This is a genomic window from Sphingobacterium sp. HSC-15S19, from assembly GCF_050433745.1.
Taxonomy (GTDB): Bacteria; Bacteroidota; Bacteroidia; order Sphingobacteriales; family Sphingobacteriaceae; genus Sphingobacterium; species Sphingobacterium siyangense.
Genome location: NZ_JBNPWQ010000039.1, coordinates 1 through 50,920, shown reverse-complemented (window position 1 = coordinate 50,920; position 50,920 = coordinate 1). Strand labels below are relative to the sequence as shown.

General features: G+C 38.7%; 41 protein-coding genes, 4 tRNA genes and 1 pseudogene. 28 read left to right on the top strand and 18 right to left on the bottom strand.

What is annotated here, in order from left to right; translation table 11 throughout:
* Positions 1 to 644: 644 nt before the first annotated feature.
* The 7 genes from ccoN to L1283_RS24020 all read left to right on the top strand — a co-directional run bounded on the left by ccoN (position 645) and on the right by L1283_RS24020 (position 10,812).
* The gene (gene ccoN, locus L1283_RS24050; protein ID WP_429626508.1) at positions 645 to 2,783 is read left to right on the top strand and encodes a cytochrome-c oxidase, cbb3-type subunit I; all 2,139 of its coding nucleotides are present in this window, start codon (positions 645 to 647) and stop codon (positions 2,781 to 2,783) included.
* A gap of 205 nt (positions 2,784 to 2,988) precedes the next feature.
* Positions 2,989 to 3,903, top strand: coding sequence for a cbb3-type cytochrome c oxidase N-terminal domain-containing protein (locus L1283_RS24045; protein ID WP_112374199.1), 915 nt, complete (start codon positions 2,989 to 2,991; stop codon positions 3,901 to 3,903).
* Positions 3,904 to 3,918: 15 nt separating this feature from the next.
* Positions 3,919 to 5,307: a cytochrome c oxidase accessory protein CcoG gene (gene ccoG, locus L1283_RS24040; RefSeq protein ID WP_286851454.1), complete on the top strand. Its 1,389-nt coding sequence runs from the start codon at positions 3,919 to 3,921 to the stop codon at positions 5,305 to 5,307.
* 11 nt (positions 5,308 to 5,318) lie between these two features.
* The gene (locus L1283_RS24035) at positions 5,319 to 5,741 is read left to right on the top strand and encodes a FixH family protein (protein ID WP_286851452.1); all 423 of its coding nucleotides are present in this window, start codon (positions 5,319 to 5,321) and stop codon (positions 5,739 to 5,741) included.
* A 9-nt stretch (positions 5,742 to 5,750) separates the two neighbouring features.
* Positions 5,751 to 6,440: a sulfite exporter TauE/SafE family protein gene (locus L1283_RS24030; RefSeq protein WP_286851450.1), complete on the top strand. Its 690-nt coding sequence runs from the start codon at positions 5,751 to 5,753 to the stop codon at positions 6,438 to 6,440.
* Between the two features lie 57 nt (positions 6,441 to 6,497).
* Positions 6,498 to 7,961: a cardiolipin synthase gene (cls, locus tag L1283_RS24025; protein ID WP_286851449.1), complete on the top strand. Its 1,464-nt coding sequence runs from the start codon at positions 6,498 to 6,500 to the stop codon at positions 7,959 to 7,961.
* Between the two features lie 127 nt (positions 7,962 to 8,088).
* A complete protein-coding gene (locus tag L1283_RS24020; RefSeq protein ID WP_286851448.1) occupies positions 8,089 to 10,812 on the top strand; it encodes a carboxypeptidase regulatory-like domain-containing protein in 2,724 nt (907 codons plus the stop codon).
* Positions 10,813 to 11,064: 252 nt separating this feature from the next.
* Here the strand turns inward: L1283_RS24020 and L1283_RS24015 are convergent, their stop codons facing one another.
* Entirely contained in the window at positions 11,065 to 11,646 is a 582-nt protein-coding gene (locus L1283_RS24015; RefSeq protein WP_046671893.1) for a thymidine kinase, read from the bottom strand.
* A gap of 232 nt (positions 11,647 to 11,878) precedes the next feature.
* On the opposite strand from L1283_RS24015, the gene L1283_RS24010 reads away from it, so the two are divergent.
* Positions 11,879 to 12,946 carry a hypothetical protein gene (locus L1283_RS24010; RefSeq protein ID WP_312352669.1) on the top strand — a complete coding sequence of 356 codons (1,068 nt, stop codon included), beginning with the start codon at positions 11,879 to 11,881 and terminating at the stop codon, positions 12,944 to 12,946.
* A gap of 68 nt (positions 12,947 to 13,014) precedes the next feature.
* Here L1283_RS24010 and L1283_RS24005 read toward each other — a convergent pair whose 3' ends face one another.
* The gene (locus tag L1283_RS24005) at positions 13,015 to 13,641 is read right to left on the bottom strand and encodes a hypothetical protein (RefSeq protein ID WP_075991736.1); all 627 of its coding nucleotides are present in this window, start codon (positions 13,639 to 13,641) and stop codon (positions 13,015 to 13,017) included.
* 184 nt (positions 13,642 to 13,825) lie between these two features.
* On the opposite strand from L1283_RS24005, the gene L1283_RS24000 reads away from it, so the two are divergent.
* Together L1283_RS24000 and L1283_RS23995 are read left to right on the top strand one after the other, a co-directional pair.
* The gene (locus L1283_RS24000) at positions 13,826 to 14,140 is read left to right on the top strand and encodes a YbaB/EbfC family nucleoid-associated protein (protein ID WP_075991737.1); all 315 of its coding nucleotides are present in this window, start codon (positions 13,826 to 13,828) and stop codon (positions 14,138 to 14,140) included.
* Positions 14,141 to 14,150: 10 nt separating this feature from the next.
* The gene (locus L1283_RS23995; protein WP_429626506.1) at positions 14,151 to 14,834 is read left to right on the top strand and encodes a metal-dependent hydrolase; all 684 of its coding nucleotides are present in this window, start codon (positions 14,151 to 14,153) and stop codon (positions 14,832 to 14,834) included.
* A gap of 80 nt (positions 14,835 to 14,914) precedes the next feature.
* On the opposite strand, the gene L1283_RS23990 is transcribed toward L1283_RS23995, so the two are convergent.
* From L1283_RS23990 to L1283_RS23980, 3 genes are all read right to left on the bottom strand, one after another.
* Positions 14,915 to 15,733 (bottom strand): UDP-2,3-diacylglucosamine diphosphatase, encoded by an 819-nt coding sequence (locus L1283_RS23990; RefSeq protein WP_248933298.1) that lies wholly within the window; start codon positions 15,731 to 15,733, stop codon positions 14,915 to 14,917.
* 424 nt (positions 15,734 to 16,157) lie between these two features.
* Positions 16,158 to 17,021 (bottom strand): N-acetylglucosamine kinase, encoded by an 864-nt coding sequence (locus tag L1283_RS23985; protein ID WP_046671899.1) that lies wholly within the window; start codon positions 17,019 to 17,021, stop codon positions 16,158 to 16,160.
* A gap of 241 nt (positions 17,022 to 17,262) precedes the next feature.
* Positions 17,263 to 18,990 (bottom strand): MFS transporter, encoded by a 1,728-nt coding sequence (locus L1283_RS23980; RefSeq protein ID WP_429626505.1) that lies wholly within the window; start codon positions 18,988 to 18,990, stop codon positions 17,263 to 17,265.
* A gap of 302 nt (positions 18,991 to 19,292) precedes the next feature.
* Here L1283_RS23980 and rho point away from each other — a divergent pair, with 302 nt between their 5' ends.
* On the top strand, positions 19,293 to 20,792 hold the full coding sequence (rho, locus tag L1283_RS23975) for a transcription termination factor Rho (RefSeq protein ID WP_429626503.1): 1,500 nt from the start codon (positions 19,293 to 19,295) through the stop codon (positions 20,790 to 20,792).
* Positions 20,793 to 20,866: 74 nt separating this feature from the next.
* Entirely contained in the window at positions 20,867 to 21,553 is a 687-nt protein-coding gene (gene pssA / locus L1283_RS23970) for a CDP-diacylglycerol--serine O-phosphatidyltransferase (protein WP_341832672.1), read from the top strand.
* Here pssA and L1283_RS23965 read toward each other — a convergent pair.
* Positions 21,550 to 21,894: an Hpt domain-containing protein gene (locus L1283_RS23965; protein WP_341832671.1), complete on the bottom strand. Its 345-nt coding sequence runs from the start codon at positions 21,892 to 21,894 to the stop codon at positions 21,550 to 21,552. The genes pssA and L1283_RS23965 overlap by 4 nt on opposite strands.
* Entirely contained in the window at positions 21,875 to 22,378 is a 504-nt protein-coding gene (folK, locus tag L1283_RS23960; protein WP_429626501.1) for a 2-amino-4-hydroxy-6-hydroxymethyldihydropteridine diphosphokinase, read from the bottom strand. Before folK ends, L1283_RS23965 begins: the two co-directional genes overlap by 20 nt.
* Before the next feature lie 239 nt (positions 22,379 to 22,617).
* On the opposite strand from folK, the gene sppA reads away from it, so the two are divergent.
* The 3 genes from sppA to L1283_RS23945 all read left to right on the top strand — a co-directional run bounded on the left by sppA (position 22,618) and on the right by L1283_RS23945 (position 26,825).
* A complete protein-coding gene (gene sppA / locus L1283_RS23955; RefSeq protein ID WP_070570450.1) occupies positions 22,618 to 24,384 on the top strand; it encodes a signal peptide peptidase SppA in 1,767 nt (588 codons plus the stop codon).
* A 216-nt stretch (positions 24,385 to 24,600) separates the two neighbouring features.
* Positions 24,601 to 25,791, top strand: a complete 1,191-nt coding sequence (locus L1283_RS23950; protein ID WP_070570453.1) for a phosphoglycerate kinase — start codon at positions 24,601 to 24,603, stop codon at positions 25,789 to 25,791.
* Between the two features lie 164 nt (positions 25,792 to 25,955).
* A complete protein-coding gene (locus L1283_RS23945) occupies positions 25,956 to 26,825 on the top strand; it encodes an endonuclease/exonuclease/phosphatase family protein (protein WP_286771222.1) in 870 nt (289 codons plus the stop codon).
* 11 nt (positions 26,826 to 26,836) lie between these two features.
* Here L1283_RS23945 and L1283_RS23940 read toward each other — a convergent pair whose 3' ends face one another.
* A complete protein-coding gene (locus tag L1283_RS23940; protein ID WP_429626499.1) occupies positions 26,837 to 29,524 on the bottom strand; it encodes a hypothetical protein in 2,688 nt (895 codons plus the stop codon).
* Positions 29,525 to 30,330: 806 nt separating this feature from the next.
* On the opposite strand from L1283_RS23940, the gene mgtE reads away from it, so the two are divergent.
* From mgtE to L1283_RS23915, 5 genes are all read left to right on the top strand, one after another.
* On the top strand, positions 30,331 to 31,707 hold the full coding sequence (gene mgtE, locus L1283_RS23935) for a magnesium transporter (RefSeq protein ID WP_075991745.1): 1,377 nt from the start codon (positions 30,331 to 30,333) through the stop codon (positions 31,705 to 31,707).
* 246 nt (positions 31,708 to 31,953) lie between these two features.
* A tRNA-Asn gene (locus tag L1283_RS23930) sits at positions 31,954 to 32,027 on the top strand.
* A 50-nt stretch (positions 32,028 to 32,077) separates the two neighbouring features.
* Positions 32,078 to 32,151 (top strand) — tRNA-Asn (locus tag L1283_RS23925).
* 88 nt (positions 32,152 to 32,239) lie between these two features.
* Positions 32,240 to 32,313, top strand: a tRNA-Asn gene (locus L1283_RS23920).
* Between the two features lie 57 nt (positions 32,314 to 32,370).
* Entirely contained in the window at positions 32,371 to 33,285 is a 915-nt protein-coding gene (locus L1283_RS23915; protein WP_286850783.1) for a PfkB family carbohydrate kinase, read from the top strand.
* Here L1283_RS23915 and L1283_RS23910 read toward each other — a convergent pair whose 3' ends face one another.
* From L1283_RS23910 to murB, 3 genes are all read right to left on the bottom strand, one after another.
* Positions 33,286 to 33,531 carry a cytochrome b5 domain-containing protein gene (locus L1283_RS23910; protein ID WP_341832665.1) on the bottom strand — a complete coding sequence of 82 codons (246 nt, stop codon included), beginning with the start codon at positions 33,529 to 33,531 and terminating at the stop codon, positions 33,286 to 33,288.
* A gap of 31 nt (positions 33,532 to 33,562) precedes the next feature.
* On the bottom strand, positions 33,563 to 34,072 hold the full coding sequence (locus L1283_RS23905; protein ID WP_070570464.1) for an RNA polymerase sigma factor: 510 nt from the start codon (positions 34,070 to 34,072) through the stop codon (positions 33,563 to 33,565).
* 262 nt (positions 34,073 to 34,334) lie between these two features.
* Positions 34,335 to 35,351: a UDP-N-acetylmuramate dehydrogenase gene (murB, locus tag L1283_RS23900; protein WP_429626498.1), complete on the bottom strand. Its 1,017-nt coding sequence runs from the start codon at positions 35,349 to 35,351 to the stop codon at positions 34,335 to 34,337.
* A 104-nt stretch (positions 35,352 to 35,455) separates the two neighbouring features.
* On the opposite strand from murB, the gene L1283_RS23895 reads away from it, so the two are divergent.
* Entirely contained in the window at positions 35,456 to 36,073 is a 618-nt protein-coding gene (locus L1283_RS23895; RefSeq protein ID WP_112374184.1) for a TetR/AcrR family transcriptional regulator, read from the top strand.
* Here the strand turns inward: L1283_RS23895 and L1283_RS23890 are convergent.
* Both L1283_RS23890 and L1283_RS23885 read right to left on the bottom strand, forming a co-directional pair.
* Entirely contained in the window at positions 36,066 to 37,046 is a 981-nt protein-coding gene (locus tag L1283_RS23890) for a YpdA family putative bacillithiol disulfide reductase (RefSeq protein ID WP_429626497.1), read from the bottom strand. The genes L1283_RS23895 and L1283_RS23890 overlap by 8 nt on opposite strands.
* Positions 37,047 to 37,077: 31 nt before the next feature.
* On the bottom strand, positions 37,078 to 39,447 hold the full coding sequence (locus L1283_RS23885; RefSeq protein ID WP_429626496.1) for an FUSC family membrane protein: 2,370 nt from the start codon (positions 39,445 to 39,447) through the stop codon (positions 37,078 to 37,080).
* Positions 39,448 to 39,655: 208 nt separating this feature from the next.
* Here L1283_RS23885 and L1283_RS23880 point away from each other — a divergent pair, with 208 nt between their 5' ends.
* From L1283_RS23880 to L1283_RS23865, 4 genes are all read left to right on the top strand, one after another.
* Positions 39,656 to 42,232: a phosphoenolpyruvate carboxylase gene (locus L1283_RS23880; protein ID WP_115047821.1), complete on the top strand. Its 2,577-nt coding sequence runs from the start codon at positions 39,656 to 39,658 to the stop codon at positions 42,230 to 42,232.
* Between the two features lie 75 nt (positions 42,233 to 42,307).
* Entirely contained in the window at positions 42,308 to 42,850 is a 543-nt protein-coding gene (locus L1283_RS23875; protein WP_429626495.1) for a hypothetical protein, read from the top strand.
* 366 nt (positions 42,851 to 43,216) lie between these two features.
* A complete protein-coding gene (locus L1283_RS23870) occupies positions 43,217 to 44,095 on the top strand; it encodes an exopolyphosphatase (protein WP_429626494.1) in 879 nt (292 codons plus the stop codon).
* A 74-nt stretch (positions 44,096 to 44,169) separates the two neighbouring features.
* Positions 44,170 to 44,253: transfer RNA gene (locus L1283_RS23865), tRNA-Leu, on the top strand.
* Between the two features lie 733 nt (positions 44,254 to 44,986).
* Here the strand turns inward: L1283_RS23865 and L1283_RS23860 are convergent.
* A pseudogene (locus L1283_RS23860) lies at positions 44,987 to 45,769 on the bottom strand (recombinase family protein); the annotation flags it as partial.
* Between the two features lie 101 nt (positions 45,770 to 45,870).
* On the opposite strand from L1283_RS23860, the gene L1283_RS23855 reads away from it, so the two are divergent.
* Together L1283_RS23855 and L1283_RS23850 are read left to right on the top strand one after the other, a co-directional pair.
* Positions 45,871 to 47,613 carry a hypothetical protein gene (locus L1283_RS23855; RefSeq protein ID WP_157698404.1) on the top strand — a complete coding sequence of 581 codons (1,743 nt, stop codon included), beginning with the start codon at positions 45,871 to 45,873 and terminating at the stop codon, positions 47,611 to 47,613.
* A 395-nt stretch (positions 47,614 to 48,008) separates the two neighbouring features.
* On the top strand, positions 48,009 to 48,269 hold the full coding sequence (locus tag L1283_RS23850; RefSeq protein WP_088160767.1) for a hypothetical protein: 261 nt from the start codon (positions 48,009 to 48,011) through the stop codon (positions 48,267 to 48,269).
* Positions 48,270 to 48,451: 182 nt separating this feature from the next.
* Here L1283_RS23850 and L1283_RS23845 read toward each other — a convergent pair whose 3' ends face one another.
* On the bottom strand, positions 48,452 to 48,877 hold the full coding sequence (locus L1283_RS23845; RefSeq protein WP_088160768.1) for a hypothetical protein: 426 nt from the start codon (positions 48,875 to 48,877) through the stop codon (positions 48,452 to 48,454).
* Positions 48,878 to 48,963: 86 nt separating this feature from the next.
* Here L1283_RS23845 and L1283_RS23840 point away from each other — a divergent pair, with 86 nt between their 5' ends.
* The gene (locus tag L1283_RS23840; RefSeq protein WP_286768334.1) at positions 48,964 to 49,194 is read left to right on the top strand and encodes a hypothetical protein; all 231 of its coding nucleotides are present in this window, start codon (positions 48,964 to 48,966) and stop codon (positions 49,192 to 49,194) included.
* Between the two features lie 73 nt (positions 49,195 to 49,267).
* Here the strand turns inward: L1283_RS23840 and L1283_RS23835 are convergent, their stop codons facing one another.
* The 3 genes from L1283_RS23835 to L1283_RS23825 all read right to left on the bottom strand — a co-directional run bounded on the left by L1283_RS23835 (position 49,268) and on the right by L1283_RS23825 (position 50,852).
* Positions 49,268 to 49,909 (bottom strand): hypothetical protein, encoded by a 642-nt coding sequence (locus L1283_RS23835; protein WP_088160769.1) that lies wholly within the window; start codon positions 49,907 to 49,909, stop codon positions 49,268 to 49,270.
* Positions 49,910 to 49,941: 32 nt separating this feature from the next.
* The gene (locus tag L1283_RS23830) at positions 49,942 to 50,463 is read right to left on the bottom strand and encodes a hypothetical protein (RefSeq protein ID WP_286850775.1); all 522 of its coding nucleotides are present in this window, start codon (positions 50,461 to 50,463) and stop codon (positions 49,942 to 49,944) included.
* Positions 50,464 to 50,540: 77 nt separating this feature from the next.
* Positions 50,541 to 50,852: a hypothetical protein gene (locus L1283_RS23825; protein WP_429626493.1), complete on the bottom strand. Its 312-nt coding sequence runs from the start codon at positions 50,850 to 50,852 to the stop codon at positions 50,541 to 50,543.
* Positions 50,853 to 50,920 lie beyond the last annotated feature (68 nt).

Genomic DNA, 50,920 nt, shown 5'->3' with positions numbered 1-50,920 from the left:
GCCGATGGTATTGCCGTAACAGGTGGGAGAGTAGGTCGGTGCCTTTTTTTACACGGAAGCCCTTGCTGGAAACAGTCAAGGGCTTCTTTCGTTTAGATACTCCCCGTACTACCCGCTACTTCCCCGTACAATGCTATTACCTATCTTCCATACTTCCCCGACCGGAGCCGCCCCGCAGCCTTTATTGTGTCTGCTCAAGCTCATGCCATCACTGCTCCTTTTCGAAAAGGCTTTGGCTCACTGGCTACAGTTGGATAGTACAATACATTGAAAGATTAAGGTTTGCGACTTTGATAAGATTAGATACGCTATAGATGCAATTCGCTTCATGCGGATAGTCCTCGATGTTTTCGGAATAAATTTGTGAATATAGCATTGATTTCAATCCATATTGTTATTAAAATAACGCACTGTACGGTAGGAAATTTGATTATGGTCACTTTTGATGTCAGATATACTGGTGAAAAGTACCTTTCAGAATCTCAATTTTCGCTAAGTCATTTAGATCCAGTAGCCGAAATTAGTAACTAAGCCTTGTAATACTGTAATACAAAAGTGACGTACATCACTTTTTTACGCATTACCCATCATTAGATTGTCATAAATTGCTGCTTACTTTTGAACCAGAATCAACAATTTAAGTAATGCAGTTAGAGCAATTTAATTACGACAACAAGATTGTCAGGAATTTCGGAATCGCTACCATTATTTGGGGAATAGTTGGTATGACCATAGGATTGCTTGTGGCGACGCAGCTTGTTTGGCCCCAAATGAACTTCGGATTGCAATTTACTACATTTGGCCGTGTACGTCCTGTACATACCAATGCGGTGATTTTTGCGTTCGTAGGTAATGGTATTTTTATGGGAGTTTACTACTCCTTACAGCGGGTGCTTAAAGCAAGAATGTTTAGTGATGCTTTGAGCAAGCTCCATTTTTGGGGTTGGCAATTAATTATTGTTGCCTCGGCTATTACTCTACCACTCGGTCTTACTTCAAGCCATGAGTATGCCGAAATGGAATGGCCTATTGATATCGCAATTACCTTCATTTGGGTGGTATTTGGAATCAATATGTTCGGTACTATTATCAAACGACGCGAACGTCATATGTATGTCGCAGTTTGGTTCTATATTGCCACATTTGTTACAGTAGCCGTATTGCATATTGTTAACTCCATCCAATTGCCTGTAGCTGGCTGGAAAAGCTATTATGTGTACAAGGGCGTGCAGGATGCACTGGTACAATGGTGGTATGGTCACAATGCAGTTGCTTTTTTCTTGACAACCCCTTATTTGGGAATGATGTATTATTTCCTTCCTAAGATGGCCAACCGTCCTGTTTACTCTTACAAGTTAAGTATTCTTCACTTTTGGTCTTTAATCTTTATTTATATCTGGGCAGGTCCTCACCATTTGCTCTATACGGCGCTACCGGGTTGGGTACAGTCTTTAGGGGTTGTATTCTCCATCATGTTGATTGCTCCAAGCTGGGGCGGTATGATCAATGGTTTGTTGACCTTACGTGGTGCTTGGGATAAGGTACGGACAGAGCCTATGTTAAAATTCATGGTCGTGGCCCTTACTTGTTATGGTATGGCGACTTTCGAAGGCCCTATGCTATCCTTGAAACAGGTGAATGCGATTGCTCACTTTACCGACTGGATCGTAGCGCACGTACACGTAGGTGCTTTGGGATGGAATGGGTTTATGACATTTGGTATTCTGTACTGGTTGATACCACGTATATATAAGACAGAATTATATTCTAAAAAATTGGCATCAACACACTTTTGGATAGGTACCTTGGGTATTTTGTTCTATGCGATCCCGATGTATTGGGCAGCCGTAGTACAAGGCTTGATGTGGAAAGAATTTACACCAGAAGGGGTCTTGAAATATCCAAACTTCCTGGCGACAACGTTAGAAATTTTGCCGATGCACATGATGCGCGCAATAGGTGGTGCACTTTATCTGTCGGGGGTCTTCCTAATGACCTTTAACTTGATCAAAACCATGAAACAAGGGAAGCTCTTGGCCAATGAGCCAGCAGAAGCTCCTGCATTATTGCCGGTTCAAGTAAATGAACAGTCTCAACACCGTCGTCTTGAACGTAAGCCAATTTTATTTATGGTACTGGCTCTTATCGCCATCCTCATCGGGGGTATGGTGGAGATGGTGCCGACTTTTACAATTTCTAAAAATGTTCCAACAATTGCGAGTGTAAAACCTTATACAGCATTGGAACTGCAGGGAAGGGATCTCTACGTGAGAGAAGGTTGTGTAAACTGTCACACGCAAACTATTCGTCCATTTAGATCCGAAACCGCCCGTTATGGGGAGTATAGCAAGGCGGGTGAGTTTGTTTACGATACACCGTTTTTATGGGGTTCGAAACGGACAGGACCTGATCTGCATCGCATCGGTGGAAAATATCCTAATAAATGGCACTTTGATCACCTGTTGGATCCAACGATTACCTCGCCTGGAAGTATCATGCCAACATATCCTTGGTTGATCGATCAGAAGCTGGATAATGCTATTCTGCAAGATAAAATGAAGGCGTTACGGAAATTGGGAATCCCTTATACCGATGCGGAAATTGAACATGCTGAACAGGATCTCACCAAACAGGCACAAAAAATTGCTGATGATCTAAAACAAAATCAAGTGAATGTGTTAGCTGACCGTGAGATTGTAGCTGTAATTGCATACTTACAGCGATTAGGAACAGATATAAAAGCAGCTCCAAAAGTAGCTGATAATGTTAACGCAAATCAATAAAGCTATGTTTAAGCAAATAACAAATCTAAACGGCAGTGAGCTTTATCTAATTGCATCACTTTGGATCTTCTTGGTGTTCTTCATTTCAGTAGCAATAATGTTGTTTCGAATGAAAAAAGACTATGTTACTTATATGAAGGAATTGCCTTTGGAAGAAGATGAAACAGAAAAGGAACTGAATCATTCACCTGAAAGTCTATAATATATGAGTTTATTATTGGATACTGCACCAGCTACCGCAGAAGTTGTTCAATCTACGATAGGATTCGGTACAGATAATTTATACACAGATATCTTAATTGTTGTATTGATCGTTGTGATGCTGGCTCTTCTCGCTTCGGCATTGATGGTCAATCGCGCGATGAAATCCATCATTAAGATTACCATGCCTGAATTGGCCCAGGAGGAAAAGCTCAAAAAGGTGGCGAATAAGGGCTGGATGAAAAGGTCGTGGAACAAGATCATGGGGATCAGACCGATTTCAGAAGAAAAGGATATTGTCATAGACCATGAGTATGATGGTATCCGCGAATTGGACAATCCGATTCCGATCTGGTTCAATTTCCTTTTTTATGGAACGATTTTTTTCGGCCTTGTTTACTTATTTGTTTATCAGGTGTCGGGTATCGGAATGAACCAGGACCAGGAATATGAACATGAGATGGTCATTGCCGAGAAAGAGCGTCAGGCTTATCTTACTGCTTCTGCGAGTAATGTAGACGAAAGTAGCGTGGAGTTTCAGCCGGAAATGGCAGCTGATGGAAAAGCGATCTTTGCAGCAAACTGTGTCGCTTGTCACGGAGGTAGTGGTGAGGGAGGTATCGGACCCAACTTGACCGATAAGTTTTGGCTACATGGTGGTGAGATTAAAGACATCTTCAAAACCATTAAGTATGGTGTTCCTGATAAAGGAATGGTGCCATGGGAACAAACGTTAAGTCCCGCTCAAATCGCACAGGTTGCCAGTTATATTGTCACCTTAAGGGATACAAACCCTGCTAACCCTAAAGCTCCGCAAGGTGATGAGGTATCCTATGGCGGTGGTCAGGCGGCAAACGGAGAGAAAGCAGCGGATGATGCCAAAACAGGTCCAGCTGAAGCAGATAAAAAAGCAGAGTAGTAAATTGAAATAGCAATGAGTACAGCAGTCGTGAATAATGCCAATAACGGTGAATCTAAGTCAAAAAAAAGACAATGGATTTATGCCAAAAAACCGCAGGGAGAGCTTTACAAAAAAAGACAGTGGGTTGGGTATTCACTACTGCTGTTCTTGTTTATCGTTCCTTTTATCAAAATAAATGGTGAACCGTTTCTCATGTTCAACATTATTGAGCGAAAGTTTTCCATCTTAGGAAATCTTTTCTATCCACAAGATCTCTACATATTCGTATTCGGTATGTTAATCGTGATGGTATGTGTGGTTTTGTTTACTGTTGTCTTTGGACGGGTATGGTGTGGATGGACTTGCCCCCAAACCATTTTTTTGGAATTAATATTTAGACGAATTGAATATTGGATCGAAGGTGATTGGCAGCAACAAAAGAAATTGGATGCGGGACCAAATACGGATCAAAAACAATTTAAAAAATTCTTGAAACATGGTATATTTTTAATCATATCATTTTTCATTTCAAATATCTTTTTGTCTTATATCATCGGTGTTGATGCGCTGATGAAGATTATCACTGATCCATTGGACCAACATATCGGTGGACTGATATCAATAATCATATTTACATTGGTTTTCTATGGCGTGTTTGCTTACGTCAGGGAGATTGTCTGTATTGCAATTTGCCCTTACGGCAGATTGCAGGGTGTACTCCTGGATGACCAAAGTATCACTGTCGCCTATGATCATAGACGCGGGGAGCCAAGAGGAAAACAGCAAAAGGATGCAGTGACGACGCAAGGGGATTGTGTGGACTGCAAGCTCTGTGTACATGTATGCCCCACAGGAATTGATATTCGAAATGGCCTTCAATTGGAATGTGTGAGCTGTACGGCCTGTATAGATGCCTGTGATGCTGTGATGGACAAAATCGGAAAGCCGAAAAAGTTAATTGGTTTTTATCCAATGGGTGAGATTGAAGGAACACTGAAGAAAAAAAGCAATACGAGAGCAATAGCTTATTCGGTCGTGCTGGTTGCTTTAATGTCGGTTTTTGGTTTTCTGTTGTTCAATCGTTCTCAGGTGGACGGTAGACTGCTCCGCGCAAAGGGAAGTACCTACCAGCTTCGTGATGATAAGACAATAAGCAACCTGTATTCTTTGGAATTGATTAATAAGTCTGGTAAAGAAATGCCTTTTAAATTGGTCTGTGATGACCCCCGCTTAAAGATTCAACTGGTCAATCCTATTCAAAAATTGAGTAAAGATGGGCATGCGACACTGAGCTTTTTTCTAATTATCGCAAATAAGGATGTTGAGACCTATAAAAGTAATGTAAAATTAGCTATCTATTCGGGCGATAAGAAAGTGGAAAGTTTAAAAACTACTTTTATAGCGCCTCCGGGTATGAATTAAAATGAAAAACAATGAATTGGGGTACAAAAATTTTTTTAACCTTGGCGGTATTTATGTTGTGTATAGTCGGAGCAGGAATATATATGGTGAGTCACGATTCGGATAGTCTGGAAGAAGACGATTATTACGAGCAGGGACTGAATTATGATCAAGCTTACGATAAAAAGCAGAATGTATTGATGATGAAGGAATCACCGACAATTGAAATCAGGCAAGATACCTTGTATATTCATTTTGTCTCCAAAGATAATAAGGGAAAATTGCTGTTTCGAAAACCTTCGGATAATCGATTGGATAAAGAATTGCCCTTTCAGACAACCAGTAATTTATATACACTGCCCATTTCCACGTTCGATAAAGGCATGTGGAATTTATATATCGACTGGAAGAGTGTAGGTAAGGATTTTTTGTTTGAAGAGCATATTTTATTTTAGTTTACGGAAATGAGTTATACCTACTTTGCATTTTTCATGGGATTGTTTGGAAGCATACACTGTGCGGTCATGTGTGGTCCATTAATTTTCGCCATTGAAGGAAGGCAAGGCTTTGGTTGGAACGTTTTCTTAAATAAAATACTGTATCAATCCGGTAGGGTACTGACTTATGGTTGTTTGGGACTTTTACTGGGTACGATCGGAACATTTGCGCAGATCCAGGGCTGGCAGCGTAGTCTAAGCTGGGCTACAGGTGTCATCCTGATTGGAATTGCTTTATTTCAGCTTATTGGTAAACATAATCGAAAAATTGCCAGCTGGCAGACGAAGGCTGTTCAGCCAATCGTACGGTTATTGTCGAAATGGCTCTATAAACCGGGCGGTAGCTTTGTTGCCGGTGTACTGAATGGATTGTTGCCCTGTGGTATGGTCTACATGGCGCTTATGTCGTCCATAAATGCGGATAGCCCACAGCAGAGTTTCTTTTTTATGTTGTTTTTTGGCTTAGGTACTATCCCGCTCTTGTTTGTGTTTTCTTTTTTGGGAAATTTCTCCCGATCTTTCAAAATTGGATTTTCGAAATGGATTCCTTTTCTCTATTTCTTATTGGGGATATGGTTTATACTCCGGGGTGCCAATTTAGATATTCCCTATTTAAGTCCGTTCATTCATGTAGATGGTGCAATAAACTGTGTTTAACGACAAACAATATGTCGATGCTAAGTATTATATTTGGTAAAACCCTTAGCACACAATATGGAGGTACTTCATCATATTTTACAGATTGCATTAACCTATTATTGGATTCCCTTACTCATCCTTTATATTGGTGTAATCGGGACGATTTTGATCGAAAACCGTAATCCTTCTAAGACCATCGCCTGGATTATGGTCATTGTTTTCTTACCTGTCGTCGGTTTGCTCAGTTATTATTTCTTTGGTCAGAAGTTTAAGAAGGTCAAAAGGATGAAGCGTGTGTATCGCGAGCAGTCCAAAAAGCTACTGGATGCCTGGCGTAAGGAATCCGAAATTATGGAGGAACATATCTATACGTTAAATGAGCGGATCGGTAGTTTGGCTATGGTATACCGCTACCTTAAAAATCAGAAGATCTCTACTTTTTCCCTCAACAACGATGTCACCCTGTTTATCAATGGGGAAGAAAAGTTTCCAGTACTTATAGATCGCCTTAAAGCTGCGCAGCATTCCATTCACATGGAATATTATATCTGGGAAATGGATGATGTAGGGCAGGAAATCTTACATATTCTAGAAGAAAAAGCAAAGGCTGGCGTGACTGTTCGCCTGATATTGGATAGTTTTGGTGCTCCGGATGTGATTAAATATTTACGGCGGCATAAACCCGATTTTGTGTTTCAAGCTTTCCTTCCGGTGACCTTTAGTTCCTTGGCGAATAGCAACTACCGAAATCACCGCAAGATAGCGGTGATCGATGGGAAAATAGGTTTTGTCGGCGGAATCAATATTTCAGATCGATATATCAATAACGGAAAAAATGAGATTTACTGGCGGGATACGGCGATGATGGTTGTCGGCGCAGCAGTAAATACCTTGCAAATCCAGTTTTGGAACAGCTGGAACCAGACAGATGCAGAACCGTTTGAATTGGGCCGCGGTTATTTAAACCGATTTCCACTTACCGATGAAGATGAGAGTGGAGTAGGATTTACAGCCAGTGATCCTGGATCGCCAGCACCTTTCAATATGGAAGCAATTATTGCCGGTATCAACGAAGCAAAAGAATATGTACAGTTGTGTACACCTTATTTTATTCCCAGCGATCAATTGACGACTGCTTTAATGCTCGCGGTATCTTCCGGTGTCCGTGTGGACTTGATGTTGCCGGCCCAGTCTGATTCGTTTTTTGTACAGCATGCCTCCTTCTCATTTATAAAACCACTACTGGAAAGAGGAGTTAATGTATACCTCTATACAAAGGGATTTCTGCATGCCAAAACCATCTGCATTGATGGGAAGCTGGCCTATATCGGTACGACAAACTTGGATATCAGAAGTTTTTACATCAACTTTGAAATCTCGGGAATTGTATCGGATAAAGCGCTTTGCGACCGTCTTAATGCACAATTTTTGGCTGATATCGAAGTTTCAGACCTGATTACAATTCGAAAGTGGATGCAGCGAAGCCGCTGGAAAAGAGGAGTAGATTCTATCTGTAGGCTTTTGGCTCCATTGCTCTAATTACTTTTAGCGCGTCGGAAATCGTCCCATGAATAGGTATAATAAATGTTAAAAATACCCCAATGCGGTTGGTCTTTGCTCAAAATTGAATATATTTAGCTATTCATTTTTTATTCTAAGACTTTCAATGAAGCACATAAAACTATTGACTTTATCGATAGGACTGTTAGGAATAGGGACCACTTATGCCCAGACTACACCTACATTGCCTATTAATACAATCGTAGAACGAGTTCAGAAATATTTTCAGGTTTACCCAGTTGAAAAGGTACATTTACATTTCGACAAGCCTTATTATGCTGTAGGGGATACTCTCTGGTTTTCAACCTATTTATCCCGCAATTTGGCCGAATATGAGCCGAGTAAAATAGCTTACGTGGAAGTGCTGAACAGTCGCGATTCCCTGATTCAGACACTAAAAATTCCATTGGATAAAGGGGTAGGAAATGGGCAGATTGTACTTGATCCTCAATTTATGTCTCAGGACAATTATCGCTTTAGGGCCTACACAAAATGGATGGCCAACTTTGATAATGCTTACTTTTTTAACAAAGTGGTGCCAATCGGGGATGTAATCAATAAGAAATTGATTACGAACATTGAATTTCAAAATAACATTGGTGGTAATAAAACCCAAGCTGTCATACAGTTCCGCGATCGTACGGGAAAACCGATGATCAATTCAAAAATCAATTGGGAGTTTGTGTCGGGATGGGAAACCTTCGACAAGGGCAAAGCTGAGACCGATGGGCTGGGGAAAGTAACCATAAACCTGTCTGCAAAAGAAAAGGCAAATCTGGAGAAAGGACAACTGAAGATTAGCATTCAGGAAAATAAAAATGAAAAACCTTTGTCCAGTTCCTTCTTGCTCAAAAATGCCTTGTGGGATGCAGATGTGCAATTCTTTCCTGAAGGGGGTGATATTATCGCTGGATTGGCCAAAAAAGTTGCATTTAAAGCCATTGGATCCGATGGTAAGGGGCTAAAGGTAAAAGGTAGTATTTTGGATTCAAAGGGCAAGTCGGTAGCGGAGTTTGCAGACTTTGGAACTGGAATGGGCTATTTTTCTCTTCTGCCGCTCGCAGGAGATAATTATCAAGCTGTTGTGAAGTTTGAGAATGGACAGGAGCGCAAATACAAATTGCCGGCTGTTGTCAGTGACAAGGCAAATGTTGTTTTTGTAAAACAGGATGCCACGAATGCGGAGTTTGCCGTGGTAACTAGCGAGGAGAATTTTTCAAAGAACCCGGGGCAATCTTATTATGTTTTGGTTCAGTCGAATGGCCATCTCTGTTTTGGCGCACAGGTGAATTTAAAATCTTCGTCTGCATTAGTCAATATTCCGAAAGAGCGTTTGCCAAATGGTATTGTTCAGGTAACCTTATTGAGTCCGGACGGAAAACCTATCAGCGAACGCTTGGCATTTGTTCAAAGTGAAAAGCTTTTAAATATTCAAGTTACCAGCGATAAGCAAAGCTATAAGGCTAAAGACTTGGTCAATCTTAAACTTGCTGTGGACAACAATGGGCAGAAGTTCCCCGGAAGCTATTCAGTCGCTGTAATAGACGAATCCAAAGTTCCTTATAATGATCAGGCAGATCTCTCTATTGTGAGCAACTTTCTGTTGACTTCGGACCTCAAAGGAAATGTAGAAAACCCAAATTCATATTTCGATGAAAAGAATCCCAATCGGGATAAAGCGCTGGATGCACTATTAATGACACAGGGATACCGTCGATTTGACTACCCGACACTTATATCGGAGAAGTTGCCACAGATCAGTTTTCTTCCCGAGCAAGGAATTGAATTATCCGGTATACTTCGGATGAATACTGGACGCCCTTATCCAAATGGAGGGTTACTTTTATCGGTTCCTTCGCGTAATATTAAGAAAGACGTTTATACGGATCAGAATGGACGATTCACCTTTAAGGATCTTGTGTTCCCGGACTCGTCTAAAGTAACGGTTAATGCCCGCTCTAACGACAATTACCGGAGCCTGGTTATTAATATGGATCAGAGCTTTTACCCGGAGATCGATAAGAATAATGGCTATAAAAGTTATTTTGTGCCGAATATAGACCAGGCTTTTGCTCCTTATTTGGCGAATAGCCGAAAAGAGTATCGAAAATCGATCCTTCTGGATGAGGTCGAAGTGACAGGCGTAGTGAAGAAAGCAATCACCAATAAAGATTTTCCATCTATTTCGGGCTTATCCATGCCGGAACACCGTATTGAACCCGAGCGTTTGACCGGTTGTAACGTGTTGACCATGTGTCTTCAAACGGTATTAACTGGCATTACTTATGATCCGCAGACATTGAAATATTATGTTTCCCGCGATTATAATGCGGGGGGACGCACGCCTGTTCAGTTCTTTCTGAACGGTATGGCTATTGATGAGCCTGGATTGAACAGCATCAATGTCGCGGATATCGAAGGAATCGAAATCTTCTTACGTGATGAATTGGGAACAGTCTCCAGAATGTATCAAAATAATGGTGTTGTGTCCATTTATACGAAAAAAGTGGAAGCGAAGAAACCGCGAATGTCATTGAGTGAAATTGAGAGCATGTTGCCAAAATCAAATGTGATCGATATGTATCCTCTAGGTTATATTAAAGAACGCAAATTCTATATTCCAAAATACGATACGCCGGAAAGAAAGGCTGTAAACGATTTGAGAACGACCATTTACTGGAATCCGAAAGTCTCAATCACAGAGACGGGGGAAGCTGCCATTCAATTTTATAATGCCGATGGAAATGGAAATTACAAGGTCATCGTCGAGGGAATGGATCAAACAGGTAACATTGGCCGTAAGGTTATAAATTACGGTGTTCAGCCTTAAGCCTTGCCTATAGGAGTTCATGAAAAAAGAACGCTGTGCTCAGTAACCTGGGGACAGCGTTCTTTTTTAACAAAAAAACACCCCCTTGATGGGCAAGGAGGTGCTAACTAACCAATTATAAACCTAAATTATGAAAAGTATTTTGTCGCTATTAAAAGCGTTAATCTTCTTATTTATAAAGTATATTTCAAATCCTATGCCAAATAGCGTTTATGGTCCTTTTGGCAGATTTTAGTTAACTTTTTGGATCATTTACTTATTCAAGCCGAAATAACAAGGTCTACACCGTGGTTCATAAGCTTCTTTTTCACCCAAAAGCACGGTTTCCGTATCCTTGGTCAGGCGGTAGGAATAATTCGCTGGAGCGCCACATTGCATGCAAACCGCATGCACCTTCGTGACGTGTTCGGCTACTGCCATTAAATTGGGAATTGGACCAAATGGTTGCCCTTGAAAATCCATATCGAGACCGGCAACGATCACCCGGATACCACTATTTGCCAATTTGACACATACCTCTGTCAAACCGTCATCAAAAAATTGTGCTTCATCGATTCCGACAACTTGGGTCGATGAACTTAAGAGTAGGATCGCTGAAGAATGATCAACGGGTGTTGATGGGATGCTATTGCTATCGTGAGAAACGACCAACTTTTCATCATATCGCTTGTCAACCGCTGGTTTAAAGATTTCGACATTCAAACGTGCATATTGTGCTCGTTTTAGCCTGCGAATCAGTTCTTCAGTCTTGCCCGAGAACATCGATCCACAGACAATTTCAATGCTACCATATTGTGCGGGGCGCAAAGCCAAATTATGTTCGGAAAAAAGCATTTGATTAATTTAATTTTGTCGGAAGGTCCGCAAATAAGGTGATTTTTGTAAAATGACCTCCCATTATATTCTGTTTTTGACACCGCTAATATCAGAATTAAATATTAAATTTGGGTAGCAAAAATTGGGCGTAAATCCAAATATTTCTAAATCAAAGGATTGGGTTTTCCACTTTTTGATCGGTTGCAGGTATAAGTGTATAAATAATTAATTGGTGATTTCAAATAGAATTATGGGTACTAAAGAGGAAATTTTTAATACGATAGGCGATTTATTACAGGATTTAAATGGGCAGTATCTGACCTTGTCGGAACAGGGCAGCTTGTCCGAAATTAACGAATTAGTAACACTGGAAGCGAAGGCACAGGCTGTGGCTGCCTACATAACTTTACTTAAGACCAAGGCCGTTCTTCAGGGAACTCAATCACAGCATACGTTAAGTACTGCTGCCTTAGACAGTAAGAAGATTGCTTTCAACGACTATTTTACACCGCCTTCCACCCTTAGAACTTCAGCGCAGCAAGTTGTTGCTGAACCGACTGAAAGCGAGATTCAAGAAGCTCAACCAGTTGAAGATTTCAACCGTGGAAATGAAGAAGCCATTGTAGCAAATGAAGAAACCAGTGTGGGGGAAAACGAAGTCCCATTTATTTCTGAACGTGAACCTGTAAAATTGGAAGAGCCAGAAACCTCATTTGTTTCTGAAAGTGAACCGATACAATCGGGAGAGCCTAGCCCTGCAATTGCTGAACCTGTCGCGCCGCCAGTTGTTGCAACGCCACCGGTTTTTGAGGCTGCTCCAGTGGAGGAATTAGCTTATCAGGCAGAAAAGGAAGTTACAGCGCAAGTTGAAGAACCTACTGTCTTCGTTACAGAAGTCATCGAAGAACCAAAAGAAGTCGTAATTGAGCAGCCGCAAGAAGTGTTTATTCAGGAAGAAATCAATACGGTCATTGAAGAAGCTCCCGCGAGACCATTGACCTTAAATGAAATTATCTCTCAACAGAAGCAAGCTGGCGTGCAGAACCGTGTTTATCAGGTAAATCAATCTGGACATAGCGATAAACTCACAGATATTAAAGCAGGAATAAGCTTAAATGATAAGCTCTTATTTATTAAGGATTTGTTTAATGGGTATAGTTTAGCGTATAGTGAGGCTGTCGAATTATTGAATAGATTTACAAGCTATGCGGAAGCGGATGCATTTTTGCAGACAAATTATGCTATTAAAAATAAATGGGCAGATAAGCCGCATACCGTTGAAAAATTATACAATGTCCTGCGCAGAAGATATAACTAAAATTATAAAACATAAAAAACAGCTCTCGTTCTACCGGAGCTGTTTTTTTATGCCAATATTTTGGTTCTTTAGCTTAGTTGAAATTGTAGCCAATCGTTCCCTTCATGACCATAAACGAAATACTTTGGTTGAAGAATTTCGGCTAAGGATTCGAGTTCGCTCAAATAATTGTATCCGGGAATTTGTGCAAATTGTTCACTGGTCATAATAAAGACCTGATCAAGCTCGATAGCTTTGGATGAAGCGATAGCTGCCGTATTCAACAATTGTGGAATTTGGATAAATGTCTGTTCCCCATTGCCGATGACGATGATTTTATCGGCATCATGTTCTGTCGTAACTGGAATACCACCTGCAATTTTTATGGCTTCCTGCAGATAGGCGGAACGGTTTATTTCAAGGGGCTGTATTTGGTCCAGCACCAGTACTTTGGGCCTGTCAGTGGCCGAAATAAACTTAAGCTTATGGATTAGAATACTTGTTTCGTCTTCAATTTTTTCAACCAGTTCAACTGTTTTATCGATGGCATCGAGATCAGTCCCGATACGTTTGATATAGGAGATCATATCATCGATGTCGACAAGTTGAGGACGATCTGAAATCAATGTGTCGTAGGTTTCAGCTGGAATAGCTGCCGGATTTAGGTCCAACTGGTCCAAAATATGGGCGACTAGTTTTTCTTGATTGCTTTGCATGGTGCAAAAATACAAAACCTTCATGACTTCGAAGACACCAAGCGCAATGAAAGCGAACTGAAGGTTCTTTCTGGTCAATAAGACCAGTCACTTTCAGAAAAAAAGGAGGCATTGGCGAAAGTAAATTAGCAATAGTAGGTATGCGCAGATTTTTGTAAATTGGCCTGAAATAAATGATATAAATATGTTTGACAAATTATTTCAAGCCCAGCAAAAGGCGGAGGAAATCAAGAAAAGATTGGATTCAATTTCTGTGTCTGGTGAAGTGGAAGGTGGTTTAATCCGTGTGGTAGCGACAGCAAACAAAGAGATAAAAGAGGTTACCATCGATCCTGTATTTTTATCAAACGCAGATAAGGAAGAATTGGAGGAGTTGCTTGTGGTTGCTCTGAATAAGGCAATTGCTCAAGCTGAGAATATCAGCCAGGCTGAAATGCAGGCAGCAAGCAAGGATATGTTGGGTGGACTAGGAGGACTAAGCGGATTATTTAATCAATAGCGATATTATCATGAAAGCAACTTATTACGGACAATCATGTGTGGAGTTTGATTTTGACGGAACGAAGGTTCTTTTAGATCCATTTGTTACGTATAATCCACTTGCAAAAGAAATCGATGTAAATACAATTAAACCGGATTATATCTTCTTAAGTCATGGACATCAGGACCATGTGGCAGATATGGCGACGATTCAAAAAAACAGCGGTGCCACTGTTTTAGCGATTGTTGAAACGGCAGGCTGGGTGAGAAGACAGGGAGTACCTGATGATAAAGTTATCGAGTTTAACTTGGGCGGAACGGTTCAACTACCTTTTGGTTCGGTAAAGATGGTATATGCCGCACATACCAATAGTACACCTGATGGTCAATACGGTGGGTTTCCTGTAGGTTTTGTCTTTAATGTAAAAGGCAAGCGAATTTATTTTGCTGGAGATACGGCATTAACCATGGAAATGAAATTGCTGGCAGACATGAAGCTGGATTGGGCATTTTTGCCTATTGGTGGGCATTATACAATGGATGTGGATGATGCAATTAAAGCCGCTGAATTTGTGAATTGTGCTCGGGTAGTTGGTATTCATTACGATTCATTTCCGCCAATAACGATCGATAGACAACAAGCTTTGGATAAATTCCAAAATGAGGATATTTCATTGTCATTGCCGGAAATCGGTTCAACATTTGAGTTATAAACAATACAACAAAAAGCCGAGCTAGCTCGGCTTTTTGTTGTATTGTTTTCTTGATTTTATGCAGATCTGCGTTGTGTTCATTAAGATATGACAATCTTTTTAAGATCTTCCAGGCTGAAAAGAGGGATATCGATGATTTTATTCTTCAGGATTTGTTCTTTGTTTTCTTCAAAATAGAACAGCTTCCATTCCCCATTTTTATATTCTAAACTACTGAGATTTTCAATCCAGTCCCCTGAGTTCATATAGGTGCAGGTTCCTTTTCGTGTTATAACTTCTTTGATTTGAGGTTGATGGATGTGTCCACAGATAACGAAATCGTAATTTTTTTCAATCGCTAGTTCAGTAGCTGTATGTTCAAAATCCGATATATACGTGACGGCCTTTTTAACCGAGTTTTTGATCTTTTTAGAAAGAGAATATTTCTCCTTACCCATTTTATCTAGGCAGTAATTAATGATATTATTGAGCTGTATAAGTTTGTCATAGCCCCATCCACCCAGCTTGGCCAACCATTTAGAATGATGAATGGATGCGTCGAAAACGTCCCCATGAAAGATCCATACTTTTTGATTATTGAGTGAGAGAAGTAGTTTATTGCTCAGCTTGATATTACCTAATTTTAGATCGGTAAATTTGCGCAGCATTTCATCGTGGTTGCCCGTGATGTAATGCACTTCTGTGCCCGAAGAGCTCATGTCAATGATTTTTTTGATGACTTTGAGATGTTCCTGTGGGAAATAACTTTTTTTAAATTGCCAAATGTCTACGATGTCTCCATTGAGTATCAGTATTTTGGGAGATACGGACTCTAGGTAAAGTAAAAGCTCTTTAGCTCTACTACCGTAGGTACCTAGGTGTAAATCTGAGATTACAAGTATATCAAGGCTTCTTTTCATTTGCAATAAATTTGTTTATTCATCTATGTCTACAAAGATGTCTCAACCTTTGTTGATTTTGTTGTTTGCCCCGCTGTTGAGGACTATAGTTCACCTTTGACGGATTTGCCTGAAATGAATCGATCATGAGCGGTCTATTTTACCGTTTTTTGTATTATTGCATGCCACGATTTTTCATTCAATAAATCTGTTATCTTCTTTTACAAAAAAAGGATACTTTTATTTTGTACCGATGAAATTCCTGTTATTAAATCATTAAAATGTCTTGTAAAACGGTATGAATTAGTTTATTGGAAATTAATATTAGCGGGGGATTTTCATGGAGGAGAAGACCATAAAGTCAAGAGAGTGGGGGAAGAGCAACAGAAAAAGGTATCCAATTTTATTGAATACCTTTCATTATGTTAAAGATTATTTTTCTTTTTTATTTGGCAGTTGCTGCCGCTCTATCGATGTGGAATTGTACTAAATCGTCGATAGGAGAACGTAAGATCTTGCCTACTTTCATTCCATATTGCTCAGCTTTTTCAGCCAAAACATTTCTGAAATTATAACCTACCGAACCGATACAGTTGAAAGTATAGCTTTGATAATTAGGGTATTTGCTAACAAGATTTCTGAAAAATGCTTCAAAAGCTTCATCAACGATATTACGTGTATATTCGATATTTACGTTGTTGTCATAAACAAATTTGCTAAAGCTAGCACAAAAACGATTTGGCATAGGTTTGGTATAAACCGCGTCCATAATTTCGTCTTTTGTCATTTTATACGTGTTATAGAATACTTCTTTAACATCTTTAGGCATCAAATTACGAACATAGTCTGCCAATAATTTTTTACCAATATAACTACCAGAACCTTCATCACCTAAAATGTAAGCACCTGAGTCGATGTTTAATGTGATTTCTTTGCCGTCATAGAGACAAGAGTTTGTTCCTGTTCCTAAGATTGCAGCAAACCCGGCTTGAGTTCCTAATAATGCTCTTGCTGCTGCAAGAAGATCGTGTCCTACTTCAACTTCAGCTGTAGTAAATACTTGTTTTAAGGCATCAACTACAATTTGTGCTTTTTCCTTGTTATGAACACCTGCACCATAATAGTTTACTTCTGAGATTTTTTCAAAAGGTAAATCTTGCGGTAGTCCTTTTTTTAGGGAGTTTACAATGTATTCACTATCAACAAAATAAGGGTTATATCCTTCTGTGTTGAAGTAGATTTTTTTATTCGAATCGTCTAACAAACACCAGTTTGTTTTTGTTGATCCCCCGTCAGCAATGATTATCATTATTGAGTAGTTTTAATTGTGTTTATCGTTATAAAATGAGTAATCAATTCATTAATCAATTCCCCGAAAATACATTTTTTAATTTTAAATATCATAATTTATCCACGTATTTTTCAAAAAATAAATTTTTGTACTTTGGTGACTATATAAAAAAACTGGCTTAACGATATTGTTAAGCCAGTTTTTGAGCTGTGTAATAAAATTGTTTAAATAGTGTACTATTTACAATTAGTGAGGGGTATTAATGGCCCCCTTCAGCCTCTATTTCGTCAATATTGATTCCTTGTTTTGTTAATATTCCCTTAACAAATATCGCAAAGAAAACAACATAACAAAATCCGATTAACGGTAGAATATACGAGTTATGGATGCCGATAATATCCGCTAATTTTCCTTGAATCGGAGGAAGAACTCCACCACCAAGAATCATCATGACAAGAAATGCCGAACCTTGAGCGGTATATTTACCTAAACCTACAATCGATAAACTGAAAATCGAGGACCACATAATTGAACATGCAAGACCGCCTGATAAGAAAGCGTAGATTGCAATAGTACCCGATGAGAATAGGCCAATTAACATCGCTATGATTCCAAATAATCCGAAAATAATCAATGTACGAGCAGGTTTTTCTTTACTTAGATAGAATGCTACAATTTGAAGAAGAATACATACTACGTAATAATAGAGATGCGACATTTCAAATCCTGCAAGCGTATTTACTCCGATGATAATGGAGAATGCAATCAGAGGAACGATAATTAATAATCCATTTTTAGCCGATTTACTCAAGTTAAAGGCTGTAATTGCACCGGCCCAACGACCAATCATCATACTCCCCCAATACATAGATACATAAGGTGTAATTTGCGATGATTGCAAATGACCAAATTCCTTCAATGTCAATAATTCCCCGAGGTTACTACCGATAGCAACTTCGATACCGACATAGATAAATAGGGCGAGCATACCCAAAGCCAATTGTGGATATTTCATCGCACCCCAGCCTTCTGGATTTTTTTGTGCATTCTTATTGGAGAACAATAAACCGCCGATCACAACGACCAATGCTCCGGCCAACCATAGCATACGTTGCATTTCGAGTGGTTTGGCAACTTCTTTAATGTGCAATTTGAGTTGGTCAATCTGAACCTGATCTGTTAAACTTGAAACCTGCCTATGTAACTGCTCTACCTGCAAGGCTAAATCGCTCTTATAGCTTAGAAAAACCGGTGTGAACATACCAAAAAGTAGTACGGTCATAATGATCAATGTACGTAAAGCTTTATTAGCCTTTTCCATTGGTTCATCACTAATGCCGGCAGGGACTTTTTTACTGAAATTAAATAATGCTGCAGCAAGTAGGAACAATAGACCAACACCTATGTAAAGATAAACCACCTTGTTTAGAGGAAGGTTGGCGATCTCGGAGTCAGAAATAGGCTCAAAAGTTCCGAATAAGGAAAATCCGATAACAAGAGGTCCTATTGTTGTACCAAATGAGTTGATACCACCACCTAGGTTAACACGGGAAGCACCTGTTTTTGGATCGCCCAATAAAACGGCAAATGGATTTGCTGCAGTCTGTTGTAATGAAAAACCAAGGGCTACAACGAATAGTCCCAACAACATACCAACATACAAGTTTACTTCGACAGCAACAATCATGGCTGCTGCACCCAAGGCCGAGAAAAGTAAACCGTAAACGATACTCTTTTTATATCCCCATTTTCCAACCAGGTCCTTTCCTCCGATTGAACTGAAGATAAATAGTAACAATGCACCAATATAATAGGCTGTATAAAAAGCAAAGTCTATTAACTGGGATTGAAACTGGTCTAAATGAAAGTAATTTTTGCAGAACGGTATAAAAACACTGTTCCCTGCCGCAATGAACCCCCAAAAGAAAAACACAATAATCAATGTGTAGAGTGCGGGGTAATTGGTTTTAGTTTGTTGCTGTTCCATATAAGGGATCTAAAAACTTAAATTTTGAAAGGTACGAACTTATGAAAAAAAATATAAAATTCAATCTAAAAATGTTGTTAAATCGTTTTACTAGCTACAATAGTAAATATTTTTATTGAAATATTTTGAAATAACAAAATTTGTTTTTTTCTTTGTCTAGGTTCTCAATATTTAATCCACTTCGGGTTTAAAAGAAATCATTAAGTTCTTCATCACATTTAATCATGGAAACTTGTTTAAGTGTGTAATCAGAATTCAGAAAAAAGCTCAAAAAAAATCCAAAAATCATACACAACACATTAATGGATATTAACGAATTAAACGCTAAACTCGTATCGGAATTGCGCGAGATTGCTAAGTTGATCGGTATCGCAGATGCTGATAAATTGCGTAAACAAGAATTAATCGAAAGAATTAGCAATACTGGTGGGGAAGAGGAAGCAGCTCCAGCGCCAGCTGAAAAAGCAGCTAAAGTAGAGGAAGATAACCAGGAACATGCTGAACGTACACGTAAACGTGTGCGGACCGTAAAGACTGCGGAACCTGTCACGGTAAGAAAACGTGAAGTTTCTGAGCATGACGAAACCCCGGTTGCAACCGAAGACGCACCATCAGCAGATAAAGGTCCCCAACCTGAAAAAGCAACACAAACTCCTAAAGCAGAAAACACTTCTTCAAGTACAGATTTCGATAATGTGATCGTTAATGAGGGTGTATTGGAGATTATGCCTGATGGTTATGGCTTCTTACGTTCATCAGATTACAACTATTTGACTTCTCCTGATGATATTTATGTATCACAATCTCAGATCAAATTATTTGGTTTGAAAACGGGAGATACGGTACGTGGTAGTATTCGTCCTCCTAAAGAGGGTGAAAAATACTTTCCTTTGGTAAGGGTTGAAGCTATCAATGGGCAAAATCCTGCTGAGGTACGGGATCGTGTGCCATTTGATTATTTGACACCATTATTCCCTGATGAGCGTTTAAATTTGGATATGGGTGTTGGAAACTATTCGACACGTATCATGGATTTATTCACGCCAATAGGTAAAGGTCAACGTGGGTTAATCGTTGCTCAACCGAAAACGGGTAAAACAAACTTGTTGAAAGAGGTTGCAAATGCTATTGCAAAGAATCACCCAGAAGTTTATTTGATTATCTTATTAATTGATGAGCGTCCTGAGGAGGTTACTGATATGGCGAGAAGTGTGCGCGCTGAAGTTGTTTCTTCAACATTTGATGAGCCGGCTGACCGCCACGTGAAAATCGCTAATATCGTGCTTGAGAAAGCGAAACGTATGGTAGAGTGTGGACATGATGTCGTTATTTTGTTAGACTCAATCACAAGATTGGCTCGTGCATATAACACAGTTGCGCCTGCGTCTGGTAAAATTTTGTCAGGTGGTGTGGACGCTAACGCTTTACATAAGCCAAAACGTTTCTTTGGTGCTGCCCGGAATATCGAAAACGGTGGTTCATTGACAATTTTAGCAACAGCATTAACAGATACAGGTTCTAAAATGGATGAAGTTATCTTTGAAGAATTCAAAGGTACAGGTAATATGGAATTACAGTTGGATCGTAAGTTGGCGAACAAACGTATCTTCCCTGCGATCGATATCACAGCTTCCAGTACACGTCGCGATGATCTATTGACTGACAAAGAAACATTACAACGTATTTGGGTACTTCGTAATCACTTATCTGATATGAATTCTACAGAGGCCATGGAATTTTTACAAGGTCAATTGCGTGGAACTAAATCAAATGAAGAATTTTTGATCAGTATGAATGGGTAATCCCATCAAATTTTGATATTTTAGCCATCATTTTTAATCGAATGATGGCTTTTTTTATAAAATAGATCCTGTAAATGAAAAAACATATCCCAAATCTACTGACTTGCCTAAATTTATTTAGTGGCTGTATCGCTGTATTGATGGCATTGCAAGGCAATATTCAAGTGGTTACTATTTGTGTCTTTGCGTCCGGGATATTCGATTTTTTTGACGGAATGGTGGCGCGGCTTCTTCATGTTAAATCACCAATCGGAAAAGAGCTTGATTCGTTGGCCGATATGGTCAGTTTCGGTTTTTTACCCGGGACAATTATGTTTACTTTATTGACAAAGGTGTTTCCTGATGGCTCTCTGTTGCCTTATCTAGGGTTTATCATTACTGTTTTCTCGGCCTTACGTTTAGCAAAGTTCAACCTGGATGAGCGTCAAACTTCTGATTTCATTGGCTTGAATACGCCAATGAATACATTTTATGTACTTTCACTGCCTTATATTGCAGACAAGTACCCGCAATTGGTTTTAAATCCGATTGTATTAATCGTTAGTATTCTTCTAACCAGTTATCTATTGGTGAGTGAAATTAGGTTGTTTTCGATGAAATTTAGTTCGATGGACTGGAAAACGAATAAGTTTCGCTTTATATTTTTGATCTTGACGTTGATCTTGTTTGTTGTTGGTCAATTTATGGCTTTACCGATTATTTTAGTTTTATATTTCCTATTATCGGCATTGCATTTTAATAAAAAAAACGATCTGGTTTAGATCGTTTTTTCATATTGTTCCAATTCAAACAGGAGCTCTTTCATTTCGATATCTATAATATCGAAGGTGGCCTGAAGGCCCTCGAGAGATGCTTCATTTTTTGCATTGGTCTCTAATTCCTCAAATTTTTCTTTTAAGTGAAAGGCACCGATATAGTCCATTGTCGGTTTGATATGATGGGCTGTATCACCAATCTTTTGAAGATCACCTTCAGCTACCGCTTGTCGAAGCTTGTCGAGATCCACAGGTGTTTGGATAAGATACATGGATACAAATTGTTTGATTAATTCGTGGTTGTCAAACATGTTTTGGCGGATCAGTTCAATGTCGATATGGTTCATCGTCGCTAATTTTCTTTACGGGTAAGTCGTCTTTGCATTTATTCAATAAATATACGTTATTTTTTTTGTAAACGGGATGGATATAGGCTGGTGCTATTTCCACTAAAGGCTCCAGTGTAAACCTGCGATCAGCAATAAAAGGGTGTGGAATCTGCAACGATGGCAGATCGATAATTTCCTGGTTAAAGTAGAGTATATCAATATCAATGACTCTTTCACCCCATTTTTTTATACGGATACGTCCTAATTCCTGTTCGATGTGTTGTGTCAGGTTTAAGCATGCTAAGGGCTGTAACCGGGATGCCACTAAAACGACCTGATTTAAAAAGGGCGGTTGGTCTTCAACTCCCCAGGCCGCTGTTTCATAGATCGAAGAAGCTTCAATAATTGCTCCAACATGTGTTTCAAGTTGTTTTCTCGCTAGATCAAGCTGTTGAAAACGATCCCCAAGGTTAGTGCCCAATAGTATATAAATCTGATTCATGATGCTAAATTAAGATTTTGTGAAACTTAGTTGTTTGAATTTCGGCTATTTTTTGGATTTAGTGTATTAATGGTCTATGGATATGTAAATTTCTTTCAGGCTATGAGCCTTAATTTCGCGAATAAAATGTGGGGTAGATGAAATAAAAGACTGGGTGAATAAAAAATATTGCATTACCTTTAGTGAAAATAAGTCTTTTCACAGGAAGATCGATTATGGATCGGATTTAATTACAAAATATGAAATCATTTTTTAAGTACGTACTGGCAACAATTACGGGGATTGTGATCTCTTTTGTTGTGTTGTTTATTGTTTTGATGGGGATTATTGGGGCCATCATCAGCTCGGCATCCTCGGATCAGGAGATTGTTGTTAAAAGCAACTCGGTTTTATACCTATCCTTTGATTATGATATTTCAGAGAGAAGCGAAGCGAATCCTTTGGGTAGTCTCAATCTTCCAGGTTATTCCACTAAAAATATTGGTCTAGACGATATTTTGGCGAGGATCAAGTATGCGGCGACGGATGGGAATATTAAAGGGATCTATTTAGATGCTAGTCATATCGGAGTTGGCTTTGCAAGTTTAAAGGAAGTGAGAGACGAACTTTTGGCTTTTAAGAAAACCGGGAAATTTGTTGTTGCTTATAATGCGGGGTATGACCAAAAGGCCTATTATGTAGCGAGCACCGCCGATAAGGTGTACGTTAATCCGCAAGGGACGATTGATTTTAAAGGTTTGGCAAGTTCTACGATGTTCTATAAAGACCTTTTGGACAAGGTTGGGGTGGAGATGCAAATTGTGAAGGTAGGTACATTTAAAAGTGCTGTTGAGCCTTTCTTTTTAAATAAAATGAGTGATCCCAATCGCTTGCAGGTAACATCATATTTGGGAAGTATATACAGTACCTTTATTAATGAAATAGCAGCGAGCAGAAATATTGCTGCCGATTCATTACGGGCTATTGCGAATGACTATCGTGTCCGGGATGCGGACGACGCGGTAAAATATAAGCTTGCAGATGCCAAGTTGTATAAAGACGAACTTTTATCGGATTTGAGAAAACGTTTGAAAATTTCGGAAAAGGATGAGATATCGTTTGTTTCCCTGTTGGATTATAATAAAAAGTTAAAAGATGATGCGAGCGGATCTGAAGTCGCGGTTCTTTATGCTGCCGGAGAAATTGTTGATGGTGAAGGAACAGGACCAGGCCAAATCGGTGGTGATAAATTCTCCCGCGAACTACGAAAATTAAGAGAAGATGATGCTGTTAAAGCTGTTGTTTTGCGTGTGAATTCACCAGGCGGATCTGCTTTAGCGTCCGATATTATTTGGCGGGAGGTTATTTTGACCAAGAAAGTGAAGCCCGTAATTGTGTCGATGGGAGATTTAGCTGCATCAGGTGGGTATTATATCTCGGCGGCAGCAGATTCGATATTTGCTGAACCAACTACAATTACAGGATCTATTGGTGTATTTGGTGTGATTCCTAATTTCCAAAATCTGATGAACAATAAAATTGGAGTGCATTATGATGGTGTAAAGACGGGTAAGTTTGCTGATTTGATGACTTCTTTCGATCGGCCGTTGACAGCAGAAGAAAGGGATATCATCCAGCGGGAAGTGGATAAAGTATATGGTACATTTACTAAAGTTGTTGCAGACGGCCGTAAATTATCCATTGCTGATGTAGATAGTATTGGGCAGGGAAGAGTTTGGACCGGTGCGCAAGGTGTGAATAATAAATTGGTTGACCGTCTCGGAAACTTGGATGCCGCTATTCAGGCTGCCGCAAAAAAGGCCAATCTGAATAAATATAAAGTGTCCCAATATCCGGAGAAAGAAGATCCTTTTACCTCGATATTAAATAATTCAAAAGAAAAAGTCCAAGTTTGGATTGCAAAAGAGCAAATGGGCGAATATTATCGTTATTTTGATGTCGTGAGAAAAGCTACAGCACAGACGGGGGTGCAGGCGAGAATGCCTTATAGCGTTGAGATTCACTAGTAATTGATTCGTAAAGGAAGTCCAATCGTGGTATTGTTGTAGGTGATTATAATTTATAACGATGCCGGTAATTCTTACGTTGCGTGCGGAGAAGTTCGATCCAATGTACGGATTGCCATGAATAAATAATTATTTCTAATGAAAGCAAATGCTTTTTTTTATATTTAGCTGTTCGTTTGACAAAACGATCTAATCCCAAATCAATAAAGTTACAGAATGAAAACAGTAGACGATTTAAATTTTGCAGGTAAAAAAGCCTTGGTACGTGTGGATTTCAACGTGCCTTTGGATGAAAATTTCAATATTACGGATGATAATCGTATCCAGGGAGCGGCTCCAACAATAAAGAAGATCTTGAACGATGGTGGAAGCGTGATATTGATGTCCCATTTAGGAAGGCCAAAAGATGGTCCTACTGATAAGTATTCATTAAAACATATTGTTGCTCATCTTTCACAGGTTTTAGGTACTGATGTTCAGTTTGCCAATGATTGTATCGGTACAGAGGCCGTAGAAAAAGCGGCAGCTTTACAAGCTGGTCAGGTTTTATTGCTAGAAAACCTTCGCTTCTATAAAGAAGAAGAAAAAGGAGATGTTGAATTTGCTGAGAAGTTGTCAAAATTAGGTGATATCTATGTGAACGATGCTTTCGGTACAGCCCACAGAGCTCATGCTTCGACAGCAATTGTTGCGCAATTTTTTCCAGGAGCTAAGTATAGCGGTTACTTGATGGCTGCAGAAGTCGGAAATGCAGAAAAAGTATTAAACAATCCGGTTAGACCATTTACGGCTATCATGGGTGGAGCAAAAGTTTCTGATAAAATTCAGTTAATTGAGGCCTTATTGGATAAAGTTGACAACCTTTTAATTGGTGGAGGTATGGCTTATACGTTCATCAAAGCTAGAGGGGGTGAAATTGGTCAATCATTGGTTGAAATCGATAAACTTGATTTAGCGAATGAGTTGGTGAAAAAAGCGAAGGAAAAAGGTGTAAACTTGGTTATTCCTACGGATGCTCAGATTGCAGATGCATTTTCCAACGATGCCAATGTATATGATGGACCAAATGATCAAATTCCTGCAGATTTGCAAGGTCTGGATATTGGTCAGGAGTCTGCAGCAAATTTCGCAGCGATCATCAAAAATTCTAAAACAGTTCTTTGGAACGGTCCAATGGGTGTTTTTGAATTTGATACCTTTGCAAAGGGTACCAAAGCTGTAGCTGATGCTGTTGTGGAAGCAACGAAGAATGGGGCATTCTCTTTAATAGGAGGTGGTGATTCTGCTGCTGCGGTAAGTAAATTTGGTATGACTGAAGATGTAAGTTACGTCAGTACAGGTGGTGGTGCGCTTTTGGAATACATGGAAGGAAAAGTTCTTCCAGGGGTGAAGGCACTTGAAGATTAATATAAATCAAATCTTTAGAAAGGGACAACATAGGTTGTCCCTTTTTTATTAAAAAAAGATCGATGTTTTGTACGAAACTATGGATGTAATGTCAGATTAAATCAATTATCTGTTAAATGTTTGTGTAGCACTGGTGAGTTTTTATTGTATTTGCTAAATTTATCATGACATGGTTATATATGCAGATATTGATGGATGCTAATAAGAGTAAAGAAAAAGATAGTTCTGGTTTTTTTTCGGTACTGACGTATAATGTAGCGGGGTTGCCCGGGATTATTTCCTCTGCGATTACAGGAAGAAGCAGAAGTATTGCTGAAATTGGAAAGAAGATCAATCCTTTTGACATTGTTAATGTACAGGAGGATTTCAATTATAATAGAAGTCTATATTGGGGCGGTAATTCACATCCATATCGCACAAGAACCAAGGGACGTGTTCCCTTTGGTGATGGTCTCAATACCCTGTCTCATTTTCCGATGACCGATGTTGTCCGTGTGCCCTGGAAAAAACGTACAGGAGCCGATTTTCTGACACCAAAGGGCTTCACCTTAGTTCAGATAGAAATCGTTCCTGAAGTCTGGTTGGATGTTTATAATGTTCATGCAAATGCACAAAATAGCAGGAAAGCTTCAAGTGCACGCCGGGATAATCTCAATCAGCTACGTGATTATATTGGAGAGCATTCGAGTGGTAAGCCACTTATTGTAATGGGTGATTTTAATGCACATTATAGTTTTTGTGATGATAACCTGCATGATTTTATGGATTCCACAACATTGGTTGATAGCTGGGTTGAGCTCGAAAATGGAGGCTTAGTGCCTGAGGTGCGACATGAGTTTAAGCCGCCACATATGTTGTCTATCAGCAATCAGAGCGAATCTATCGATAAGATCCTCTATCGGAGCAGTAGTCACCTCAGTCTTGCTGCCCGGGATTATAAAATAGAGAATAATCTATTCACCAATGTCAAAGGATTGCCCTTATCGGATCATTATGCCTTGGCACTGAATTTTAACTGGGCGATTCATCCTTAAGCAGTTTATCCTTAATAGGTGTAGTTTAAACTGAAAGTTGGAACTACACGTTGTGTTGTCGTGTTATCATTGATATAGGTACCCTTAACGACAAATTCGAAATCTGGAAGTGGGTATCTGAAAGCATTGAAATCAAGCGACAGATAGGCTCCAAAGCTTTTTGGTGAGATCTCCCTGTGTTTGTGTATATTTTGATAATCGGCAAATATTCCTCCTTTTACACGTTTAATATAGGCTAAAGATCCTAATCCGAGGTCGGGATAAGCTATAGGGAAACGATAGTTGACCAACACCGTGTTTTTTATTTTTTCATATTTGTAGTAGCTAAATCCACTCACAAGAGGGATATCGTTGATGTATTGATAAATTCCTGATCCTGTTTGGGCGCTCAATCTAATTTGAAAACCGTTATTGCTCATAAATCCAGGTAGATAGAATACTGTTCTTGCTGATAAAATTTCACCTTTTGCATTGTTTTCAAAAGGCGTATGTCGGTAGGTGACACTAAAATTTTGTCCCCATCTTGGGTAGAGGTCCATATTGGCCATTCGAGCATTTCGATTGAGGTAAAGCTGATAGGTCAAGGGAAATGCAGTCTCATAATTAAAGTTCTTGACGTCTGTGCGGTTAAGGTCATAGCGCCGTAGATAGGCTGTCGCCAGGTTGAATCCAGTGGAGTAGACGTAGTCTCTTTTGTAAAAGGAGAGTGGGATGGAGATCTGTGAAGATATATAATGCTCGCGCCAATCGAAACGGATGCTACTGTCAGGTTTGTTAGGGATGCTTGCTGCTGCAATTTGCCCTCTGTTTTCATAGCGTAGCGAGAATTTTGGAAAGTACTTGTTGTAGGTAAGTTCTGCCGAGTATACTCCTTTTCGAATGTCGGTGTCATATTCATACCCCAGAGCAATTTGTGTGGTGTTTAAGATGTTGTTTGATAACCAGAAGACTCCGGGTTTAAAATTGTCGAAGCTTTCAAAATTGCTGCTACTTAGCGAAAGACTATGAAAATTGAACGTTCTGCCCAGTCCACGATAGGGTACAATTTGGTAGTGCTGACTAGTATCTACGGAGACTGCAGCGATATTTTTTACGCTGTCTCTGGTCAATGCGGTGGCGTAATAATGCGAAAAGTAATCCGTTTCTGGGTCGATATCAAATGCGGTATCGATGGATGTCTGGGCGATCTTGTAGCCGTTGTACTGATAGTCGTTGAAGAATAATTGCCTTGTATCGTTATCGTAAAAAGGGTTGAACGCGCCAAATTGTGCCTTTGTCAAAAGCTGTTTCTTTCCAGATAGGAGGTCGATGCTGTAAATATTATCGATACCGTTGAAGTTAGCTTTTGTGATGATTTTCATACCCGAAAGGTATTGCGGTCTTTCATATTGCTGGTTGTCCCAAGGTGTTAGGTTGGTGATTTTGTCATTTTTCAGATCGATTTCACACAGTGCGGTTCCGGATTCGGATAATCGTATTGCTATTATTTTATCGCCTTTGGGGTTGAAAGCCGGATGCTGGAGCTGTTCAGCGTTGCCTATTTTAATCCGTTTGATGACATTGTTGTTTTTAAGGCTTATAAGCGTCAGATAGCTGTCGTTGGATAAATCTACCTCAACACATGCGATGGTTTCGTCTAGTGGGCTAAAAATAGGTGAATAATATCTCGTCTGTTTGCTGAGCTGGTTAATTTTCCCTGTTTTGAGATTCATGATATTGATGACGCTGTATGTTCTCTTGTTGAAACGCGGATCTTTATGAAGCTCATCCCATACGATGTAATTGCTGTTTACGTCAAAATGTGGCGTCAACTGTATGCCGGTTTTGACGAGCCTATTTTCTGTGTTTGTTGCCGTATCGTAGGTGTAAATTGCATTGGTCTTTTGTGGATTCTGTTTAATAAAATAGATCAGACCATTCTTGTGTTTCGGCAATAAATTACTGTTGTAATAATTGTTGTTTTTTTTGTTTATTTCTGTGTACTTCTGGTATTGATAATCGCTTGTTTTTTTATTCCATATGGCATCTAAATTTGCTATTGTTTTGTTGTATAAATAGGCGCTGTTTCCACCTATTTTTTTCTTTAAAACGCGATTGATATTATAGGGGTATAGCGGTTTTTTGTTAAGCTCTGAAAAGAGGTCGGCTTCATAATTCGAGGATAATTCTGATTTTAAAGTGGAGGTCATCAGATAGCCGATTGTATAGTAACTCGGAACAATATCTTTATAGGATCCCAGTAAATATTTATTAAAACTATAGTTGTGATTCGATTGAAAGTTTGCTTTGATTGGCATTTCAAAAGCGGGTAATCTTCCTCTTCCTCCTTCCGAATATATCGTTTCAGTTAGCGTTGCATCCCCTTCGAAATACCAAGAAGGGACGGTCAGTCCATAGTAGGCTAGGGCTAATTGTTCAAAAAATGGGGCGCGTAGTTTGCCTGTCAATTTGTCAAATTGACTTACGTGCCTTGACTCATGCAGGATCAAATTGGGTAGCCAGGTCTGATTGTCTGGCTCTGCTCCGGCGGTGCTGTACAGTTCAGATTTACGTGGAGACAACTGTACAAAACCATTCGTTTGTAGATTCGTGTTATGGATAATGAATGGAATTTTCCGTGGTGTTATTTTGTAATTTCTAGAAGTTGTACGCAGCGATCGGTTAACCTGGTCAGCTAGGGTAGGGGCCTTGCTCTTCATTTCTTCGGGGAAAATAAGTTGAAAATTCTTCGTTTCGATCTTATGCCATTTTTGGCTTAAAGGGGCTTGGCTGTCTTCAAAAAATTGAGCGGAACTTTTTTGTGAATATATTATTAATGACAATAATGATAATATGTTGATAATTATGTTTTTATGTCTCATTAATTTCTGTATATCGTATGTTTGCTATTTTTTTTAGTTTTATTATTCCTATTTATATGAACTTTAAGTTCTGGTTTAAATTGTTTTTTCTTTGAATAGTAGGTTTTTATGTTTTTTTGTGTTTTACTTTTTTATCTTGTTTTTTCTTTAAAATAACCTGATAATAATGGGTTGTTCTGAAAAAATGCACTATATTGAACAGGTTAAAGCATACGACGAATATACTTAAATAATTGGCGATTCTAAGACTGTGTCTGGAAAATTTGTTTGCTTTTTTTTGCATAAAAATCTGACGACTATGGGTTGTTGCTTTTAGGGGACTGTTGGTGAGTTGGGTGTCGCCTGATTTATTTTATTCGATAAAAAAATGGATCGGTGATTAGACGATAAATTTCGTCGTCTTTCTTTTGTCTAGACCTGTTCAAGTTATTGGCGAGAACGGTTTTCTCCTTAATTTTTGTTGGTGACAAATTGTCTTGTTTTTGATTTGAGCATTAAACATTGTGCGGCGTATTTATCCCAATTACTGCGACAGACAGCAGGTTTTTATTATTTATTTTTTTATGCAGAATTTACTTTAAAAAAGCGATTTTTGTAACATATAAATTTTGTGTAGATGTAGGATTTTTAAATTGATAGGAGATATGGAAGAACTGGAAATGCAGGTGAATCAAATAGAGCAATTGATAGCAAGTGGAGACCTTGTTGGGCTGGAAGAATTTTTGAATGAATTAAATATTTCAGAAGTAGAGGAGCTGATTGATGAGTTGCCCGAACATGGTTCACTATTTATTGAATCATTAAATTTGAATCGCGCAGTTAACGTTTTTCGTATTCTGGATTTCCCTACTCAAAACAGGATTTTTAAGAAGCTTTCTAAAGCGAAAATTAGCGCACTAATTAACGAGTTACCGCCCGACGATCGGACTTCTTTTTTTTCAGAAATGAAGGACGATATTAAGCATTTAATTTTACTATTACCACCCAAAGATCGTGTTGAAGCATTGGCGTTGTTGGGCTATCCAGAAGACAGCGTTGGGCGTCTAATGACCCCCGATTATATTACCGTAAAAGAGCATTGGAGTATTGAACGAATATTGGGACATATTAGGCGTTATGGAAGAGATTCGGAGACAATAGATGTACTCTATGTGATTGATGGAAATGGGAAGCTGGTTGATGATATTCGGATTAAAGATGTGCTGATGGCGGAGCCAGATAGAGTCGTTGGCGAACTGATCGATCATCGTCTCATTTCGCTGAATGCTTACGATCCCCAGGAGGAAGCAATCAACATCTTCCGGATGAATAATCGAGTGGCCTTGCCTGTTGTCGACGAACAGGGGGTTATGTTGGGGATAGTGACTGTCGATGATATTCTTTGGGTAGCAAACGAGGAGTACACGGAAGATATGCAGCGTATCGGGGGAACGGAGGCTTTGGATGAGCCTTATCTGGATGTGTCGATTAAGAACTTGGTCAAGAAAAGAGCTGGTTGGCTCATTGTGCTTTTTTTGGGGCAACTTTTGACCGCGACAGTTATTGAGCACTTCGAGGAGCAAATGGCAAGTGCGATTATGTTGTTTGCGCTGATGCCCGTTATTATTTCCAGTGGTGGGAACAGCGGTTCGCAAGCATCAACATTGATTATTCAGGCGATGGCCTTGGGGGAAGTTACCTTAGGGGATTGGTGGCGTGTGATGCGAAGAGAGATTCTGTCGGGTTTACTGCTGGGACTTATTTTGGGGGCGCTGGGTTTTATAAGGATTATGGCATGGCAGTCTTTTGCGCATAGCTATGGTGAGTATTGGGTGTTGGTTGCATTGGTTATTTCTTTGTCCTTGGTCGGTGTTGTCCTCTGGGGGTCGTTGACGGGGTCTATGTTGCCTTTTGTGATGAAACGGCTTGGAGCCGACCCTGCGAGTTCTTCAGCGCCTTTTGTGTCGACATTAGTCGATGTAACAGGTTTGCTGATTTATTTTAGTGTAGCGACGCTTATTTTGAAAGGTGTGCTACTATAATCGTACTGAATTTACAATATTGCCCATTGATCAGCTAATAGCTATTGAACGTAAAAGAAGGATAATGTTGGTTTAAGTGCTGAAAAGGGGATTTTATGGAGCAGTATGAAAAATAAAAATAAATTATTCTAATTGGAATTTAGGAAGTTGTAAAAAATGTGCTCAAAAAATTTGTAGTATTCTAATAATCTTCCGATACTTGCATCACGGAAACGCGATAGGGTCTCCGGAAAAATTGAAAAACACTCCTGAATAGCTCAGCAGGTTAGAGCATCTGACTGTTAATCAGAGGGTCGCTGGTTCGAGCCCAGCTTCAGGAGCAATTTAATAACTTACATAACCGGGGTTTTTAAAATATTCAATTTTTCATTCCTGAATAGCTCAGCCGGTTAGAGCATCTGACTGTTAATCAGAGGGTCGCTGGTTCGAGCCCAGCTTCAGGAGCAACAATGCAAATATTTTATTTGCAAATAAAATTAAAATGTACTACTTTTGTACACTCTATGAGAAAGGAATTTCTCGAAAAATAAATTCCTGAATAGCTCAGCAGGTTAGAGCATCTGACTGTTAATCAGAGGGTCGCTGGTTCGAGCCCAGCTTCAGGAGCAATATTGAAACCGGCTTTACGCCGGTTTTTTTGTTTACCATGCTTATTAAAAAACTATGAGTTTAGTAATTATTGGTACGGTGGCTTTCGATACAATAGAAACACCGTTCGGTAAAACTGACAAAATTCTGGGTGGTGCCGGTACATTTGCTAGTCTGGCGGCATCATATCTATGTGATCAAATCAAATTGGTCAGTGTTGTTGGGGAGGATTTTGGAAATGACAATCTCGATCTTATCAGGAACCGTGGTATAGATGTTACGGGTGTCCAGGTGATTACTGGTGGGCAAACTTTTTCTTGGTCAGGCAGATATCATAACGATATGAATAGCCGTGATACCCTGGCGACAGACTTAAATGTATTGGCTGATTTTGATCCAATTATTCCTGAAAGTTACCAGGATTGTGAGTATCTTCTCCTGGGTAATCTTACACCTCAAATACAATTAACAACGTTGGAGCGCTTGGTGCACAAACCTAAGCTGGTTGTTCTGGATACGATGAACTACTGGATGAATGTTGCCATGGATGACCTAAGAAAGGTTCTTCTAAAGGTTGATGTGTTAGCCATAAATGATTCAGAGGCGAGACAGCTGTCAGGAGAGTATTCTCTGGTTAAGGCTGCAAAAGCCATTTTAGCAATGGGGCCTAAATATTTAATTATCAAAAAAGGTGAACACGGTGCGCTTCTTTTTGGAGAGAATCAGATTTTTTCTGCGCCAGCGCTACCATTAGCAGATGTGTTTGATCCAACTGGCGCGGGGGATTCCTTTGCAGGAGGTTTTATTGGCTATCTTGCCAAAGTAAAAAGTATAAACTTTACAAACATGAAAAATGCGTTGATTTTTGGTTCTGCGCTAGCTTCATTCTGTGTAGAGAAATTTGGTACAGATCGCTTGGTTGATCTGACCGAAGAGGACATACAAAAGCGCTTGAATGCTTTTGTTGCCCTATCTCAGTTTAATTTATAATCATGGATCTTTCAGTTTTCCAACGATCTGAAATTTTGAAAATACAGATGCTGAATGAGGGGCTTCTTGGAGCTCCTCAGTTAGATCTTGTCCGGCCCAATGTTCGTAATGCATTCCGTTTTTCCACAGTCTACTTTCTCCGACATCATAGATAAATCCGCGATAGGCAACCCAGATCTGTGGTTTGTCCTGACCATTACGTAAAGCCAGTTGGCTTTTGCTGTATTCCGATAATTCTTCTGCCATTCGTAATTGTAAAAAGGCGAAGATAGAAAAACTAGGCTACTTTATAGGCCGATAGTGATCTTTTCATTAATTTTCTAGCGACATGTATTCTTGTTTTTACCGTTCCGATAGGGATATTTAAATGTTCAGATATCTCGTGGTATTTAAACCCTTCAAAGTACAGTGAAAAGGGGATGTAATATTCTTCGGAAAGACTAGATAAAGCTTCATGGATGTCTTCCATGACAAATTTGCTTTCGCCCTGATTTGAGGAGGCGGATAATAGGAGGTTAGCGTTAGAAATATCCTCGTCTTTCGTAATGAAAGAGTTGGTTTTCACAATACGTCTATAGTTATTAATAAACGTGTTTTTCATGATGGTGTAAAGCCATCCTTTCAAATTGGTTCCTTCTTTGAAATTTTTAAAATAGGTTACAGCTTTCAGGAGAGTGTCCTGAACGAGATCGTTGGCATCTTCGTAATCACTGGTAAAATTTCTGGCGTAGAGTTTTAATGAGTCCGATTGCTCAATAACCATGGTGTCAAATTCATTCTTTGTCATAGCTTAATGAATTATAACTGTTCTTTTTACAAAACAGTACGTTTATAAAATGCGGTTCATTAAGTATGAGGCAAAAAATGCGCCAAAAATGGCAAAATTAGATTTGTTAATATAATTTTAAGATTATTTTAAGCGGAGCACACGTTTGCGTTGACTAACTTTAAGTAAATAAAATTAGCTCAAAGTGATATTTTACTCAAGTGAAGCCTGTTTTTCTTTTGCTTTCAGATTTAAAAAAAATATTTTTACTTTTTTTAAATCTTTACAGTAAATTAACTTCACGCTCCAGCTTAATGCCAAATTTGTTGGCTACATCACTTATGATTTGTTCCGATAGATTATAAATTTCCTGTCCTGTAGCGTTTTGTCTATTTATTAGTACAAGTGCCTGATTTTTCCATACACCTGCTTGTCCATATTCTTTTCCTTTCCAACCACATTGTTCTATTAACCATCCAGCAGCCAATTTTGTTTCATTATTGGGCATTGGATAATGCGGTATTGTAGGGTATTCTTTCTGAAGAGGCTCGAAAGTCGAAGCTGTAACTACGGGGTTCTTAAAGAAACTTCCGGCATTTCCCACTGTACTCGGGTCAGGGAGCTTTTCTACGCGGATTTTGGAGACAATGGTTGCGATATCGGCAATACTTGGGTTGGTTATATTTTCTTTAGCGAGTTCGGCTTCTATTGCACCATAAGTTGTATTGATATGAGCTGTTCGGCTAAGCTTATAGGTTACCTGGGTAATGATAAACCGTCCTTTATGAGCTGTTTTAAAGATGCTGTCGCGGTAGGAGAAATTGCAATCTTCTTTTTTGAATGTGGCAAAGTTGCCCGTATGTGTATCGAAAGCCTGACATTCGTGAAAGACATACATTAACTCGGTACCATAGGCGCCGATGTTTTGTACAGGTGAAGCCCCAACAGTGCCGGGAATTAGGGCCATGTTTTCAATCCCAGCGTAATTATGTTCGATGCAATACCAAACGAAGTCATTCCAGATTTCTCCCGCTTGCGCTGTGACATAGACATCATCGCCATCAATTTTTGACTGTATGCCCTTGCTCGTCATACGAATAATATAGCCGTCGAATGCTTTGGTGAAAAGGACATTGCTACCTGCGCCAAGAACAAAGAAGTTCTCTTTAAAAATACCATTTTTAAAAATTTCGGTCAATGTTTCATTGTCATTCACTTCGATTAGAAAATTTGTCTTTTCTTCAATTCCAAACGTATTGAAAGCTTTTAAAGATATATTCGATTGAATGTTTAACTTCATATTGACTTTAGTTTTCAGAAATTCAAAAAAATCAGCTATCTTTAGCATGATAATCGGTAAAGATAGTATAAACCGTTTATTTAACGATAAAAAATATAAGTTTAATGGGTAATGCAGATGTAAAAAGAATCAAAATTCTAGAAGCTGCGACAAGGCGCTTTGCACATTTTGGAATGGCTAAGACAACGATGTCGGAAATAGCCAAGGATCTCAATTTTTCAAAAGCATTGCTGTATTATTATTTTCCGGATAAGAATAGCTTATATTCTGCGGTTTTCGAATATGTCATCGACAAAATGATCGAGGACCTTGAGGATGTCATTGGAAAAGGGGGAGACTTTGAGGAGATTATGATGTACTCCATTGATATGCGTGTCAAGATCATCAATCAGTATTATAATTTATTTGAATACACCATGAAGATGGTCAAAGAGCTTCCGGACGAGCTGGAACAGGTGTTCAAAGAGTCTTATCTCCGTGAGGTAGAAATTATTGAGAAGATTCTCAAGATTGGTATCGATGCCGGTGAGATACAGGTGGAAGATATCAATGAAACTGCGCGGATTCTTTTGTATTCACTATTCGGTATGCGTATGGGCATATTAAAGGATATGAAAAACATGTTGTTCCCAACAAAAGAAGAATTCGATCATATTCTCAGTTTACAGAAGAAAATGATGAAAATCTTCTTAAATGGCTTACGTTTTCAAGTCTTCAAGTAAGTGTTGAGCGAATATGTCCGATAATCTGTTTGGCATGAATTCGTGAATTTTCAATAAACCAAAGGTGGGTATTTAAGCCACCGCAAACGACACCTGCCAAATAAATCCCGGCAATATTTGTTTCCATTGTTTCTTCATTATGGCTGGGAATGCAAGGTGCTTCTTGGGGAATATCAATTCCGATCTTTTTCAAAAAATCAAAATTTGGGCGATAGCCGGTTAAAGCCAGTACAAAATCATTATCGAGTTCGACGATACCATCTGGGGTTTGGATATGCGCAGTAGTTGGAGTAACTTCTGTTAAGTGGCTGTTATAATAGACATCGATTTCACCCGCGGCAATTCGATTTTCAATATCAGGTTTTACCCAATATTTTACCCGGCGGCTGATTTCGCTACCGCGGATTACCAAAGAAACTTGTGCTCCTTTTCGGTAGGTTTCAAGGGCGGCATCAATGGATGAATTACTGGCGCCGACAACGATCACCTTTTGGCTGCTATAATAATGTGGATCGTCGTAGTAATGCCTCACTTTGGGAAGTTCTTCGCCCGGGATATTGAGCAACATCGGTATGTCATAAAAACCCGTGGCGATGATGACTTTCTTGCTCAGGTATATGCTTTTGCTACTGCTGACCAGAAACTCCGTGTCCTCTTTCTTAATTTCCAGTACTTCTTCAAAAAGATGGGTATCCAGTGCGAACTTTTGCTGTATACGTCTGTAATATTCCAGCGCCTCCATGCGTTTTGGCTTGGAATTGGTGGTGACAAATGGAATATCACCTATTTCTAATCTTTCGGAAGAAGAGAAGAAGGTCATATTTTGGGGGTAATTATATAATGAGTTGACCAAACAGCCCTTTTCGAGAATAAGGTAGTTTAAATTTGCTTCTTTGGCTTCTAAGGCGCAAGCTAAGCCAATTGGCCCGCCGCCAACTATGATCAGGTCGTACCGTGTTATCGTATCGCTCATGGTATAAATGTCGAGAATTTTAAAGAATAAATCAGCTTAAAGCTTTAGGCAGTTCATTTTCTGACATTGCTGTGCTTTTAGCGTGAAGGTCCTGGACTATTTTATGCAGGTCCTGTGCAATTTTATTGAGAAAGTCCAGCTGTTCACTCAATAGCTGTCCATCAACTGAACTGACATCTGTATTATCAAATTGGTCGTTGGGAATTTCGATTGCCAAAGGAACAAATGCATTGACACTATCGGCAGAATGCAGCAGCTGAATGGATTGCTCCAAGGAGCTTAATATTTTTCGAATCGTCCGGACATGGTCCTTATTGATATAATTATTGTCCATTTCGTCGAGATGGTTCATCAATGTTACCGAAAAAGAAGCTAGGATATGGTTGAATATGACGAATTTATTGACTTCCTTACTATATTTTTGACGTTTCTTGGGTTCCGTAAGCATACGTTGGAATGTGGAACCCATGTTGGCTGTTTCCACATAGACTGCCTTGCGTGTTAGTTTGTAGTCGGTGATGGAAGGCGCCTGGCCTGCAATTTCTTTCAATGCCTGAAAGATGTAATTGTAGTTGGCTATCAGTAGCTTTCGCATGGATTCCTTGACTTGCATGCTTTCCCAATTTGGAAAAATAACATAACTGGATAAGAATGCAATCATGCCGCCGATAAAGGTGTCCAGTATGCGTTCTTTCGTGACGTCCAATGTATTGGCGCTGACGAAGCTCAGCATAATTAATACATAAGGGGTCATAAAAAGTACGACAATGACATAATTGACCCGGAATAAGCTATATGCCGTCAGAAAAAAGAATACCAGTAGAACGAAAAGGACCGTTGGGTCATGAATGGTTAACAGGATGAGGGCTCCGATGAGTCCGCCTATCGTTGTGCCGATGAGACGCTGGATATTTCTCTCCTTTGTGAGCCCGAAGCCAGGCTTTAGGATAACCATGATAGTCAGGAGGATCCAGTATACATTATTGGTGATATTGGTGACCTCAAACACGTAATAAGTGACCGACATGACAATTGCCATGCGGCAGGCATGTCGAAAGATGGTGGATTTTAGGGTAAGATTTTCGCGGAACTTTTTGAAATCAATTGCAGAACTTTGGACAAAGCGTTTTGCGTCGTCAATTTCTTTTCGTTTGACATCGTCCGGTTGTAGATGCGAGTAACCATAGATATTTTTGATCCGGCGAACCAAATCACGCAAATTGATCAACACTTTGCGTAAAGCGAAGGTGCTATACTCTTGATTTTTATCCAGCTGATCGATTTTAGTGTGAAGGCGACTGAGATCCGAATCGAAATCGTACAGTGGTTTTGGTTGTGTATGGGTATTGAGCTGATAAGCCAAATTGTCAAGCTCATTGGTATATTTTAGGATCACGTTTTTGAAATCTTCCAAGATTCCGGTAGGACCAAAGCGTTCGCTGATGGTATTGTAATCATAGTGTGCCGCCATACTTTGCTCAAAGAGATCGACAATATCGTTGAAGACGAGGGTTAAATAACGTCCCACCTTTGTGGTGTCTTTAATTGATCGTTTACTTTGAAACAATACATCCCGTAGGTTTTCCTGATGCTGATTGACTTCAACTTGTTTGTCGATCAGTTTGAGGTAGTTTTTATCATTATCAATTTTAGCATCGTAAAAATTAGCTTTCAGCCGGATGTAATCAGCCACATAGCGAATTGTTTCAGATAGCTCCTGTTCGGCGAGCCTGTAAGGGCGTGCCTGGGTGATGGAAAGACTAATGGCGATATACCATAGACCACCTAATGTATAGAAGCCTAAATAGTTGATGGCTTCAACAAGAGGATAGTGAATCTGCACATGGATCAACATCATCAGAATACACATAAGGCCTACGTTGGCGGCCCTGCTATTGAATACTGCAAACATGGCAAATATAAAGCAGGCTGCGCCGATAAAAATCGCCAGTAGATAGACATTTTGATTAACTATATTGGTTAAAATAAAAGTTAACGTAGTCAAAATCGCACCCGCAATCATGCCTTTCCTTCTATGGCTAGGTGCTCCGGGCGTATCGGAGAGACCTACCAAGAGCGCTCCCAGGGAAACAATGGTTCCATTGGTAAATTGCCCGATAGTTGCAAAGATTAGGACAGGCACAATACATCCGATGGTAATTCGGAGTCCATCCGCAAAATATTGGCTATAGAAAAAACTTTTTATTTCTTGTGTCTGTTTCATAATGTATAGTACAAACTTAGATAAATTGCTTTTCATATTAAAAACAATTGTTCTGCTATGTTTGCTCTTTTTTGTACGGATGATAGCGATATAGCTGGTCGGTTTCTGTCTGATCAAGAAAGGTTCATTTTGTAGCGGGGCTTTATGAGCTAGGGGATCAACACTGGACGTTTCCATATTGTATTATGTTAACGTGTTAAAAATGAAAAATTACTAAAATTTGTTAGTATGTTTATAAAATTTCAATTGTTTTTTTGATTAATTTATACTTTTTTATTTGTTTAGATATAATATTGTTATATTTGAGGCCATAGGGTAATTTCAGAGACATTACAAAATTTCAAGAGTCACCTAAACTCTCTTGACCACTTTCAAAGATTTAAATATGAAGCAAAGTAAAAATGAAGCCGTCTTTCAGGACGAGGTATTGACACGCTTTGAGCTTTTCAAAAGTTTGTTTTTAACATTGCCATTTCAACGTGTTAAAGATACCGGTACTTTATTACCATTTTTTGCAAAGCAATGTGAAAAGGGTGTGGATCAGCATTTAACTCCTGATGAGATCATAAAGAGTTTCTTCGATCAGCATGAGGAATTTTCTTCGGAAGAGCAACGTATTGATTTGTTATTTCGATTTGTTCAATATATAGAGCGTCAGGTTGTTTTATTTGATGCGATCGAAGATTCGTCATTTCAGATGGTGGGTCGTGGCGATGATGAAAATGTCTTAGGGGCATTAATTAAAAACGCCGAAGGTAGCGAAGATATGCGCCGTAAGATTGTGTCAAAATTGAAGGATTTTTCTGTACGTCTTGTATTGACTGCACATCCTACTCAATTTTATCCGGGACCGGTATTGGGTATTATCAACGACCTGATCGATGCAATCAAAACCAACGATATTCATAGTATTCACCTGCTGTTACAGCAATTGGGGAAAACGCCTTTCATCAATAAAAATAAACCGACTCCAGTTGATGAGGCTGCGAGCTTAGCTTGGTTTTTGGAAAACGTGTTTTATAAAGTGGCGTCGGAGATTCAGTCGTTCATTGATGATGAATTGGATGTCGATACCGAAGAGGTAAAACAATTGATTGAGCTTGGCTTTTGGCCGGGGGGTGACCGAGACGGGAATCCTAACGTAAGTGTTGATAGCACCAAGAAAGTTGCCGCATTGCTACGTACTATCTTGTTTAGATGTTACTATAGAGATTTCCGTATCGTTAGACGACGCATCACATTTAGAGGTGTGGAGGAGTATATGGAAAATCTGCAGACATTGTTCTACGAAAATAGTTTTAACCCGGTCGAACATCCTGCAGACGAAACCGATAATATTATCACGAATCTAAAAGCAATCAAAAATGTTTTGGAGGAATATCACAACGGGCTTTTTGTAGAGATCGTTGATGATCTACTCCGTAAAGTGATGACTTTTGGTTGTTTCTTTACCACATTGGATATCAGACAAGACAGCCGCATATTACGTGAGGCTACCAATTATCTGATTCAGCACAACCAGGAAAAGACTGGAATGCCATTGGATTATCTGGAGCTTAGTGAAAATGACAAGCAAAAAGCATTAAAATTCAAAGAACTTGACTTAACGGTGGGAGAGGATGCGGATCCGTTAACGAAAGATACTTCGGGCGTGATAAAATTATTAAAGGAGATTCAACGTTCCGGTTCTGAGCGAGCTGCACAACGCTTTATCATCAGTAATTGCCAGCAAGCAAGTGATATTTTGGGACTGCGTCAATTATTTTTATGGTCTGGATGGAAGAAGGATGCTTTAACGATCGATTTTGTGCCCTTGTTTGAGACCGTTGATGACTTGACGAGAGCAGCGGACGTGATGAAAACCTTGTACAGTAATAAGGAGTACAAGGCACATTTGAAACGAAGAGGAAACAAACAGACGATTATGTTGGGTTATTCAGATAGTACCAAAGACGGTGGATATCTGATGGCGAATTGGTCGATCTATCGTGCAAAAATCGAACTTACGGCGATATCACGCGAATACGATGTCGATTTGGTGTTTTTTGATGGCCGCGGTGGACCTCCAGCGCGTGGTGGTGGTAAAACACAACGTTTTTATGCATCTATGGGTAAGGAGATTGCCAACGATCATATTCAATTGACGATTCAGGGACAAACAATCAGTAGTCAGTATGGTTCTTTAGATACGGCACGATTTAATATAGAGCAATTGTTGCACGCTGGCATTATTTCAGATTTGAAACAACGCGTAGGCGATACCTTAACCAAACATCAACAGGAGATCATTGATAAGCTGGCTGAGCTAAGTCATCATAAGTTTATGGATCTACGGACGAATGAATTGTTTTTACCTTATCTGGAAACGATGTCGCCATTGAAAGCGCTATCGTCGATCAATATTTCAAGTAGACCTGTAAAACGTAACTCAGGCCGTGAATTGCGATTGGAAGATTTGCGGGCGATTAGTTTTGTAACTTCATGGAGCCAGCTGAAACAAAATATTCCTGGGTTTTATGGTGTCGGAACAGCATTGCAATGGGCTGAAAAAAATAACCTTTGGAAAGACGTGCAGCAATTGTATGTGTCATCTGGATTTTTCCAAACATTGATCGACAATTGTATGATGTCGATGACAAAGTCCAACTTTGATATTACAGCATACATGAAAGATGATCCTATTTATGGTGACTTTTGGAAAACTTTGTATGCCGAGTACCAAATAACAAAAGAATATCTGTTAAAGCTGAGCGGAACCTCAAAATTGATGGAAAACTATCCTGTGGATCGTGAGTCTATTTTAGCGCGCGAGGGAATTGTATTACCGTTATTGGTTATACAGCATTTTGCGATTCGTGCATTGAATTCGGATCAGCTGACTGATGCACAACGTGAAGATTATTCGAAATTAATAGCGCGTACAATCTTTGGCGTGGTGAATGCCGGAAGAAATGTTGCGTAATTTTTCTTTCTTTTCACGGATAGGGTTTCGGAGAACATATATTTTATCTACTTTTGTATAGTTAACAAAATTGATATGAAGATTAATAAGTTATTTATTGTTGCGGCTTGTGCGGGTACATTATTTGCATCTTGTGGTCAAACAGCTGCAGATAGACAGCGTCAATACTCTAATGCATCCTTAGCGGATGGTGATGCCTTTGCAATGATTAAATTCATTGGCGAAAATGGAAACTACTTGGTAAATCTTGCTGATGTAGCTGCAAAACAATCTACCTCAGCAGAGGTGAAAAATGTAGCTGCAAAGATTAAAGAAGCTTACGCAACAGTGTTACCAGAATTGGACAATTTAGCAAAAGAATTGCATGTTGGCGATGCGCAACGTGGCGTGCCTGCATTTCAAGTTCCTGCTTCAATTGGTTCGGACAGTACAGCGGCATTCAATGATAAAGCATTTTTAGCGCTAGTGGTTGAAAAACAAGGTGAGATCAATACTAGATTGTCTCATGAAGAGCACAATACAAACAAGGATGTTATTCACCTTTCGGAGGAGTCTTTGAAAAAAGTGGAAGAGATCTACAAATTAGCTGGCGGTAAAGTTGAAGAACACCATCACTAAGAAATAAGATAAATAAAAGGAAAGGAGTATTCATTAAGATGAATATTCCTTTTTTTATGAGTTTTTTGCTGGCAATACTAGATTTTCTGTATGGAATTGAACCAGGTACTTCATTTCGATAGGATGCGCTACCTGTATCCTGAGTCGATTGATTGTCAGCGAGATGAATTTGTCGGGAAATGAGGTCATATTTTTGATCAAACCGGAATTTTAGTTGTTGTAAGACTATATCAGGCGTTTTATGCGCAAGAATTCCTTGTAATAATCGTTTGTTATTTGTTAAATTAATGATAACTTAACATTTGTATAACATAGTTTTTAATAACTGTGTTTATTTTAGCGTAATTTAATGAAATCGTATATAAAGTGAGATACGCCGCAATAGATATAGGCTCCAATGCAGTCCGTCTTTTGATAGCTGACATTATAGGACAGAAAGATCAATATAATTTTAAGAAAAATACACTGTTACGTGTTCCACTCCGTTTGGGAGATGATGCGTTTATTCATCAGGAAATTTCAACAAGGAAAGCCGAGAGTTTGATCAAAACGATGAAGGCTTTTCGGGAGTTGATGGATGTTTATCACGTGGAGGATTATATGGCCTGTGCGACGTCGGCCATGCGTGATGCGCGAAATGGGGCCGACATTGTTGCGGAAGTCAAGAAAAATGGTATAAACATCGATATTATCGAAGGGGCAAAAGAGGCTGAGATTATTTATAATAGTCATTGGGATAATAAGATGGAGAAAGATAAAGTTTATCTTTACATTGATGTTGGTGGTGGTAGTACGGAATTGTCGTTATTCGCCAATGGTGTTTTGGTAAACTCTAGATCTTTCAACTTAGGGACGATCCGTATTTTGGACAATCAGGATAAGACAGAAACCTGGGATGAATTGAAAGAATGGGTGCGAAGCAATACGCACATGTATAAGCAAGTCGTTGGGATCGGTACTGGCGGAAATATCAATAAGCTTGCGCGTCTTTCCAATGAAAAATTGGATAAACCATTATCTTATGCCAAATTGAAAGCGGTATATGAGCATTTATCTTCCTTTTCTTTGAAAGAGCGTATTATTTTATTGGGTTTGAACGAAGATCGTGCGGATGTAATTATACCAGCAAGTGAGATTTTCCTGACGATTATGAAGCACGGCCGCCTAAAACAAATCATTGTTCCACGGGTTGGACTTGTCGACGGTGTAATTAGAACCTTGATCAATAGGAATTTAGTAAAATAATGCTGTAAAAAGCGATTTTCGACTTGTAAAAGAGCGAAAAATCTTTATTTTTGTGATACCAAAGGTGAATATGAGCCCAGGTGGCGAAATTGGTAGACGCACCATCTTGAGGGGGTGGCGCTCGCATGGGCGTGGCAGTTCGAATCTGCTCCTGGGCACTTTAGCAGACAACTCTTTAAAATTAAGATTTGTCTGCTTTTTTTTTGGACGTAATTCGTTATTAATCAAATAGATATAGTGTAAGAAATGGTTGACCCTAGCAGTTCGAAAACTTGTTCCTGAAAACGTCAAATTTTCGGGATAAATCGAACTGATTAATTTACGTTTTTGCTCGATATTGCATTTCCTGTAAATAGAGGCCATATTTTTGAATTTACTGATACTTTCAGTTCGAAAAATGTCCATTGACCCTCTTGCATTTTTTAGAGTTTGTTGCCTCTCCTCAAGCTCGTTAATCTCACTTGTATATTTTAATTTTAATTCTTTGAAATCTTGAGGATCGATATCTCCTCTAATTAAAAGATCTCTCGCTTTAGATGTGTTATCCTCGAGGGACCTAATTCTTCGTTCAATTTCAACTTTTTCAGTTAAATTGCCTTTTGTTCTTTGCGTATACAGCTCTTGTAAAATCGTCGAGTATAATCCAATAACATCAGCTCTAGGCTCAAATTTTTCAAGCTCTTGCTCGAATTTTTGATGGACTATTTCTGTATTGAATCTTTGCCTACATTGAAGTTTGCAATGGTAATATGCATAATGTTGACTGTAACCTTTGGATTTACTTGCAGTCAATGGTTTTGAACATATAGGACATATGAGAAATCCTCTTAAGGGGTATTCTTCTCTTGTGACAATCTTTGTTCGGTACTTATTTCTTTTTCTCTTGTCTAAGATCTCCTGAACTTTGTTAAATGTATACTCAGAGATAATAGCCTCATGTTGGCCTTTCACCGTGTATTCTTCTTCACCTTCGTATTCAGGAACCACAATTCGTCCACAGTACACAGGATTTTTAATACACTTCCAAAAATAAGCTTTGCAGATATCCAAGCCTTTCTCTCGTACTTTAAGGTGAATTTGTTGCGTATTATAGACACCTTTAGCCAGTTCTTCAAATGCCCATTTCATGAGTGATGCATCGGGTTCTTTAAGCTCAATAGACTTTTTCCCATATTCATTTAGCCAGTTTCTATATCCTGCAGGAGCGGGGCCCATCCACCTTCCTTCTTTTCGCGCTCTTCTCATACCGTTTGTCGTATTTAACGCTCTGCGATCATTTTCTACCTCAGGAGCTGCTAAGTAGAATGCCAACATCATTTTGTTTTCAGGAACCGTTAAATCAAGCGGCTGCTCGATAGCTTGGGGTTCTACTCCTAAAGACCTTAACAAACTTATCATTTGATATGCATCGCCCGCATTTCGACTAAACCTATCCCACTTTGTAAATAACAGAATATTGGACTTACTTTTATTTTTCTTTAAGTCAAGAAGCATTTTCTTCCATTCTGGACGATCAAAAGTTTTTGCAGAATGATCTTCGAATATTACTTGACGGATTGTAATCCTATTTATTTCGCAGAATTTTTTTAAGCGTTCTTCTTGATCTCTTTGTGAATATCCTTTTTCTGCTTGTTCATCTGTACTAACTCGGATATATAAATTGGCAACATTCATATTAATTGGGTTTAATATCTAAGGTGAATTTACTAAAAAAAATGGTAAAATAATTGTATTTTTATCATTAAATGATTAATTATTAACCTTTAATATTCTGTATGTCAGCTCACTCCAAACTCAAAATGTCTCTTATTGTTGTATTTTCAAAAATTTTCGATTACGACACCAGAGAGCCAAAGGAAATTTTAGAACCTTATGGGAAAGCACTTACGCTGAAAATGATAGCAGTAATGAATTCTATTTTACAAAAAAAAATAATAGAAATTCAACGCCAAATTATCTATTGGTTCGGGACCGAAGGAAAAATGGGGGAGATAATAATTTCTAAAATTTTTCATGGTTATAGAGAGGAGATCGGTGGAGGTGCACGGCTTATATTAATAAACCATTATACAAATTTGAAAATGAATATATTGGCAATTAGCCTTCCTGAAGTGAAGCATAATATGGAAGTAAATTTTGATGAGTCACATTTAGATTTTTTTATTGCTTATATTAAAATGAATGAAATTTTCGCTGATAGGCAAGATAGTATTGGCAAAACAGTACCAGCGGAATATTCAGGAATATTGAGGGCTACTTGGTTATCTACGGCTTCACTTATCAGTAGTTATGATTTTAGTTATTTCAGTCTTGAGCAAGCAATTTATCAATTGATAAAGGTAAAACACTGTATGGATTTTCTCTGTTCATATAATAATAATTTATTTCAGCTTTATCTCGCTTCGAAGAAGATTACTAGTTTTCAAGACTATGCTACTAAAATATTCCCGCTATTAATGCTTTGCAATGGCGATGCAATTACGATAAATGGTAAAGATAAAGTGAGTCAAGATTTTCTGGAATTATATAACCATCAGAATGATATCGAGGAAAACAAAGAAAATATAGAAGAGTTTGATTTTTTACCTATTCGGAACAAACCTCTTTATTTAGTGTCAGAAAACGAATACGTCATTATCAATAGGGCTATGATATTTAATAAGGTTTATAATTCTATTTATTGGGATTGTAAATCAATTGTTAAATCAAATCCAGCATTAGGTATTTCTGAAAATCGTTTTCGAGCGGATTATACTACTCATTTTTCCGAAGGTTATCTTGTTTACAAATTGATGAAAAGAGCCTATGAGAATAAAAGTGTTTTAAATTTTTCTGGTGCTGAAATGAAAAAAAAAATGAAAAGTTCAGAACCCGATTACTATGTCCGGAATGGGAACAAAGTTTTTTTGGTGGAAGTTAAAGATAGTTTTATTTCTGGGGTTACCAAACAATCTTTTAACATCAATAGTATTCAAGAGGAAATAAAAAAGAAATACTATAGTACAGAGGGACCTGAAAAAGCAATCATGCAATTAATTACCAGGATCAAGTTAAGTTTAACAAAGAAGTTTATATTTGATCAAAATTATAAGCCGCAATCTTTAAGATTATATCCGATCCTAATTGTCTATGATATTAATCTAACGGTTCCTGGTATTGAAAGTTTAATGATTGAATGGTTCAAAATAGAACGGGATAAGCTTATAAATGAACTTAAGGAATTTGGGATTATCGGGTTTCAGATAAAAGATTTAGTAATTCTTCATATCGATGGCTTAATTGGCCTTACTGAATATATAAGAGCTGGAAAAGTGAAGTTGGAAATTTTGATCAACAACCATCTTTATCGGAGGAAGTTGCTATTGAAAATTGATAAAAAGACGTCTTTTAATGAGTTGAAATCTAGTGTTTTGGATAGTTACCTGTCGTTTAATCAGTATGTTATGGATTTTATCAGGTCAATTCCTTCTAAAGAGAGATTGATGTCTACTGAATTTAGAAATTTGGGAGATGATTAGATATTCGGATTACTGAACAATTTACTACAATCAGAAAAGATTGAATTCACATTCTTAAATTTGTCATCAAAATTTGATAATGCTGCGATTACTTTGTCTGATTAATTAGAGACTTAAAATAATCTTCAAGAGCATGTTTAGCGATGTCAGTTAAATGCTCCAGTACTAAAGATGCGTCTTCTTCGGATATTTCTATTTCTAACTTTTTAAAATATTCAATTACTGAGATTGTCGTAATTTTTTTAAGTTGATGCATAGGTCAGTGAACAATAGGTTTGGGAAAATAGGATAGATATTCAATATATCATCGATATGGATAAAAAAAGCTAAACAGGATTTTTAACCTTTTTTGATATCTAATTTTAAAGCCTTTTATTAAATTTACAGGTAGAAATATGGAAGAGACAATAGATACACTAGCACAAAGTAATATACCAGCACAATCATTTAGAATAACTTTTAAAGGCCAAGATTTTCAAATTAGAATTTTAGAGAAGGAATTACATAGGGGGATTTCTGAAATTTCTATTCTTCTTGATGGCATGGTTCAGAAACTAAAAAAAAATCAAGACAGATGGCATTTTGAAGGTTCAGAAAATGATATTGAGTTTGCGAATGACATAGGGCGGTCAATTTCTCTAAGATATCGTTTATAGTTTTAGTTTTCTATTTTTTTAGAAAACTAAAGTCAATATTTGCCACGACGTACCCCCTTTGATCTAAATCGTCATAAGAATCCGGATCTCTTTTAATTTTCTTGCGAAAATGTGTCCTATTCTAGATCTCGTGATGCTTTTTAGCCTCAAATTCCTTTTATTTCAATCTCTTTTATTAATTGTTAACGCTTTGGCCCTTTCTGCCAATATGGGTGCATGTCTTCGGGAAGAGTCAATTCAAGTCTGCTTGTTAGCGATACTGTAGCTAGACTCAGTATTTGGTTATTTGATAATATCATGTGGAATGCTTTAGGTACTTGTGATCGACCTTCATTCTTCAGGATTAAATAGACGTCCATGAAGGTCTTGAGATTTTTTTCAGTTAATAGTTGCTGTTCTTTTATGGTCTGGGACAACTCTCGAATCGATTTGAATACTAGCAGGGCATCTGTAAGATAAAGAGACTTTTCACCATCTTCGAAGCTGACTTCCATTATCTCATTGTCATAACTTGCGTAGGAAATTGTGCCGAGATGCCCCTGTTTCTGTGCAGGATCGATAGGTAATAGAGGGTGTATCAATACGTGTTTATCAATTAATTCTTTCATGTAAAATTGCATATTTATTGTGTAAACATTTGTATTACAGTGGTATATTTCGTAAATTGAGTTTAGGAACTAAACTCAATTTGATTATGGGAATGGTATTATATTTTTTATTTACATTGTTTGTCTCGTGCGGCACTTTATTTGTTGCGATGAATATGTCGGGAAGTAATTCCTTACTTCTTTGGTGTATTGGTATGGGTATTTGGATACCCTTTATTTTTGTTGTGGACCGCAGAGAAAAGGAATCGAGAAGGAGGAAGGAAAGAGAACGGATGCTTGATGAGTGGTTAAGGTCACAGACAAGAAACCGATATTAAGTTTTCAACCTGCTTTCTATTCACGAAAGTAGCTTCCGAATTGTTTTCAGCAAATAATCCAATTATTAGATCATTATCTGGATCTATTTCTATTGCTTTCTTCTTCTTTATATGGAATCATTCCATACCGAATATTTCTAACCAACGGTTTTACATACTGCTGCTCATCTAAACCTGCTGCTTTAATAATACTTTCTGGAATGTTGGTATTTAAGAGTTTATTCCCATCCGTTAACAAAGGAAGGACTTTTTCAGAGAGATCTTTTAACACTATTTCCGGTCCTTTTGGGTGAGCCAGTAGTTGTACCATTGGCAAGGGGTATATAAAACCGCGGAACGATTGATCTGGGATGCCTAAGACGAGACCATCTAACATGCGTTTATTCAATTTGGTATTGAACCGGTCTATTTCTTTTTTCTCCAGATAAAGATGAAGTAGATCATCAATATACTGCGCTAGATCCATATCCCATAAAAGATCATCCTGCAATTTGTCTTCAGTATTTCTTGGCGGCAGTTCTGCGCAATATTTTTCAGCTTCCTTAATGAGAACCTTTCCTTTCTCGTCTTTCGCCTGATAATAGGTAGCGCCTCCATGGCCATTATTTTTGGCGTAGCCTGCGTGTGTTCCATTGATATAAAGATTAGCGGTGAAGGCATGTGTTTCCTCACTAAGCTGCGCGCTGTGATGGATTTCTTTTAATTCTATTTTCATAATGACATCATTAACTTTTAAATGAAATATGATTAACGAGATCGTCCTATAAAATTCTGCCTCTCTATGGAGATGATCTCAATCTGGGAGGTATGGAACACAACGAATTCAGGATGGTCGTCTCCCAGGCTGGATATGATGCCATCATATCCAGCTTTCTCAAACATGAGATGACTGTCTTCACTGTTCAGACTGTCATATAGATCACCGATTTCACCCAGGCTTATTTCCCGGTTGATTTTGCGAAGAGCTTTTTTTGCTTCAAGCTGGTCCCCTGTGAGGATTTCCCAAATGAGGGAGGCCTGATTTTCTAGAGAGAAGATGGAGTGAAGGCGTAAGTCTATGGGGTTCTTAATATCAAGGTACGCGGTGATCAGGATATCACCGAACAGTAATGCATTTTCTTTTTTGTCAGCAAAGAAAAAGCCATGTTTTGTATTGTCCCAGCCGGTATTGCTACCTTTAAATGTGGCATCAAATTTATCAAAGGTTGCATCTGTGCCATGGTAATAGGGCCGGGAATTATCGAACAGTTGAGAATCTGTTATTTTCATAAAAAATCATTATTAATGACAGTAGTAGGACCGGATACTACAGCTGAATAAATAGTAATAGGATGGAAGCGTCTGCTTTATCTTTTTGGGACTGGGACAGAAATATCTTCTTTTACAGGTTCCAGGTCTGGTTTTGAATCTTTAATTCTTGTTTGCTGCAATTGTTGTTTGCAATTGATCAGCGACCTGTAGAGTTCATCATTTTTTGTCAGGGCAAAAAAACGACCGCTATTTAATTCTTCCATCCGAAACCGTCCTTTTTTTAACAGTCCTGTTACCTTAAATATGTTATCCTTGTGGAGGTTTCGCTTATATTGACCACCTGATTTCGGAATAAAGTGACCACTTGTTCCGGCGGAAAATGGTTCTTCCCCACTTTTGGTGGTCAAGACGGAGCGTATACTACACGTTTCCTCAATAAGTCAAACCCCGCTCTACCATACATCTGCCTCTTAAT

Excerpts from the sequence above, each read along its gene's own strand:
- L1283_RS23855 (WP_157698404.1), top strand. The coding sequence starts at position 45,871 with ATGTCAGCTCACTCCAAACTCAAAATGTCTCTTATTGTTGTATTTTCA.
- L1283_RS23915 (WP_286850783.1), top strand. The coding sequence starts at position 32,371 with ATGAGTTTAGTAATTATTGGTACGGTGGCTTTCGATACAATAGAAACA.
- murB (WP_429626498.1), bottom strand. The coding sequence starts at position 35,351 with ATGAAGTTAAACATTCAATCGAATATATCTTTAAAAGCTTTCAATACG.
- L1283_RS23980 (WP_429626505.1), bottom strand. The coding sequence starts at position 18,990 with ATGGAACAGCAACAAACTAAAACCAATTACCCCGCACTCTACACATTG.
- L1283_RS23890 (WP_429626497.1), bottom strand. The coding sequence starts at position 37,046 with ATGAGCGATACGATAACACGGTACGACCTGATCATAGTTGGCGGCGGG.
- L1283_RS23990 (WP_248933298.1), bottom strand. The coding sequence starts at position 15,733 with ATGAAAAGAAGCCTTGATATACTTGTAATCTCAGATTTACACCTAGGT.
- L1283_RS23880 (WP_115047821.1), top strand. The coding sequence starts at position 39,656 with ATGAAGCAAAGTAAAAATGAAGCCGTCTTTCAGGACGAGGTATTGACA.
- cls (WP_286851449.1), top strand. The coding sequence starts at position 6,498 with ATGGAGGTACTTCATCATATTTTACAGATTGCATTAACCTATTATTGG.
- rho (WP_429626503.1), top strand. The coding sequence starts at position 19,293 with ATGGATATTAACGAATTAAACGCTAAACTCGTATCGGAATTGCGCGAG.
- L1283_RS23950 (WP_070570453.1), top strand. The coding sequence starts at position 24,601 with ATGAAAACAGTAGACGATTTAAATTTTGCAGGTAAAAAAGCCTTGGTA.
- L1283_RS23985 (WP_046671899.1), bottom strand. The coding sequence starts at position 17,021 with ATGATAATCATTGCTGACGGGGGATCAACAAAAACAAACTGGTGTTTG.
- L1283_RS23875 (WP_429626495.1), top strand. The coding sequence starts at position 42,308 with ATGAAGATTAATAAGTTATTTATTGTTGCGGCTTGTGCGGGTACATTA.
- L1283_RS24020 (WP_286851448.1), top strand. The coding sequence starts at position 8,089 with ATGAAGCACATAAAACTATTGACTTTATCGATAGGACTGTTAGGAATA.
- L1283_RS24000 (WP_075991737.1), top strand. The coding sequence starts at position 13,826 with ATGTTTGACAAATTATTTCAAGCCCAGCAAAAGGCGGAGGAAATCAAG.
- L1283_RS23910 (WP_341832665.1), bottom strand. The coding sequence starts at position 33,531 with ATGGCAGAAGAATTATCGGAATACAGCAAAAGCCAACTGGCTTTACGT.
- L1283_RS24035 (WP_286851452.1), top strand. The coding sequence starts at position 5,319 with ATGAATTGGGGTACAAAAATTTTTTTAACCTTGGCGGTATTTATGTTG.
- L1283_RS23850 (WP_088160767.1), top strand. The coding sequence starts at position 48,009 with ATGGAAGAGACAATAGATACACTAGCACAAAGTAATATACCAGCACAA.
- L1283_RS23845 (WP_088160768.1), bottom strand. The coding sequence starts at position 48,877 with ATGAAAGAATTAATTGATAAACACGTATTGATACACCCTCTATTACCT.
- L1283_RS24045 (WP_112374199.1), top strand. The coding sequence starts at position 2,989 with ATGAGTTTATTATTGGATACTGCACCAGCTACCGCAGAAGTTGTTCAA.
- L1283_RS24015 (WP_046671893.1), bottom strand. The coding sequence starts at position 11,646 with ATGCTTTTTTCCGAACATAATTTGGCTTTGCGCCCCGCACAATATGGT.
- L1283_RS23995 (WP_429626506.1), top strand. The coding sequence starts at position 14,151 with ATGAAAGCAACTTATTACGGACAATCATGTGTGGAGTTTGATTTTGAC.
- L1283_RS23940 (WP_429626499.1), bottom strand. The coding sequence starts at position 29,524 with ATGAAGAGCAAGGCCCCTACCCTAGCTGACCAGGTTAACCGATCGCTG.
- L1283_RS24005 (WP_075991736.1), bottom strand. The coding sequence starts at position 13,641 with ATGCAAAGCAATCAAGAAAAACTAGTCGCCCATATTTTGGACCAGTTG.
- L1283_RS23840 (WP_286768334.1), top strand. The coding sequence starts at position 48,964 with ATGGGAATGGTATTATATTTTTTATTTACATTGTTTGTCTCGTGCGGC.
- ccoG (WP_286851454.1), top strand. The coding sequence starts at position 3,919 with ATGAGTACAGCAGTCGTGAATAATGCCAATAACGGTGAATCTAAGTCA.
- L1283_RS23830 (WP_286850775.1), bottom strand. The coding sequence starts at position 50,463 with ATGAAAATAACAGATTCTCAACTGTTCGATAATTCCCGGCCCTATTAC.
- L1283_RS23835 (WP_088160769.1), bottom strand. The coding sequence starts at position 49,909 with ATGAAAATAGAATTAAAAGAAATCCATCACAGCGCGCAGCTTAGTGAG.
- L1283_RS24030 (WP_286851450.1), top strand. The coding sequence starts at position 5,751 with ATGAGTTATACCTACTTTGCATTTTTCATGGGATTGTTTGGAAGCATA.
- sppA (WP_070570450.1), top strand. The coding sequence starts at position 22,618 with ATGAAATCATTTTTTAAGTACGTACTGGCAACAATTACGGGGATTGTG.
- mgtE (WP_075991745.1), top strand. The coding sequence starts at position 30,331 with ATGGAAGAACTGGAAATGCAGGTGAATCAAATAGAGCAATTGATAGCA.
- L1283_RS23895 (WP_112374184.1), top strand. The coding sequence starts at position 35,456 with ATGGGTAATGCAGATGTAAAAAGAATCAAAATTCTAGAAGCTGCGACA.
- L1283_RS23965 (WP_341832671.1), bottom strand. The coding sequence starts at position 21,894 with ATGAACCATATCGACATTGAACTGATCCGCCAAAACATGTTTGACAAC.
- L1283_RS24010 (WP_312352669.1), top strand. The coding sequence starts at position 11,879 with ATGGGTACTAAAGAGGAAATTTTTAATACGATAGGCGATTTATTACAG.
- pssA (WP_341832672.1), top strand. The coding sequence starts at position 20,867 with ATGAAAAAACATATCCCAAATCTACTGACTTGCCTAAATTTATTTAGT.
- L1283_RS23945 (WP_286771222.1), top strand. The coding sequence starts at position 25,956 with ATGACATGGTTATATATGCAGATATTGATGGATGCTAATAAGAGTAAA.
- ccoN (WP_429626508.1), top strand. The coding sequence starts at position 645 with ATGCAGTTAGAGCAATTTAATTACGACAACAAGATTGTCAGGAATTTC.
- L1283_RS23885 (WP_429626496.1), bottom strand. The coding sequence starts at position 39,447 with ATGGAAACGTCCAGTGTTGATCCCCTAGCTCATAAAGCCCCGCTACAA.
- L1283_RS23905 (WP_070570464.1), bottom strand. The coding sequence starts at position 34,072 with ATGACAAAGAATGAATTTGACACCATGGTTATTGAGCAATCGGACTCA.
- folK (WP_429626501.1), bottom strand. The coding sequence starts at position 22,378 with ATGAATCAGATTTATATACTATTGGGCACTAACCTTGGGGATCGTTTT.